General features: G+C 31.3%; 68 protein-coding genes and 1 tRNA gene (2 of these 69 cut by a window edge). 32 read left to right on the plus strand and 37 right to left on the minus strand.

All coding sequences use genetic code 11. From position 1 onward, the window contains the following. Positions 1-537, minus strand: partial view of a hypothetical protein gene (locus C7H52_RS11795; protein WP_106464108.1) — the 5' portion only. It extends 450 nt beyond the left edge of the window; 537 of the gene's 987 nt are visible here — the first part of the coding sequence; it begins with the start codon at positions 535-537; its stop codon lies beyond the left edge, outside the window. A gap of 64 nt (positions 538-601) precedes the next feature. After that, entirely contained in the window at positions 602-1,099 is a 498-nt protein-coding gene (locus C7H52_RS11800; protein ID WP_106464109.1) for a metallophosphoesterase family protein, read from the minus strand. A 77-nt stretch (positions 1,100-1,176) separates the two neighbouring features. Between C7H52_RS11800 and truA the strand changes: the two genes are divergently transcribed. Further along, complete coding sequence (truA, locus tag C7H52_RS11805; RefSeq protein WP_106464110.1) at positions 1,177-1,929, plus strand: tRNA pseudouridine(38-40) synthase TruA; 753 nt, start codon at positions 1,177-1,179, stop codon at positions 1,927-1,929. Further along, entirely contained in the window at positions 1,919-3,694 is a 1,776-nt protein-coding gene (locus tag C7H52_RS11810; protein ID WP_106464111.1) for an ABC transporter ATP-binding protein, read from the plus strand. Before truA ends, C7H52_RS11810 begins: the two co-directional genes overlap by 11 nt. Positions 3,695-3,727: 33 nt before the next feature. On the opposite strand, the gene cdaA is transcribed toward C7H52_RS11810, so the two are convergent. Both cdaA and folP read right to left on the minus strand, forming a co-directional pair. Then, positions 3,728-4,519 (minus strand): diadenylate cyclase CdaA, encoded by a 792-nt coding sequence (cdaA, locus tag C7H52_RS11815; protein WP_106464112.1) that lies wholly within the window; start codon positions 4,517-4,519, stop codon positions 3,728-3,730. A 34-nt stretch (positions 4,520-4,553) separates the two neighbouring features. Further along, positions 4,554-5,378: a dihydropteroate synthase gene (gene folP, locus C7H52_RS11820; RefSeq protein ID WP_106464113.1), complete on the minus strand. Its 825-nt coding sequence runs from the start codon at positions 5,376-5,378 to the stop codon at positions 4,554-4,556. A 121-nt stretch (positions 5,379-5,499) separates the two neighbouring features. Here folP and C7H52_RS11825 point away from each other — a divergent pair, with 121 nt between their 5' ends. The 7 genes from C7H52_RS11825 to C7H52_RS11855 are packed head-to-tail and all read left to right on the plus strand — an operon-like array spanning position 5,500 to position 10,869. Further along, complete coding sequence (locus C7H52_RS11825) at positions 5,500-6,045, plus strand: DUF1599 domain-containing protein (protein ID WP_106464114.1); 546 nt, start codon at positions 5,500-5,502, stop codon at positions 6,043-6,045. Between the two features lie 23 nt (positions 6,046-6,068). Further along, positions 6,069-7,385: a BT_3928 family protein gene (locus C7H52_RS11830; RefSeq protein WP_106464115.1), complete on the plus strand. Its 1,317-nt coding sequence runs from the start codon at positions 6,069-6,071 to the stop codon at positions 7,383-7,385. 6 nt (positions 7,386-7,391) lie between these two features. Further along, the gene (locus C7H52_RS11835) at positions 7,392-8,471 is read left to right on the plus strand and encodes an ABC transporter permease (protein WP_106464116.1); all 1,080 of its coding nucleotides are present in this window, start codon (positions 7,392-7,394) and stop codon (positions 8,469-8,471) included. Between the two features lie 10 nt (positions 8,472-8,481). Next, positions 8,482-8,973: a TlpA disulfide reductase family protein gene (locus C7H52_RS11840; RefSeq protein ID WP_106464117.1), complete on the plus strand. Its 492-nt coding sequence runs from the start codon at positions 8,482-8,484 to the stop codon at positions 8,971-8,973. Then, the gene (gene tpiA / locus C7H52_RS11845) at positions 8,970-9,719 is read left to right on the plus strand and encodes a triose-phosphate isomerase (RefSeq protein ID WP_106464118.1); all 750 of its coding nucleotides are present in this window, start codon (positions 8,970-8,972) and stop codon (positions 9,717-9,719) included. The genes C7H52_RS11840 and tpiA overlap by 4 nt, the downstream gene beginning before the upstream one ends. A gap of 29 nt (positions 9,720-9,748) precedes the next feature. Beyond that, a complete protein-coding gene (gene prmA, locus C7H52_RS11850; RefSeq protein ID WP_106464119.1) occupies positions 9,749-10,588 on the plus strand; it encodes a 50S ribosomal protein L11 methyltransferase in 840 nt (279 codons plus the stop codon). Between the two features lie 5 nt (positions 10,589-10,593). Continuing rightward, positions 10,594-10,869 (plus strand): ATP-dependent Clp protease adaptor ClpS, encoded by a 276-nt coding sequence (locus tag C7H52_RS11855; RefSeq protein ID WP_106464120.1) that lies wholly within the window; start codon positions 10,594-10,596, stop codon positions 10,867-10,869. Between the two features lie 70 nt (positions 10,870-10,939). On the opposite strand, the gene C7H52_RS11860 is transcribed toward C7H52_RS11855, so the two are convergent. From C7H52_RS11860 to C7H52_RS11870, 3 genes are read right to left on the minus strand one after another with little or no spacing between them, the layout of a single operon-like run. Next, the gene (locus C7H52_RS11860; protein WP_106464121.1) at positions 10,940-12,088 is read right to left on the minus strand and encodes a peptidylprolyl isomerase; all 1,149 of its coding nucleotides are present in this window, start codon (positions 12,086-12,088) and stop codon (positions 10,940-10,942) included. Between the two features lie 6 nt (positions 12,089-12,094). Next, positions 12,095-12,640 carry a gliding motility-associated peptidyl-prolyl isomerase GldI gene (gldI, locus tag C7H52_RS11865; protein ID WP_106464122.1) on the minus strand — a complete coding sequence of 182 codons (546 nt, stop codon included), beginning with the start codon at positions 12,638-12,640 and terminating at the stop codon, positions 12,095-12,097. Next, positions 12,630-13,652 (minus strand): DHH family phosphoesterase, encoded by a 1,023-nt coding sequence (locus tag C7H52_RS11870; RefSeq protein WP_106464123.1) that lies wholly within the window; start codon positions 13,650-13,652, stop codon positions 12,630-12,632. Before C7H52_RS11870 ends, gldI begins: the two co-directional genes overlap by 11 nt. A 161-nt stretch (positions 13,653-13,813) precedes the next feature. Here C7H52_RS11870 and C7H52_RS11875 point away from each other — a divergent pair, with 161 nt between their 5' ends. Continuing rightward, complete coding sequence (locus C7H52_RS11875) at positions 13,814-14,653, plus strand: formylglycine-generating enzyme family protein (RefSeq protein ID WP_106464124.1); 840 nt, start codon at positions 13,814-13,816, stop codon at positions 14,651-14,653. A gap of 65 nt (positions 14,654-14,718) precedes the next feature. Beyond that, positions 14,719-15,138, plus strand: a complete 420-nt coding sequence (locus tag C7H52_RS11880; RefSeq protein ID WP_106464125.1) for a nucleoside-diphosphate kinase — start codon at positions 14,719-14,721, stop codon at positions 15,136-15,138. Between the two features lie 151 nt (positions 15,139-15,289). Here the strand turns inward: C7H52_RS11880 and C7H52_RS11885 are convergent, their stop codons facing one another. From C7H52_RS11885 to recF, 4 genes are all read right to left on the minus strand, one after another. Beyond that, positions 15,290-15,481 (minus strand): cold-shock protein, encoded by a 192-nt coding sequence (locus C7H52_RS11885; RefSeq protein ID WP_106464126.1) that lies wholly within the window; start codon positions 15,479-15,481, stop codon positions 15,290-15,292. Positions 15,482-15,573: 92 nt separating this feature from the next. Then, a complete protein-coding gene (locus C7H52_RS11890; protein ID WP_106464127.1) occupies positions 15,574-15,870 on the minus strand; it encodes a DUF721 domain-containing protein in 297 nt (98 codons plus the stop codon). A gap of 2 nt (positions 15,871-15,872) precedes the next feature. After that, the gene (locus C7H52_RS11895) at positions 15,873-16,283 is read right to left on the minus strand and encodes a lipocalin family protein (RefSeq protein WP_106464128.1); all 411 of its coding nucleotides are present in this window, start codon (positions 16,281-16,283) and stop codon (positions 15,873-15,875) included. Beyond that, positions 16,280-17,359, minus strand: coding sequence for a DNA replication/repair protein RecF (gene recF / locus C7H52_RS11900; protein WP_106464129.1), 1,080 nt, complete (start codon positions 17,357-17,359; stop codon positions 16,280-16,282). Before recF ends, C7H52_RS11895 begins: the two co-directional genes overlap by 4 nt. Positions 17,360-17,494: 135 nt before the next feature. Here recF and C7H52_RS11905 point away from each other — a divergent pair, with 135 nt between their 5' ends. The 8 genes from C7H52_RS11905 to C7H52_RS11940 all read left to right on the plus strand — a co-directional run bounded on the left by C7H52_RS11905 (position 17,495) and on the right by C7H52_RS11940 (position 23,939). Further along, positions 17,495-18,286, plus strand: coding sequence for a tetratricopeptide repeat protein (locus C7H52_RS11905; protein WP_106464320.1), 792 nt, complete (start codon positions 17,495-17,497; stop codon positions 18,284-18,286). Between the two features lie 2 nt (positions 18,287-18,288). Further along, entirely contained in the window at positions 18,289-18,768 is a 480-nt protein-coding gene (gene ribH / locus C7H52_RS11910) for a 6,7-dimethyl-8-ribityllumazine synthase (RefSeq protein WP_106464130.1), read from the plus strand. 136 nt (positions 18,769-18,904) lie between these two features. Continuing rightward, positions 18,905-19,120: an anaerobic C4-dicarboxylate transporter family protein gene (locus tag C7H52_RS11915; protein WP_106464131.1), complete on the plus strand. Its 216-nt coding sequence runs from the start codon at positions 18,905-18,907 to the stop codon at positions 19,118-19,120. Positions 19,121-19,126: 6 nt separating this feature from the next. Next, positions 19,127-19,408 carry a riboflavin synthase subunit beta gene (locus tag C7H52_RS11920; protein WP_106464132.1) on the plus strand — a complete coding sequence of 94 codons (282 nt, stop codon included), beginning with the start codon at positions 19,127-19,129 and terminating at the stop codon, positions 19,406-19,408. Position 19,409: 1 nt separating this feature from the next. Continuing rightward, positions 19,410-21,269: a DNA mismatch repair endonuclease MutL gene (mutL, locus tag C7H52_RS11925; protein WP_106464133.1), complete on the plus strand. Its 1,860-nt coding sequence runs from the start codon at positions 19,410-19,412 to the stop codon at positions 21,267-21,269. A gap of 3 nt (positions 21,270-21,272) precedes the next feature. Continuing rightward, positions 21,273-22,022 carry a rhomboid family intramembrane serine protease gene (locus C7H52_RS11930; RefSeq protein ID WP_106464134.1) on the plus strand — a complete coding sequence of 250 codons (750 nt, stop codon included), beginning with the start codon at positions 21,273-21,275 and terminating at the stop codon, positions 22,020-22,022. Beyond that, positions 22,022-22,876 carry a rhomboid family protein gene (locus C7H52_RS11935; protein WP_106464135.1) on the plus strand — a complete coding sequence of 285 codons (855 nt, stop codon included), beginning with the start codon at positions 22,022-22,024 and terminating at the stop codon, positions 22,874-22,876. The genes C7H52_RS11930 and C7H52_RS11935 overlap by 1 nt, the downstream gene beginning before the upstream one ends. Before the next feature lie 43 nt (positions 22,877-22,919). Then, positions 22,920-23,939 carry an endonuclease/exonuclease/phosphatase family protein gene (locus tag C7H52_RS11940; RefSeq protein ID WP_106464136.1) on the plus strand — a complete coding sequence of 340 codons (1,020 nt, stop codon included), beginning with the start codon at positions 22,920-22,922 and terminating at the stop codon, positions 23,937-23,939. A gap of 5 nt (positions 23,940-23,944) precedes the next feature. Here the strand turns inward: C7H52_RS11940 and C7H52_RS11945 are convergent, their stop codons facing one another. From C7H52_RS11945 to udk, 14 genes are all read right to left on the minus strand, one after another. Then, complete coding sequence (locus C7H52_RS11945; RefSeq protein ID WP_106464137.1) at positions 23,945-24,265, minus strand: DUF6122 family protein; 321 nt, start codon at positions 24,263-24,265, stop codon at positions 23,945-23,947. Then, positions 24,252-24,878, minus strand: a complete 627-nt coding sequence (locus C7H52_RS11950) for a WbqC family protein (RefSeq protein WP_106464138.1) — start codon at positions 24,876-24,878, stop codon at positions 24,252-24,254. Before C7H52_RS11950 ends, C7H52_RS11945 begins: the two co-directional genes overlap by 14 nt. An 11-nt stretch (positions 24,879-24,889) precedes the next feature. Beyond that, complete coding sequence (locus C7H52_RS11955) at positions 24,890-25,561, minus strand: outer membrane beta-barrel protein (protein WP_106464139.1); 672 nt, start codon at positions 25,559-25,561, stop codon at positions 24,890-24,892. A 9-nt stretch (positions 25,562-25,570) separates the two neighbouring features. Beyond that, positions 25,571-27,256 carry a signal peptidase I gene (gene lepB / locus C7H52_RS11960; RefSeq protein ID WP_106464140.1) on the minus strand — a complete coding sequence of 562 codons (1,686 nt, stop codon included), beginning with the start codon at positions 27,254-27,256 and terminating at the stop codon, positions 25,571-25,573. A 79-nt stretch (positions 27,257-27,335) separates the two neighbouring features. Continuing rightward, on the minus strand, positions 27,336-28,034 hold the full coding sequence (gene dapB / locus C7H52_RS11965; RefSeq protein WP_106464141.1) for a 4-hydroxy-tetrahydrodipicolinate reductase: 699 nt from the start codon (positions 28,032-28,034) through the stop codon (positions 27,336-27,338). A gap of 12 nt (positions 28,035-28,046) precedes the next feature. Next, entirely contained in the window at positions 28,047-28,631 is a 585-nt protein-coding gene (locus C7H52_RS11970) for a DUF5683 domain-containing protein (protein ID WP_106464142.1), read from the minus strand. Next, on the minus strand, positions 28,621-29,532 hold the full coding sequence (locus tag C7H52_RS11975; protein WP_106464143.1) for a ParB/RepB/Spo0J family partition protein: 912 nt from the start codon (positions 29,530-29,532) through the stop codon (positions 28,621-28,623). The genes C7H52_RS11970 and C7H52_RS11975 overlap by 11 nt, the downstream gene beginning before the upstream one ends. Positions 29,533-29,534: 2 nt before the next feature. Next, positions 29,535-30,299 carry a ParA family protein gene (locus C7H52_RS11980; protein WP_106464144.1) on the minus strand — a complete coding sequence of 255 codons (765 nt, stop codon included), beginning with the start codon at positions 30,297-30,299 and terminating at the stop codon, positions 29,535-29,537. A gap of 78 nt (positions 30,300-30,377) precedes the next feature. Then, a complete protein-coding gene (locus tag C7H52_RS11985; protein ID WP_106464145.1) occupies positions 30,378-30,926 on the minus strand; it encodes a hypothetical protein in 549 nt (182 codons plus the stop codon). Beyond that, positions 30,919-33,045 carry a methylmalonyl-CoA mutase gene (gene scpA / locus C7H52_RS11990; protein WP_106464146.1) on the minus strand — a complete coding sequence of 709 codons (2,127 nt, stop codon included), beginning with the start codon at positions 33,043-33,045 and terminating at the stop codon, positions 30,919-30,921. Before scpA ends, C7H52_RS11985 begins: the two co-directional genes overlap by 8 nt. Before the next feature lie 5 nt (positions 33,046-33,050). After that, positions 33,051-33,743 (minus strand): hypothetical protein, encoded by a 693-nt coding sequence (locus tag C7H52_RS11995; protein WP_106464147.1) that lies wholly within the window; start codon positions 33,741-33,743, stop codon positions 33,051-33,053. Between the two features lie 18 nt (positions 33,744-33,761). Beyond that, positions 33,762-35,129: a methylmalonyl-CoA mutase subunit beta gene (locus C7H52_RS12000; RefSeq protein WP_106464148.1), complete on the minus strand. Its 1,368-nt coding sequence runs from the start codon at positions 35,127-35,129 to the stop codon at positions 33,762-33,764. Then, positions 35,122-35,424: an FtsB family cell division protein gene (locus C7H52_RS12005; protein WP_106464149.1), complete on the minus strand. Its 303-nt coding sequence runs from the start codon at positions 35,422-35,424 to the stop codon at positions 35,122-35,124. Before C7H52_RS12005 ends, C7H52_RS12000 begins: the two co-directional genes overlap by 8 nt. 2 nt (positions 35,425-35,426) lie before the next feature. Further along, positions 35,427-36,035 carry a uridine kinase gene (udk, locus tag C7H52_RS12010; RefSeq protein ID WP_106464150.1) on the minus strand — a complete coding sequence of 203 codons (609 nt, stop codon included), beginning with the start codon at positions 36,033-36,035 and terminating at the stop codon, positions 35,427-35,429. Positions 36,036-36,163: 128 nt separating this feature from the next. On the opposite strand from udk, the gene C7H52_RS12015 reads away from it, so the two are divergent. Beyond that, a tRNA-Pro gene (locus C7H52_RS12015) sits at positions 36,164-36,238 on the plus strand. A gap of 89 nt (positions 36,239-36,327) precedes the next feature. Continuing rightward, positions 36,328-37,782 (plus strand): SLC13 family permease, encoded by a 1,455-nt coding sequence (locus tag C7H52_RS12020; protein WP_106464151.1) that lies wholly within the window; start codon positions 36,328-36,330, stop codon positions 37,780-37,782. 141 nt (positions 37,783-37,923) lie between these two features. Here C7H52_RS12020 and C7H52_RS12025 read toward each other — a convergent pair whose 3' ends face one another. Next, complete coding sequence (locus C7H52_RS12025; protein WP_106464152.1) at positions 37,924-39,288, minus strand: NAD-dependent succinate-semialdehyde dehydrogenase; 1,365 nt, start codon at positions 39,286-39,288, stop codon at positions 37,924-37,926. Positions 39,289-39,478: 190 nt separating this feature from the next. On the opposite strand from C7H52_RS12025, the gene C7H52_RS12030 reads away from it, so the two are divergent. From C7H52_RS12030 to C7H52_RS12060, 8 genes are all read left to right on the plus strand, one after another. Further along, entirely contained in the window at positions 39,479-39,844 is a 366-nt protein-coding gene (locus C7H52_RS12030; protein ID WP_106464321.1) for a YtxH domain-containing protein, read from the plus strand. Positions 39,845-39,847: 3 nt separating this feature from the next. Continuing rightward, entirely contained in the window at positions 39,848-40,195 is a 348-nt protein-coding gene (locus tag C7H52_RS12035; protein ID WP_106464153.1) for a hypothetical protein, read from the plus strand. 1 nt (position 40,196) lies between these two features. Then, a complete protein-coding gene (locus C7H52_RS12040; RefSeq protein ID WP_106464154.1) occupies positions 40,197-40,397 on the plus strand; it encodes a hypothetical protein in 201 nt (66 codons plus the stop codon). A gap of 21 nt (positions 40,398-40,418) precedes the next feature. Continuing rightward, entirely contained in the window at positions 40,419-40,856 is a 438-nt protein-coding gene (locus C7H52_RS12045) for a hemerythrin domain-containing protein (RefSeq protein WP_106464155.1), read from the plus strand. An 8-nt stretch (positions 40,857-40,864) separates the two neighbouring features. Next, entirely contained in the window at positions 40,865-41,938 is a 1,074-nt protein-coding gene (locus tag C7H52_RS12050; protein WP_106464156.1) for a DNA topoisomerase IB, read from the plus strand. A 175-nt stretch (positions 41,939-42,113) separates the two neighbouring features. Beyond that, positions 42,114-42,275: a DUF1328 domain-containing protein gene (locus C7H52_RS12055; RefSeq protein WP_106464157.1), complete on the plus strand. Its 162-nt coding sequence runs from the start codon at positions 42,114-42,116 to the stop codon at positions 42,273-42,275. A gap of 85 nt (positions 42,276-42,360) precedes the next feature. Continuing rightward, positions 42,361-42,501, plus strand: a complete 141-nt coding sequence (locus C7H52_RS13485) for a hypothetical protein (RefSeq protein ID WP_181256241.1) — start codon at positions 42,361-42,363, stop codon at positions 42,499-42,501. Between the two features lie 73 nt (positions 42,502-42,574). Beyond that, complete coding sequence (locus C7H52_RS12060) at positions 42,575-43,024, plus strand: ferritin-like domain-containing protein (RefSeq protein WP_106464158.1); 450 nt, start codon at positions 42,575-42,577, stop codon at positions 43,022-43,024. A 65-nt stretch (positions 43,025-43,089) separates the two neighbouring features. On the opposite strand, the gene C7H52_RS12065 is transcribed toward C7H52_RS12060, so the two are convergent. Further along, on the minus strand, positions 43,090-43,470 hold the full coding sequence (locus tag C7H52_RS12065) for an arsenate reductase family protein (protein ID WP_146130053.1): 381 nt from the start codon (positions 43,468-43,470) through the stop codon (positions 43,090-43,092). A 205-nt stretch (positions 43,471-43,675) separates the two neighbouring features. Between C7H52_RS12065 and trxB the strand changes: the two genes are divergently transcribed. Next, positions 43,676-44,659, plus strand: coding sequence for a thioredoxin-disulfide reductase (gene trxB, locus C7H52_RS12070; protein ID WP_106464160.1), 984 nt, complete (start codon positions 43,676-43,678; stop codon positions 44,657-44,659). 72 nt (positions 44,660-44,731) lie between these two features. On the opposite strand, the gene C7H52_RS12075 is transcribed toward trxB, so the two are convergent. From C7H52_RS12075 to C7H52_RS12085, 3 genes are all read right to left on the minus strand, one after another. Then, a complete protein-coding gene (locus tag C7H52_RS12075; RefSeq protein WP_106464161.1) occupies positions 44,732-45,568 on the minus strand; it encodes a GIN domain-containing protein in 837 nt (278 codons plus the stop codon). A 149-nt stretch (positions 45,569-45,717) separates the two neighbouring features. Next, positions 45,718-47,571: a PspC domain-containing protein gene (locus tag C7H52_RS12080; RefSeq protein WP_106464162.1), complete on the minus strand. Its 1,854-nt coding sequence runs from the start codon at positions 47,569-47,571 to the stop codon at positions 45,718-45,720. Position 47,572: 1 nt separating this feature from the next. Further along, positions 47,573-47,908 carry a PadR family transcriptional regulator gene (locus tag C7H52_RS12085; protein ID WP_106464163.1) on the minus strand — a complete coding sequence of 112 codons (336 nt, stop codon included), beginning with the start codon at positions 47,906-47,908 and terminating at the stop codon, positions 47,573-47,575. 186 nt (positions 47,909-48,094) lie between these two features. Between C7H52_RS12085 and C7H52_RS12090 the strand changes: the two genes are divergently transcribed. After that, positions 48,095-48,556 (plus strand): DUF4442 domain-containing protein, encoded by a 462-nt coding sequence (locus C7H52_RS12090; RefSeq protein ID WP_106464164.1) that lies wholly within the window; start codon positions 48,095-48,097, stop codon positions 48,554-48,556. A gap of 137 nt (positions 48,557-48,693) precedes the next feature. Further along, positions 48,694-48,888 (plus strand): hypothetical protein, encoded by a 195-nt coding sequence (locus C7H52_RS12095; protein ID WP_106464165.1) that lies wholly within the window; start codon positions 48,694-48,696, stop codon positions 48,886-48,888. A gap of 29 nt (positions 48,889-48,917) precedes the next feature. On the opposite strand, the gene C7H52_RS12100 is transcribed toward C7H52_RS12095, so the two are convergent. The 7 genes from C7H52_RS12100 to C7H52_RS12130 all read right to left on the minus strand — a co-directional run. Further along, positions 48,918-49,856, minus strand: a complete 939-nt coding sequence (locus C7H52_RS12100) for a LysR substrate-binding domain-containing protein (protein WP_106464166.1) — start codon at positions 49,854-49,856, stop codon at positions 48,918-48,920. Between the two features lie 69 nt (positions 49,857-49,925). Next, positions 49,926-51,257, minus strand: a complete 1,332-nt coding sequence (locus tag C7H52_RS12105) for a DUF58 domain-containing protein (RefSeq protein WP_106464167.1) — start codon at positions 51,255-51,257, stop codon at positions 49,926-49,928. A gap of 63 nt (positions 51,258-51,320) precedes the next feature. Beyond that, positions 51,321-52,358, minus strand: a complete 1,038-nt coding sequence (locus tag C7H52_RS12110) for an AAA family ATPase (RefSeq protein ID WP_106464168.1) — start codon at positions 52,356-52,358, stop codon at positions 51,321-51,323. Then, a complete protein-coding gene (locus C7H52_RS12115; protein WP_106464169.1) occupies positions 52,339-53,553 on the minus strand; it encodes a DUF4350 domain-containing protein in 1,215 nt (404 codons plus the stop codon). Before C7H52_RS12115 ends, C7H52_RS12110 begins: the two co-directional genes overlap by 20 nt. Beyond that, positions 53,546-54,310, minus strand: a complete 765-nt coding sequence (locus C7H52_RS12120) for a DUF4129 domain-containing protein (RefSeq protein WP_106464170.1) — start codon at positions 54,308-54,310, stop codon at positions 53,546-53,548. The genes C7H52_RS12115 and C7H52_RS12120 overlap by 8 nt, the downstream gene beginning before the upstream one ends. Continuing rightward, on the minus strand, positions 54,300-55,244 hold the full coding sequence (locus C7H52_RS12125; protein WP_106464171.1) for a hypothetical protein: 945 nt from the start codon (positions 55,242-55,244) through the stop codon (positions 54,300-54,302). The genes C7H52_RS12120 and C7H52_RS12125 overlap by 11 nt, the downstream gene beginning before the upstream one ends. Continuing rightward, positions 55,231-56,116, minus strand: the 3' portion of a protein-coding gene (locus C7H52_RS12130; RefSeq protein ID WP_106464172.1) for a stage II sporulation protein M. The gene runs 92 nt beyond the window's last position; the window shows 886 of its 978 coding nt (coding positions 93-978); its start codon lies beyond the right edge, outside the window; its stop codon occupies positions 55,231-55,233. Before C7H52_RS12130 ends, C7H52_RS12125 begins: the two co-directional genes overlap by 14 nt.

Raw genomic sequence — 56,116 nt, forward strand, 5'->3', positions numbered from 1 at the left:
GGTGGAAAACTCTTTTTTAGGTGTATTTTTTCTGTTTCTGGTACGCCAATCCTTAGCTTCGGTTTTTATAGGAATATACACTTCGGTGATGCGTTTGGTTTGTTGGGAAGGATTAGGAAAATAAACCGCAATTTCAGATTCTATAGTTGGTAACCAACACTTATGATAATCATCATGAAAAACAGGTTCTTCTTCTTCAATTTTAATTTTCCCTTTTGGTAATGCGGTAATAGAAACTTCTTCAAGTTCATCTGCAAAAGTTTCTAAATAAATGGTTTTTGGTAAATCCTGAGTAGGTAATTTTAAATCTTTATAACCTAAAGCAGAGATGTATAGCGTATCTATATCGGCATATAATTTCTTGGTAAAAAGAAATATACCTTCATCGTCTGCAAACAACCCATTACCATTTCCAAAAGAAACGGTTGCAAATGCAACAGGATATTTGGTTTCTGTATCTAAGAGTTGTGTTTGTGCTGTTATAAGATTGCTATAACAAAAGAGACTACAAATTATAATAAGTGTAAATGATTTCATAAGCTAAAAATAGAAATTTTATATTATAGAATATACCAATTTTATGCCAAAAACAAAACGCTACTTAGTATCTGTTTTGAAACTCGACTACTTCAAGTTGTTCAATATTGCTGTCATTAATACAAAATTTTAGCATGGTTCTAACTTTATGAAAACCATGTTTGCCTACTGCACCAGGATTCATATGGATTAATCCAAGTTTTTTATCTGGCATAACCTTTAAAATATGTGAGTGACCGCAAATATATAATTTGGGTTTTTCTTGGGTTATTACTGGTCTAGATCGGTTATTGTACTTTGGAGGATATCCGCCAATATGAGTCATATAAACTTGAACATCTTCACATTTAAATACCAAATGTTCCGGATATTCTGCACGCATTTTGGCATCATCTATATTTCCATAAACGGCTTTTAAAGGTTTTAATGTTTTGATAGCGTCTATTACGCTAAAATCTCCAATATCTCCAGCATGCCAAACTTCGTCTACCGAATTAACATGTTTTAAAATAGCATCATCTATATAGCTATGCGTATCGGAAAGCAGAAGAATTTTTTTCATTAAGACTTTATTGTGAAAACTAAAAATTAAAAGGCCTTATATTTGTGGCCTTGTAAAACACAAAAGTAGTAATTAGTTTGAGATATTTTTTAGAGCTTTCATACTTTGGGAAACAGTATCACGGTTGGCAAACCCAACCTAATGCCATTTCTGTTCAGGAAACCGTAGAGCAGGCTTTAAAAACTATCTTGAGACAACCAATAGCTATAGTAGGTGCAGGTCGTACAGATGCAGGTGTTCATGCCAGTCAGATTTTTGCACATTTTGATATTGAAAACTCTCTAAATGAAGAAGAAACCGTTTATAAATTAAATGCGTTTTTGCCAAAAGATATTGTTATTGAAGCTTTGTTTAAGGTAAAAGATGATGCACATGCAAGATTTCACGCAACATCACGGTCTTATGTTTATAGGTTGTCGACTAAAAAAAATTCGTTTAATGTAAATTATGCCTATTGTTTTAAACCAGACTTAAATGTTTCTGAGATGAACAAAGCAGCAGAATTGCTATTAGGCACCAAAGATTTTGAATGTTTTTCTAAATCGAATTCCGACGTACATACTTATAATTGCACCATAACCGAAGCAAAATGGGTTGAGGTAGACAACGAATTACACTTTAAAATTACTGCAGACCGATTTTTAAGAAATATGGTTAGAGCAATTGTTGGTACCTTAATTAACGTGGGTATTGGTAAAAGTTCTGTAAATGATGTTTTAACAATAATTGAAAGTAAAAATAGAAGTGAAGCAGGTTATTCGGTACCTGCACATGGTTTATATTTAACACAAGTTACATATCCCGAAGATATATATTTAAATGAGCGATAAAAAAGATAGTATTTTAGACGTTAAACTTTTTAAACGTTTATTCGATTTTACAAAACCATACCGACCACTCTTTTATGGTTTATTGGTTTTGGTACTTATTCTGGCAGCCTTAAGTATCGCGGTTCCTCATTTATTAAAATATACAGTAGATCAAAAAATTGTTTTAAAAGATGAAAACGGCTTTTTGTTTTTTATTCTTTTAATGTTAGGATTAACTATTATTGAAGCGTTATTTCAGTTTTTATTTTCGTTTTACTCATCTTGGTTGGGGCATAACATGATTAAAGACATTCGTGATAAATTATTTCATTACGTATTAAGTTTTAAAATGACTTATTTCGATAATTCTTCGGTAGGTGTTTTAATTACGAGAACAGTAACCGATATGGAACGAATTGGAGCTGTTTTTGGAGAATCTTTATTTGATATTTCTAAAGATTTAACCATCATGCTGGGTATTTCTTTCTATATGCTTTATCTGGATTGGGAATTAAGTTTAATTGTATTTGTCACCTTACCGTTAGTATTATACGCTACGCGTATTTTTCAAAAATATATGAAACGTGCTTTTGAAGAAGTGCGAAATGAAGTCTCTAATTTAAACTCGTTTGTACAAGAACGGGTTACGGGTATGAAAATTCTTCAACTGTTTACAAGAGAACAAACCGAAGCTAAAAAATTCTATGAAATTAATAATCGGCATAAAAAAGCCTGGTTAAAAACGGTGTGGTATAACTCTATATTTTTTCCAATAGCCGAATTTTTATCATCTATAACCTTAGGATTAGTCGTTTGGTATGGCGGACTAAATGTTATTGCAAACGATACGGCAACTCCGGGAATATTATTTGCGTTTGTGGTGATGATTCCTAAATTATTTAGACCTCTAAGACAGATTGCCGATAAGTTTAATACGCTACAAATGGGAATGGTGGCAGCCAATCGTGTTTTTAAAATCTTAGATACCAAATCTCAAATAGATAATGTAGGTAAAGTTAATGTGGCATCTTTTAAAGGCGATATTTCGTTTGATAACGTAGTGTTTAGCTATGTAAAAGATGAACCTGTGTTACGCGGTATTAGTTTTAATGTGAAAGAAGGCGAAACCGTAGCCATAGTTGGAGCTACAGGCGCAGGAAAAAGTACCATTATAAATTTATTAAACCGTTTTTATGATATTGAAAGTGGCCAGATTAAAATTGATAATCAGCCTATTAATGAAGTGACTTTAACTAGTTTAAGACAACAAATTGCGGTGGTTTTACAAGATGTATTTTTGTTTGCAGATACTATTTTAAACAATATCACTTTAAAAAATCCAGAGATTACGCAACAGGATGTTGAAGCTGCAGCTAAAAGTATTGGAGTCCATGAATTTATAATGAGTTTGCCTAATGGTTATCAATATAACGTAAAAGAGCGTGGCGTGATGTTATCTTCTGGTCAACGTCAACTGATTTCATTTTTACGTGCTTATGTAACTAACCCAAGTATTTTGGTGTTAGATGAAGCCACCTCATCGGTAGATTCTTATTCGGAACAGTTAATACAAACTGCAACAGAAAAAATTACTAAAGACCGTACATCTATCATTATTGCGCACCGTTTAGCAACAGTTAAAAAAGCAGATAAGATTATTGTTATGGATGCAGGAGAAATCATGGAGCAAGGTACACATGATGAGCTTTTATCTAAAGAAAGTGGTTATTATAGAAACCTTTATGATGCCCAGTTTTTAAATGGAAATGTTTCAGAGCTTGAATAGTAGATTCATTGTGAATCACTAAAGAGCTTAGAATTATATGAGGTCGCTTTTAATTATGTCTATTAATTCTTCAGTCGTATCAAAATTTACAAATTCGCCATCTCTAAAACATGAAATTTGTCCGGTTTCTTCACTTACAGCAAGCGCAATAGCATCTGTTCTATCTGTAATTCCAACCGCCGCTCTATGACGTAAACCAAAACGTTGTGGAATGGTTTTTTCATTATTTACGGGTAAAATAACACGTGTGGCTTTAACTGTATTTCCTTCAATTATAATGGCGCCATCATGTAAAGGGCTATTTTTAAAGAAAATACTTTCTATAATAGGTTGGGTAACTTTTATATTCATTTTATCGCCTGTTTCAACTAAGAAATCTAAACTATTGTTCCGTTCAATAACAATTAAGGCACCGGTTTTAGAAGCGCTCATTTTTTCACAAGCGGATAATAAAATATTAACGTCTGTACTAATCTTAGTCTCCGTTTTTAAAAACTTAAGTTGTTTTAAAAAATTTCTTCGACTTCCAAAATTGGTAGACCCAAGCATTAATAAAAATTTTCTAATTTCCTGCTGGAAGACCACAATTAATGCAAACATACCAACACTTATAAAACCTCCAAGAATATTACTTAAGAGCTGCATTTGTAAAGCCTGAGTAATTTTCCAAATGACATAAACCATTACAATTCCAATAAAAATATTGATAGCAACAGTTCCTTTTACCAGTTTATAGACATAATACAATAATATGGCCACTAGAGCGACATCTATAAAGTCTATAATTGATAAATTAAGGATGTTTTCTAAAATGTCTAATTTCATATTAATAGTTTATAAAACGAATATAGTTTAATAATTAATCTTTTAAGAGATTATATAATTTTACACACTCTACAGCTTCCTTAACATCGTGTACCCTAAGTAATTTGGCTCCATTTTGCAATGCCACCATGTGTAATGCGGTTGTGCCATTTAAAGCTTCTTTTGCTGTGGTTTGTAAGCTTTTATAAATCATGGATTTTCTAGAAACTCCAGCAAGTATAGGCAGGTCTAGTATATTAAACAGCTTTAACTTTTCCAAAAGCTCAAAATTTTGTTCTGTGGTTTTAGCAAAACCAAAACCAGGATCTATAATAAGATCATTTATCCCTAACTGTCTTGCTTTTTGAATCTTTTCTGAAAAATAAAACAATATGTCATTTATTAAATCTCTATAATCCGTTTGTTGTTGCATGGTTTGTGGTGTCCCGCGCATATGCATCATAATATAAGGAACTTGTAATTTAGCAATGGTATCTAGCATAAGTTTGTCTAGTTCTCCTGCCGAAATATCATTAATTAAGGCAGCGCCATGTTTTACAGCTTGTTTAGCAACTTCACTCCTAAAAGTATCAACCGAAATGATAATTTCAGGAAACTGTTTAACTAAAAGCTTTATTATAGGTGTTAATCGGTTTAATTCTTCAACTTCTGTTACAAAATCGGCATTTGGTCTGGAACTGTATGCACCAACATCTATAAAAGTAGCACCATTGGTTAACATGTTTTCAACTTGTTGTAAAATAGCATCTTCATCTTTATATTGTCCACCATCGTAAAACGAATCCGGAGTTACATTTAAAATACCCATAATTTTTGGAGTACTTAAATCGATAAGAGTTTGCTTACAATTAAGGGTCATAACTTTTTACTGAAATTGTGCTCTGCGCTTTTCAAAATTAAGGCATATAAATTAAACTTTAATCCTTAAACTTTGAACTTTAAGTTATTTAAGCGAAATTTACACAAAAAAGAAGCTTTTTATGCAAAATACCTCAAAACAATACGATACCATCATTTCTAAATGTCGTAACTTGTTTACTAATAAGATGAGTGATTATGGTAGTGCCTGGCGTATATTAAGACTACCAAGTTTAACCGATCAAATATTTATAAAAGCGCAACGCATAAGAGGTTTACAACAAAATGAAGTGCAAAAAATAAATGAAAGTCAAGATTCTGAATTTATAGGCATTATAAATTATTGTATTATGGCACTTATTCAAATTGAAAAAGGTGTTGTTGAGCAACCAGATTTAGAATTGGAAGAAGCAACGCAGTTATACGATAAAAAGTTAGCAGAAACTAAACAACTTATGATGGATAAAAACCATGATTACGGCGAAGCTTGGCGCGATATGAGAGTAAGTAGTTTAACCGATTTAATTTTGCAAAAATTATTACGGGTAAAACAAATTGAAGATAATCAAGGAAAAACCATAGTCAGTGAAGGTATTGATGCTAATTATCAGGACATGATAAATTATGCGGTTTTTGCCATGATCCATTTAGAAAACCAAAGCAGTTAGTTTTAATATTAAAAAAAGATCCCATGAAATTTCTAGTAGCTCTATGTCGTATTTTTGTAGGCATTTTATTCATTTTTTCAGGAATGATAAAGCTTAATGACCCATTAGGTTTTTCTTATAAATTACAGGAATATTTTAGTGCCGAGGTTTTAGACTTACCATTCTTAATGCCGTATGCTTTAGGGATTTCTGTTATTGTTGTGGTGCTAGAAGTTGTATTAGGCGTATTTTTATTAATAGGTTATAAATCAAAATTTACGGTCTATAGCCTTTTAGCTATGATTGTGTTTTTTACTTTTCTAACCTTTTATGCGGCTTATTTTGATAAAGTAAAAGATTGTGGTTGTTTTGGAGACTTCCTTAAACTAACACCTTGGCAAAGTTTTACCAAAGACCTTATTTTATTGGTGTTAATTTTGGTCTTAGTAGTTGGTTTAAAATACATAAAACCATTGTTTAACCCATTAGCAACAACAGTTTTAGCCTTATTCGGCTTTTTATTCAGTTTAGGTTTTGGGTATTATGTGTTAGAACATTTACCAGTTTGGGATTTTAGAGCTTATAAAATAGGAGATAACATTAAAGCAAATATGACTGTTCCAGAAGATGCTCCAAAAGAAGTGTCTGAGTGGACTTGGACATTTAATGTAAATGGTGAAGAAAAGCAATTTGTTACAGATGGAAGTTACCCTAAAGTAAATGGTGAGTATGTCTCTTATGAGAAGAAAGTAATATCTGAAGGTACAGAACCAAAAATTTTCGATTTTTCAATTGAAAGTCAAGAGGAAGATTTAACCGACTATTTCTTGGAGAAAGAACATTTGGTTATGGTAGTGTCTTATAATTTAAATGCTGCAAATGCTGAAGGCTTAAAAGCAATTAAAACCTTCACAGATAAAGCAATTGCAAACGGATATACGGTTATTGGTGTTACGGCTTCGGGTGAAGATTTAAAACAAAGCATAACAGACAGTTTCAAATTAAACTTTAAGTTTTATTTGTGCGATGAGAAAGTTGGTAAAACTATTGTAAGAGCAAATCCAGGTGTTGTTATGCTTGAAAAAGGAACAGTTACACAAAAAGCACATTATAATGATCTTGAAGATTTAAATATTCCTAAAGTTACACCAGAAGAAAATAAATTACCTTCAGAAGAAATTATAGACTCAGACCAGCTAGAAACACGTTATTTTATAAATAATGAAGTTTCAACTAAAGAAGCGGTAGATGCTTTAGATACAGAAACTATAGAGTCTATGAATGTTGTTAAAGATACTCTAAGCACAACTGATAATACTAAAATTAATAGAGTAGAGATCACTCTAAAACCTAAAAAATAAAATCCGCTGTTTAGATATTTAGTACATAAAATAGGATATGCCATACTTACTTTGTTTGGAGTAATAACGGTAATATTTTTATTGTTTAATGTATTGCCTGGCGATCCAGCACAGATGATGTTAGGTCAAAATGAGGACAGCGAACAGCTTAATGCTGTAAAAAAGAAGTATGGTTTTGACCAACCACTGTCTGTTCAGTATGTCTATTATTTAAATGATTTATCTCCTGTCTCATTTCACTCTACAAAACAGGAAGACTACACGTATTTAAGTCCTAACAAGTACACTGCTTTTTCTCTGTTTTCCATTGGCAACATCATAACAGTGCTTAAATTTCCTTATTTAAGAGAGTCGTTTACAAAGCAAGGCAAAAAAGTGAGTAAGGTCTTAGGGGAAACCCTACCAAATACATTTGTATTAGCGATATCTGCCATAGGTATTGCTCTTTGTATTGGTTTAATTTTAGGGGTAGTATCTGCACTTAAAAAAGATAGTTTTACAGATAAGGCCATTCAGGTTTTAAGTACTTTAGGGATGAGTGTACCTTCCTTTTTTAGTGCCATACTGTTTGCATGGTTATTTGGTTATGTGTTACACAAGTATACTAATTTAGAAATGACAGGTAGTTTATATGAGTTGGACGATTATGGAGAGCAAACCCATTTAAAAATTAAAAACCTCATATTGCCAGCAATTGTTTTGGGCATCAGACCTTTAGCGGTTATTATCCAGCTTATGCGAAATTCTTTGTTGGAAGTTTTAAGCCAAGATTATATTAGAACCGCGAGAGCTAAAGGTTTAAGTGAGTTTCAAATCATAAAAAAACATGCTATTAAAAATGCTTTAAATCCTGTGGTAACAGCTATTTCTGGATGGTTCGCTTCTATGCTTGCTGGCGCTGTTTTTGTGGAATATATTTTTGGATGGAATGGTTTAGGAAAAGAAATTGTAAATGCTCTAAATACCTTAGATTTACCCGTAATTATGGGAGCTGTATTAGTAATTGCCACTTTATTTATAATTATAAATATATTGGTAGATGTTATTTATACGCTATTAGATCCTAAGGTAAAGTTGGAATCTTAAAAAATTTGAAATGAAACAAAACCTAATTATAGTATTTTTCTTATGTTTAATCTTTTGCTGTAAGTCTCAGGAAGATCCCTTACAATTTTCTACTGAAGCTTTGGAAGATGTTCTTATTGATAAGTTAAATGAAAAAGTAACTTTTCAAGATATATTAAATAAGCACAAAGGAAAAACAATTGTTATAGATGTGTGGGCTTCATGGTGTGGAGATTGTTTAAAAAGTTTACCAAAAGTAAAAGCATTACAAGCAGAACATCCCAATGTAGAATTTGTATTTTTATCTTTAGATAAAACTACGGAGAGCTGGAAAAAAGGGATAAAAAAACACAATATAAAAGGACAACACTATTTTTTATCTTCAGGTTGGAAAGGTAAATTAGGATCCTTTCTTAATCTGGATTGGATTCCAAGATATTTAGTAGTTGATAAAAACCAAAGAATAAAAGTCTTTTATTCTAAAAACATACAAACCCCAAAAATTAAAAACGCATTATTATGAGAAAACACATTGTCGCAGGAAATTGGAAAATGAATAACAATCTTGCTCAGACTCAAGACCTAATTACAGCTTTAAAACACCAAAACATCTCGTCGGATGCAGAGGTAATGATAGCACCATCTTTTACAAATTTATACTCTGCTTTTGAAACTTTAAAGGATCATCCGGTAGAAGTTATAGCTCAAAACATGCATTTTGCAGAACATGGCGCATATACAGGAGAAGTAAGTGCAAGTATGTTAGAGAGTGTTGGTGTAAAAACAGTTATTCTTGGTCATAGTGAGCGTCGAGCTTATTTTGGAGAAACCGACGATATATTAGCCAAAAAGGTAGATGCTGCATTTGCTGCTAACTTAAGAGTTATATTTTGTTTTGGTGAAGAATTGGCAGATCGTAAATCTGGAAATGAAGAAAGTGTTGTGGCCTCACAAATTAAAAATGCATTATTTCATCTAGACGCATCCGCTTTTAAAAATATCGTGTTGGCTTATGAGCCCGTTTGGGCTATAGGTACTGGAGAAACAGCAAGTCCGGAACAAGCTCAGGATATGCATAAATTTATTCGTAAAACATTAAACGATAAGTATGGTGAAGATGTAGCAGATCAAATGTCTATTTTATATGGTGGTAGTGTGAAGCCAAATAATGCTAAAGAAATTTTTTCTAAGCCAGATGTAGACGGTGGATTAATTGGTGGAGCCGCATTAAATGCTGACGATTTTTTTGCTATTGTTAACGCATTTTAAATTAGAGAGCAAAAGCTAAATTATATAAAATGTCAAATATCACATATATTGGTTATTATTTTACAGTAAAACCATTAGAGCCAGGCGTCGAAATTTTAATTGCAGAATTAGGTTATACAGGTTTTGAAAGTTTTGTAGAAACCGAATCTGGCGTTACTGCATATATCCAGAAAGAGGAATGGAATGAACAGATCTTAGACTCTGTTGAAATTTTAAAATCAAAGGAGTTTGAAATAACTTTTACTTTTGAAAATATTGAGCAGACCAATTGGAATGAAGAATGGGAGAAAAATTTTAATCCGATTGTGGTAGATAATAGATGTGCAGTAAGAGCCCCTTTTCATGAAAAGTTCGACACAGAATATGATATTGTTATTGAACCAAAAATGAGCTTTGGTACTGGTCATCATGAAACTACTCACATGATGATTCAACATATCTTAAATTACGATTTCAAGGATAAATCGGTTTTAGATATGGGTTGTGGTACAGGTGTTTTGGCTATTTTAGCCGAAATGCGCGGAGCTATACGTTTGGAAGCTATAGATATTGATAACTGGTGTTATTTAAACAGTTTAGAAAATGTAGAACGCAATAATTGTAAAAACATTACCGTTTTAGAAGGTGAAGCTCAACTTTTAGAAGGTAAAAATTTTGATGTGATAATTGCCAACATTAATAGAAATATTCTTTTACAAGATATAAAAACTTATGCTGATTGTTTAAATGAAAACGGAAGCTTATTTTTAAGTGGTTTTTATAAAGATGACATTCCTTTTATTGCAAAAGAATGCGAATTGTTTCACTTGAAAGAATCTAACCGATACGAAAGAAATAATTGGGTCGCGTTAGAGTTTACATATAATTAAATATTATGAGTACCAAAGAAATTACAAAGACAGAAACGATAACTAAAGAGCAAGTCGTTAAAGAGCATGAAATTGTTCTTTTTAATGATGATGTAAACACCTTTGATCACGTCATTGAAACTTTAATGCTTGTCTGTCACCATACCTCAGAACAAGCTGAACAATGTGCTCTTTTGGTGCATTATAAAGGACAGTGCACGGTAAAAACTGGAGCTCTTAAGGATTTAAAACCTCAATGTATTGCTTTGTTAACTGCAGGTTTAAGTGCTGAAATTATTTAGAAAAATCACTATTAAGTACATAAAAAAGGCTACCAAAATGGTAGCCTTTTTTTTAAATAAGATTGATAGTTTATTTCTTAACAGTATCTACAATTTTAAGATCAAATATTAAGTTAGCGTTTGGTGGAATAAGTCCGCCACCTGCGCCACGCTCACCATAAGCTAAGAAAGACGGGATAAATATACGCGCTTCGTCTCCCACATTCATATTAAGCATTGCTTCTCTAAATCCTGGTACTAAACGTGCACTTTGGTTGTAAATCATAGGAAAAGGTACATACATCCCTTTTTGATCTCTTACTTCATCGTACTTACCATTGTTTTTAGCAACTTCAGCCATACTGGTATCAAATAAAGTTCCATCTTCTAAATATCCAGCGTAGTCAATTAAAACTTGATCTTGAGGAGTTGGTTTTACACCTTCACCTTTTTTAGTAAAAATCATTACTAAGCCAGATTCTAACTTTTTAACTTCTCCGTTTGCAGCGTTATTTTTTTGAATAAACTCTGTTTTTGCTTTTTCTAATAAAGCTTGTAACGCTTTTTTCTCTTCTTCTAATTGAATAAAGTGATTTTCAAAAACTTTAGGTGCATCAAACTTTTTCGCTGCTTTCCCTTTTCTAATAATATTAACCTCTTTAATAACCACAGAATCAATTGGTTTAGAACCAGCTCCAACTTTTACGTTAGAAATGGAATCTTGAACATCTAAACCAACAACCAATTCACCAAAAACAGTATGTTTGTTATTTAAATGAGGCGTAGGTACTTCAGTAATAAAAAACTGACTACCATTAGTTTTAGGACCACTATTAGCCATAGAAAGGATTCCTGGTTTATCATGTTTCAAACTATCTACAAACTCATCTCCAAACCGGTATCCAGGAGATCCTGCTCCAGTACCTGTTGGATCTCCACCTTGAATCATAAATTTATCCATTACTCTGTGAAAGGTAGTTCCATTATAAAATTTCTTATTTGTATATGCAGTATCAACCTTAGTGTTTGTTCCTTCTGCTAAAGATACAAAGTTTGCAACCGTAGTTGGGGTTTGCTCAAAATGTAACTCTGCTACCATCGTACCCTTATTGGTAACAATCTCCGCATACATTCCGTCTTCTAATTTAGGATATTTTCCTTGGCATGAGGCATTAGTTAAACCAGCTAAAATAGTTAGCATTAAAAGTTTAAAAAAGTGTTTAAGTGAATTTTTTTTCATTTGAATTTATTGTTGATTTTTAGTTATTTTATTTACAGAAACTTTACAAATTAAAGGAATATTAGTGCCAATTTTATTTTCATCGCCATAATACCCAAATGCTTTTTGAGAAGGAAATATAAATGTAGCAGTTTCTCCTTCGCTAAGAAGCTTTAAACCTTCTCTTAAACCAGTAAAGATCTCTTCTTTATCCATAGCGTAATTTTGAGTTTTTATCTCGTCTTTACTATAAATAGTTTCGCCATTAATACTTTTTATGTTATAGTTAAAGTTAATAATGTCTCCAAACTGAGGTAAATATGAGGTTGAATCTACCTTTGTATTAAAGTAATAATAAAACCCATAATTTGAAGAAATATAATCGTTTAAAGAATCATTTTGAATGATTTGGTCGATTAGCTCGTTTTCTTTTTTATTTAAACTTATATTTCTTTCAGCTGAATTTTCAATGAATGAGCCGGTTTTTACCGAAATAGGTTTTCTAGCTTCTGGAGATTTACAACCCATGAAGCTTACTACGATTAATAATATATATAGAAAATTAAACTTCATTTTGTAGTGCTGTTTTATACTCAGGCAATATACTAATAAATCTTTCAATAGTTTTTTCTAGAGAGTCATTACTTTTTCCTCCAGCAGCATTATTATGTCCGCCGCCTTCAAAATGTTTACGAGATAATTCATTTACCGAAAAATCACCTTTTGATCTTAACGAAATTTTGATAATTTTATTTTTTTCATCTTCGATAAAAATAGCAGCTAAGACACATTTATTTATTGATAGAGCGTAATTTACAAAACCTTCAGTATCTCCTTTTTTATAATCAAATTCATTCAATTCATTTTGAGATAAACTAATATAAGCTGCATTATATTCTGGTAATATCTTAAGATTAGTTAAAGCAGTACCTAATAATTGTAACCTATTAAAACTATTTGCATCAAAAACACTATTATGAATTTTAGTATTATCTGCTCCTTTATTTATAAGTTCTGCAATAACGTGATGTGTCGTAGCAGTAGTCGATCTATATCTAAACGAACCTGTATCGGTCATGATACCTACATAAATGCATGTAGCTATTTCTTTATTAATAAGTTTTAACTCATTCAAACTTGATATAAAATGATAAATCATCTCACAGGTAGAGCTCATTTCAGGATTACTAAATGTAAATTTTGCAAAGTCATCTGGTTGTTGGTGATGGTCAATCATGACTTTTTTAGCAGAACTGTTTTCTAAAAAAGGCTCTAGATCTCCAGTTCTATGAAAGGCATTATAGTCCAAAGCAAAAATCAAATCGGCTTCTTTTATATAATTTGCACAAGTTTCTTTATCGTCTTCAAATTTTAATATTGAAGCTTGTCCAGGAAGCCATTTTAAAAACTCTGGATAATCGTTAGGAACAATAACTTTAGAGTTAAGTCCCATATTTTGTAAAAATAAATGCAAAGCTAAAGATGAACCAATTGCATCTCCATCTGGATTTTTGTGCGTTGTAATTATAATTTGTTTTGATGCTTTAAGAACATGCTTAAAGTCTTCTATTTTATTAAATATCATAGTACGAAGATATCAATATCTTTCCAAATTTATGTTTTTCATCCTTGTTTTTAACACGTTCATCGAAAACTTTAAATTTATTAACAATTGGCGCTACTATATCGATGTAGTTATACTAATTTCGCGCCCTGAAAATAATTTTAACAAAAATTTAATTCATTATGAAAAAAAATTACATTTTACTTTTTTTATCAATTTCATTCTTATTTTTAAGTGTAAAAGATTCTAATTTTCAAATCTCTGAAATGGTTTTAGTAGAAGGTGGATCCTTTTTACAAGGTTCTCCTTATAGTGATGGCTTTGCAGAAAAAGATGAGCAGCCTCAAAATAAAATCACTGTAAGTTCTTTTTACATGTCTAAGTACGAAGTTACTGTAGAGGAGTGGAAAGCATATGTAAAAGACAAAGGAATTAAAATGCCAGCTACTCCAAAATGGGGTTGGGATGATAGTTTTCCAATTAGTAATATAACTTGGGACGATGCTATAGAGTATTGTAACTGGTTAAGTGAGAAGCATGGTTTAGAGCCAGCTTATAAACGTCGTGGCTCGTACCCATATTGTAATTTTGATGCAACTGGATATAGAATGCCAACCGAAAGTGAGTGGGAATTTGCTGCGCGTGGCGGAAATAAATCTAAAGGATTTTTGTATGTTGGTTCTAATACACCAGACAGAATGTCTTGGCATCAAGAAAATAGTGACGCAAGACCGCATACTGTAGGTACAAAATATGCCAATGAGTTAGGTATTTACGATTTGAATGGAAATGTTTGGGAATGGTGCTGGGATATATATGATGAACAATATTATAATGATATTAAGAAAGAACTTACAAGTGCGGAAAATCCTAAAGGAGCAACAGATGGTGAGTATAGAGTTGTAAAAGGTGGTTCTTGGGATAGTAAAATTAGTTTTTTACGTCCAGCCAATAAAGTTAGAACTAAACCTTCTCAGGTATATGATTTTTTTGGATTAAGATTGGTTAGAACAGCAAAATAAAATTTAGCTTTTATAATTAGTATTAAATCTTAAATAATAATTACTTTTGCACCAAAATTTATATAATGACAACGAATAGAACATTCACCATGTTAAAGCCAGATGCTGTTGAAAAAGGACACATTGGAGCTATTTTAGAAAAAATTAATGCCTCAGGATTTAGAATTGTTGCATTAAAATTAACACAAATGACTAAGCAAGATGCTGAGTCTTTTTATGCAATTCATAACGAGCGTCCATTTTTTGGAGAACTTGTTGAGTATATGACAAGAGGACCAATTGTTGCAGCAATTTTAGAAAAAGAAAATGCAGTTGAAGATTTTAGAACTTTAATTGGAGCAACTAATCCAGCAGATGCAGCCGAAGGTACTATTCGTAAATTATATGCAGCCTCTATAGGAGAAAATGCAGTACACGGAAGTGACAGTGATGAAAACGCAGCAATAGAAAGCGCATTCCATTTTTCAGGAAGAGAGCAGTTCTAATATATTTTTAAAATATAAAAAAAGCCTAAGTTTTACTTAGGCTTTTTTTTGTTTGTATATAAACGGTTAATTTATTTAAGTTTAGACAAAATAAAAGCGGCTAATCATTTGATTAGCCGCTTTTTGTAATGATTTAAAGAATATATATAAATTATACTACTTTTACATTTACTGCGTTTAAACCTTTTCTTCCTTCTTGTAAGTCGAATTCTACAACATCACCTTCACGAACTTCGTCGATTAATCCAGAGATGTGTACGAAATGGTCTTTGTCTGATCCTTCTTCAGTTATAAAACCGAATCCTTTTGAATCATTGAAAAATTTTACTGTGCCTTGAGCCATTTTAAAAAATATTAAATTTGTAATTACTGCAAATATAGTTTATAATATGTAACGAAGTATAAAATTTACATTTATTTACAAAAAATAAAATATTACCTTAAAACAAGTTTACTAATTATGGGCTTACCTATAGCTCCATTAAGCATAGTAATAATTTTTTCTTTACCATAACTTAACTCTTCTCGCAATACACTAGAACTTAGTTGTACGTATAAAGTGCCCCTCTTAAACTCTATTGCGGTGGTATAGTTGTTCACACCACTTCCCATTTCTGTTTTCCAAGCATCATAAATTTTAACTTTATCTAAGCCTTCATCTAATTTATGGTCACTTACAAACTCACTAAGTGCTTCAGAAAATTTTAAAATATCATTATTTCTCTTGCTCATGTTTATAGTTTTATAAGTTCATACCTTTTGTAAAGATAAACGGCGTCATCATCATTTTTTACTTTTAGTTCGTCTTTACTTAATTCTAACACCTGTTCTGTTCGTTCAGAAAATGGTGTTTTATATTTTAAGTAAATTATGTTATCTTCAATAATTACTCTTAATTCTTCTTCAATGTCTGTGGCTATAAACGTTTTTTTAAAAGTTGGTTTTACTTTCTTTTTAAAGCCAGTAAGGCTGTCAGTTACCTTTATGTAATCTACATACTCACTTATTGTGTAGGTTTTGGTTATCCCATTAGATGTAGCTTCCTTTATTTCCCAATAGCCGTTTAGATAAGGTAATTGTTTTTCTGGATTCTGAGCACAACTTACACAAATAAAAACTAGAATGAGGTAGTTTAGCGTTTTCATAAATTAAATATTTTATAGGATTGATGGACTTGCTTCACAGCTCTTTCTGTTCGGTCGGCGTGTGTGTCACTTATAAATATCTGTCCAAAAGTAGCTTCATTTACCAAATCTAAAAGTTGTGTAACGCGTTGCTCGTCTAATTTGTCAAAGATATCATCTAATAGCAAAATAGGAACATCACCGCTTTGTTGCTTTATAAATTCAAATTGAGCTAACTTTAAAGCAATAAGATAAGATTTTTGTTGTCCTTGGCTACCAAACTTTTTTATTGGATGTTGGTCTATTTCAAAAATCAAATCATCTTTATGAACTCCTACACTAGTATATTGAAGTGCTTTATCTTTATTAATATGCTGCTCTAACAGGTTTAAAAGACACTCTTGTTCTAAATCACTGCTGTAAGTTAAGCTTACTTGCTCTTTCCTATTTGTAATAGCTTGATGTTTTTGCTGAAAGATAGGAGAAAAGACCTCTATGAATTGCTTTCGTTTTTTATATATAATGGCACTAAAATTATCAAGCTGTTCATTGTAAACACTAATAGTATCTTTATTATAGGTGTTATTTAGTGCAAAATATTTTAATAAAGCGTTACGTTGACTAATAATCTTATTATACTTAATTAAAGCTTCTAAATATACCTTATCACTTTGCGAAATAACATTGTCCATAAATTTACGACGCGTTTCACTTCCATCTGTAATTAAATCTCTATCGGCGGGAGAAATAATAACTAAAGGTAAAAAACCAATATGGTTACTTAGTTTATCGTAAATCTTATTGTTGCGTTTAATAATTTTTTTTTGTCCTTTTTTAAGACTAACTACTATTTTTTCAATTTGCTCATGTTTCTCGTAGTCACCATTAACCACATAAAAATCTTCATCATGTTTTATATTTTGTTTGGCAATTGGATTAAAGTAACTTTTACCAAATGAAAGGTGGTAGATAGCATCTAAAACATTTGTTTTGCCCACACCATTATTCCCGACAAAGCAGTTAATCTTTGTATCGAAATTAAATGTTTTAGAATCAAAATTTTTATAATTTAAAACGGAAAGTGTTTTTAATATCATTAAAAAATATAATTACAGTATTTAGTATTGTAGTGCTTTCTAGAAATAGAACTGCAAATTATTGAAAAATATGCAATAAATAGGCTTTTTTATATGCAGAAAAATTATATTTTTGTGCGCATTAATAAAACAACTATGGCAACATATAATAAAAGAGGTTACAAGCAGAAAAAACAAGTAGAGGCAGAAATATCTTCAGAAGACGAAATTATCAATGCGGAAGATTCTACCACTGCAGAGGTATTTAATTCCTTAGACGAAGGTGCTAACAAAGCAGAGGAGTTTGTAGAAAAAAACCAGAAATATATATTTATTATTATTGGTGTGGTAGCATTAGTGGTATTGGGATACATAGGTTACAATCAATTTGTTGCTAAGCCACAACAGGCTGAAGCGATGAACGATATGTATTTATCTCAAACTTATTTTAATGAAGCAGTTGCTGCAACAGGTAGTGCTAAAGACTCTTTATTTAATTTGTCTTTAAAAGGGAATAACGGGAAGTTAGGAATGTTAGATGTAGCTAACGAATATGGTAGTACAGATGCTGGAAATTTAGCTCATTACTATGCAGGAATGGCTTATTTAAACACTAAAAAGTATAAAGAAGCAGTAGAGCATTTAACTCAGTTTGAAAGTGAAGATGAAGTTTTAGCTCCATTATCTAAAGGCGCTATTGGAGATGCATTTGCTCAGTTAAACCAAAAAGAAGATGCTTTGGATTATTATAAGCAAGCCTATAAGTTAAGAACTAATGACTATACGACTCCAACTTACATGTATAAAGCAGGTATAATGGCATTAGATTTAGGTAAAACAGATGAAGCTATTTCTTTATTTGAGCAGTTAAAAAATGATTATCCTAATGCAACAGAGTCAAGTAACGTTGATGTGTTTTTAGGAAAAGCTCAGGCAATGAAAAACTAATTATGGCAACAACTAATTTATCAGAATACGATAAGACAACAATCCCAGACGCGAAGAACTTTCGGTTTGGGATTGTTGTTTCAGAATGGAATACACACATTACAGAAGGTCTTTATAACGGCGCTAAAAACACGCTTTTAGAACATGGCGTAAAACCCGAAAATATTATAAAATGGGATGTTCCGGGTAGTTTTGAGTTAATTTATGGTGCTAAAAAAATGCAACAACAGCATGTTAACGCAGTAATAGTTATTGGAAGTGTTATAAAAGGAGAAACGAAGCATTTCGATTTTGTTTGCGATGGTGTTACTCAAGGCATAAAAGATTTAAATGTTTTAAATGAAACACCTGTGATTTTTTGTGTATTAACAGATGATACTGAACAGCAAGCTATAGATAGAAGTGGAGGAAAGCATGGTAATAAAGGTACAGAAGCGGCTGTAGTTGCTATTAAAATGGCAGATTTAAGACAAAAGATTTAAAACCTCCTTAAAAATAAATTCTAAAAGCCAAATACCTTTGTATTTGGCTTTTTTGTTAACAATTTTTAAGAGTTTACTACCTGTAATCCTAGCTAAATTAAGTATTTTTGGTGTTTAAGCTTTCTATGTTTTAATTATGTTCCAACCTAAAAAGAACAGACAATTTAATTACCAGTCCCGCTTCTCTAAGTCAGAGCAAAGCGAACAAGAATCTTTTAAAAAGAAATTAGCAGAAGAGCTAAAAAGACAACCAAAACGCAGTAAAACTAAAGTTTCTACGCTAATTTTTTTAATTGGCTTACTAATTGTGGTAATAATAGCCATGTATATTTTAGAATCTAAAATAAATTAAAATGTTATGGGACTTTTAAAACGCAGAAAAAATAAAAAATTTAGTTACGAGCCTCGTTTTTATAAAGGAGATGGAAATCCTTATGAAATAAAACATAAGTTTGATGACTTTAGAACAACCGTTGGTGATGCGCCTAATTTTAGACAAAAATTAAATCGTGCAATAGAAGATTATAAAAATAATACAGATAAAGCCAGTGCCAAACGTTTTCTTATTATATTTTTAGTCTTACTTCTCGTAGCTTTATTTATTATAGATTTTGACCTTTCCATATTCTTCAAAAACTAATATGGCAGATATTATACAATTATTACCAGACCACGTTGCTAACCAGATTGCAGCAGGAGAAGTCGTGCAACGACCAGCATCTGTGGTTAAAGAACTTTTAGAAAATGCTATAGACGCTAAGGCGACTTTTATAAAACTTCTTGTAAAAGAAGCTGGAAAAACGCTTATTCAGGTTATAGATGATGGTGTTGGGATGAGCGATACCGATGCACGACTAAGTTTCGAGCGTCATGCCACGTCCAAAATTAAATCGGCAGAAGATTTATTTCTTTTAAATACTAAAGGATTTAGAGGTGAGGCTTTAGCAAGTATTGCTGCAATTGCCCATGTAGAACTTAAAACCAAACAAGATTCTCAAGAAGTAGGAACTTGTATTGTAATAGAAGGTAGCCAGGTCACTTCTCAAGAGGTTGTTGTTACGCCAAAGGGAACAAGTATAGCAGTTAAAAATTTATTTTTTAATATTCCTGCACGTCGTAATTTCTTAAAATCGAATGCAGTTGAGTTGCGCCATATTATTGATGAGTTTCATCGGGTTGTTTTAGCACATCCTAATATTGGATTTGCACTCTATCATAATGGTAGTGAATTGTTTAATTTACCAGTAAGTAATTACAGACAACGTATTGTAAATGTTTTTGGTAATAAAACCAATGAAAAATTAGTTCCGGTAGATGAAACTACCGAAATTGTTAAAATTTCCGGATTTGTAGGTAAGCCTGAATACTCTAAAAAAACGAGAGGAGAACAATACTTTTTCGTGAATGATAGGTTTATAAAAAGTGCCTACTTAAACCATGCTATTGCTGCAGCATATCAAGGGTTATTAAAAGAAGGCTACCATGCTACTTATTTTTTATACTTAGAGGTTAATCCGCAAAGTATAGATATTAACATTCATCCTACTAAAACCGAAATTAAGTTTGACGACGAGCAAACACTATACGCTATCTTACGTTCTGCAGTAAAGCATAGTTTGGGGCAATTCAATATTGCACCAGTTTTGGACTTTGAAAGAGATTCAAATTTAGATACCGCTTACAATACAACTAAAGTTCATCATCCTAAAGTGGAAGTAGATAGAGGTTTTAATCCTTTTTCAGCTGAAAAACAAACGATTGCAAACAATGCTCCAACTCATAAAAACTCTTTCAAAAAAGAGCCTTCAGCGCAGTGGGAAAGTTTGTATGTGGGTTTAGAATCCAAAAGTAATGATACTGCCAATCAATTTAGTGCAGTAGAATTTGAGAGTGAACCTGAAAAAATTTCAATTTATAACGAAACGGTTAAAGATGAAATTACGTACAGTACCTATCAGCTTAACAATAAATATATTATAAGCACTATAAAATCAGGTATGTTATTAATCGATCAAAATAAAGCACACCAACGTGTTTTGTATGAAGATTTTTTAAAGCATATCACGGTAAAGGAAGCCATGAGTCAACAACTCTTGTTTCCGTTGGTGCTTCATTTCTCTAAACAAGACATAGAGGTTATAAAACAACTAAAACAAGATTTAGAGTACACTGGATTTATTTTTCAAGCCATCACAAAAGAATCAGTGGAGATTACAGGAGTACCTGTAAGTGTCCCAGAAAGTGAAGTGTCTATTCTATTGGAACAATTAGTAAGTGATGTTGAAAATGAAGTTCCGGATGCTAATTTTAGTGTAACCGACTTAATAGCGAAGTCTTTAGCAAAAAGCTTATCTATTAAAAATGGACAAAAATTAAATCATACCGAGCAGGAACACTTAGTCAATAGTTTATTTGCTTGCAAAGAACCTGCAATTTCACCAAGTAATAGAAACACGTTTATTACTATGACGGTAGATGAACTGGATAAAAAATTTGTATAAATTATGATGCGTATTACAGATACTGTTAAGCACCTAATTATAATTAATGTTCTATTTTTTGTAGGAACTATTAGTATTGGTGGTGGAAATTTATTTTATGAATGGTTTGCATTATACTTTCCAGAAAGTGAAAAATTTCAATTCTGGCAAATTGTTACCCATATGTTTATGCATGGCGGTTTTATGCATATTGCTTTTAATATGTTTGCGTTATGGATGTTCGGTAGCGCGGTTGAAGCAAACTTAGGTAGAAATAAATTTTTATTTATTTATTTTTCTGCTGGTTTAGGCGCTGTTTTATTTCAGGTAGGATTTAATTATTTTGATTTTACAAGCACTGTAAATGGTATAATGGAATCTGGGTTTAACAGGTCTGATATTATCCAGATGATTACAGAAAACAAGGTGCCAAGTACCATATCTGGAGAACAGTTAAGCGAGTTACAAAAAGCTTTTACTATCTTTAATGGTTCTATGGTTGGTGCATCGGGATGTATTATGGGAATACTTGCAGCATTTGGGGTTATGAACCCTAATGCAGAATTAATGCTTATATTCTTTCCTGTTCCTGTTAAGGCAAAATATTTTATTCCTGGTATTATACTTTTAGACATCATTTCAGCGTTTTCAGGACAGTCATTTTTTAGTCCAAGTAATACAGCCTACTTGGCTCACGTTGGTGGAGCACTTGTTGGTTTTATAATTATGTGGTACTGGAAAAAAAATAGTTTTAATAAATACCGTGCAGATTAATGGCATTTTTAGAAGATCTAAAATATAAATATCAGCGTTTAAATGGTTTAGATAAACTCATAGTTATAAACACGGCTATTTTTGTAGTCGTTTTACTTTTTAAACCGGTTTTATTGCCGGTATTGAAATGGCTGCGTTTGGAAAGTACATTTTCAGAGACAATAATTCAACCTTGGAGTATATTAACATATGCCTTTTTACATTACGATTTTTTACACCTTTTATTTAATATGCTTTGGCTTTATTTTATTGGGCGCATGTTTTTAAATTTATTCAATATAAAGACGGCACTTAATATTTATTTTCTTGGAGCTTTATCTGGAGGTGTGTTATTTTTATTAGGATACAATCTTTTTCCGCAAGTATTTGCTACTTCGGCTTATTTAATTGGAGCTTCTGCAGCAGTTCGTGCCTTACTTATTTTTTTATGTACTTACATGCCAAACCAAGAGGTACGTTTTTTTACATTTAATATTAAACTTTATTATATAGGTATAGCAATAGTTGTTATAGACTTAATAGGTATTATGGGAAACAATGCTGGTGGAAACCTGGCACATTTAGGCGGTGCTCTTTTAGGTTTTGTATATGCTAAGCAATTAGCACAAGGTACAGATATTGGAGCTGGGTTTGGCAGATTTATGGACACTGTTTCAGGTTGGTTTAGTTCTAAAAAAACACATCAATTTAAAACCGTGTATAAAAACAAATCGAAAGATACGCTTGCTCAAAAAGAGTTTAAAGATTTAAATAAACAAAAACAAATAGATACCATTTTAGATAAGATTAGTAAAAGTGGTTATGATAGCTTAACCAAAGCTGAAAAAGATTTTTTATTTAGAGCAGGGAAATGAGTGTTTGGTTTTAAGTAATTTATGTTGAAATAATATAGAGCATTTGAAAAATTTAAATTTTATAGACAAAATACTTTTTATCGCTAATTCTATTGTGGCGTTTGTATTGCTATTGGCTTATTTTTTGCCTCTAATGCCTCCAAAAAATTTCGCAATCCTTTCTGTCTTAAGTTTAGGCTTACCACTATTAATGCTCTTAAATGTGTTGTTTTTTGTGTATTGGCTAGTTAAAATTAAGCGGCAAATGATTTTATCTTTAGTGGTTGTAGCGTTTGGTGTGTTTTTGTTTGGCTCACTATATAAATTTTCAAATTCAGATAAGAAACCTTCTTCAAAGAGTTTAAGCGTGATGAATTATAATGTACGTTTATTCGACTTATATGATTGGATTCCAGAAGAAGGCACTCAGAAAAAAATTGAGGCGTTTATTAAAAAAGAGCAACCGGATGTATTGTGTATTCAGGAATATCATCCCACAAAAGAAGTTGATTTATCTAGTTATAAATATAAATATGAAAGTATTAAGGGGAATAAAATAAAATATGGCCAAGCTATATTTTCTAAATTTCCCATTGTAAATTCGGGATCTGTAGAATTTCCGGAGACAGCCAATAATGCCATATTTGCCGATGTAGTTGTTAAAAAAGATACGATTCGTGTATATAACATACACTTACAATCTTTAAAAATCGATAAGAAAGTTGAAGACTTAACCACTTCCGAGTCGGAAGAAGTGTTTATGGGTGTGGGTAAAACTTTTAAAATGCAGCAGTTTCAATCGGAACTTTTTTTACTGCATAAAGCGCAATGTAAATACAAAACCATCATTTCTGGAGATTTTAACAATACAGCGTTTTCATATGTTTATCGAAGTATTAAAGGAGAGATGAAAGATACTTTTAAACAGTCAGGAAACGGATTCGGTAGAACTTTTAATTTCAAATTTTTCCCTTTAAGAATTGATTTTATCTTAGTGGATGAAGCTTTTACAGTTAATAATTATAGAACTTATGATGTCCAATTATCGGATCATTATCCTATAAAAACCAGCTTATCATTCTAATTTTTTTAGAAACCAGAGTTTAATAACATACAATCTGTTGTATCTGCAATGATATGACAAACTAAACCTATTCCAATTAGTCTGGTTTTTTCCCAAAATATGGCTAATATGTAAATAGAAATTGCTAAGTAACTATGTAAAAAATGATAATTAATACTACAACGGTCTGGACTAAAAACTGGTGTGGCTACCAAATGATCTAAATCTATTAAGAATCCTAAGAGAAAAATAAAATAGACTTTTAAAAATTTAGGTTTATAAAAAAATAAAGCAATTCCTAGTGGTAGGAAAAAATGAATACCATAATGGATGCTAAGTCGGAGCATGAGGTAACTGTTGAGATTCTAAATATATTAAGGCATTTGGACCTTCATTAAATAATAGATCTAAAATACTTAAATTATTTATGTAGCCGTGTTTTTCAGCAAAAACCTGATGGTAAGGTGCTAAATCAAAGCCTTTAGAGTTTCGCTCTGCTAGAAATCTGTAATCTGTTTTAGTATCGATTTCTTTTTCAAAACGAGTAGTTTTAGAAGTTTTAAGGTCTAATTGAAGACATTCACAAATAACCTGAATACTTGCAAGATTAAAATCCATTAAATTCTCAAAAGTCTTCGAATATAACGGCTTTAATTCATCTTCGTAAAATTCGAAAAATGGCGAAGTTTTGTAAGCCGATTCAAATGATTTCCAATGATTTGTCTGCCATTTTTCAGTATTAAAAATTTTAATATCCTTGTAAAGTGTTCTGTTTTTTTGAGAATAAATGACAGGTATATTTAGCTGAAGCTTACCATTAGCGCCATATATGTGAAAACGATTTCTGTAGGTTTGTTTCTGAAAGTTATCACACATTTCAAATGTAACTGAATCAGATTGAGCTATTACGGCAAAACTGGAACAGTTAGGAAATGGAGTAGGAGTGAGTAAACTATTCAAAAATAAATTATCTAAGAATTAGTAGAATGTTTTTTCAATTTAAATTGATATTGAATTTGTAAGAAAAATGAATTTGTATATAGTTCTTCGCCTTCAATTTTACTTATATTTATTAGACCTAAGTGGTTTCTAAATTCTAAATTTAAGCGATTTCCATTTTCAAATTTAAATCCTTTACCTATCCCAAAAGCAACTCCAAAATCTACAGGTTGCAAAAATTGCTCGCTTCCTCGGTCCGATACATTTTCACCATCTATACGAGCAGAAATGTCATTTAATGAATCGATAAAAACACCTCCATTAATAAAATAATCATGATTTGAACCAAAATTATATTTTGCCATTATAGGAAAAGAAAAATAATTAATTGTTGTCTTTTGACGTTCAAATCCATTAGAAATAATGACATTGTTTTCGTCCCGTAAAGGGTTTTCTTTTAAATCTCGATAGACACTTTTATTGTGGAAATTAATAGATGCAGAAATACTTAAGTTTTTAACTATTCCAATTTCTAAATTTATTCCTAATAAATAATTTAATCCAATTTCATTTTTTTCTGCTTCTTCGTTCCCTCTAAAATTTGAAACAGTTAAACCTGAATTAACTCCGAAATAATTCCCTGTCTGAGCATAAATGCTTTGAAACACGAAAGTTAAAACTATAATTAAGCTAATTTTTTTCATGATTAGTATTTAATGTTTTTTCTTTCTCTTTTTAAATTTTGAATATGCTATATAGCTGGCAATAAGAAGTAATACGACAACCAAGTAAGAGGTTGGTTTTCCATTACCGCCAACAGTGGTAAACAAACGTTCCCATCTAATTTTATTTAATCCGGTAGCATTACTATCCCAGCTCATCCAAACCATTACAGGTTTTCCTACAATATGGTCTTGAGGTACAAATCCCCAAGCTCTTGCGTCTTGAGAGTTATGTCTGTTGTCACCCATCATCCAGTAATAATCCATCTTAAAGGTATAACTGGTTGCTGATTTCCCATTTATAATAATTTGATTACCGTTTACTTTTAAATCATTTTCTTCATAAACAGAAATAATACGTTGATAAAGTGGTAAAACATCCAGGTTAAGTTGAACTGTTTTTCCTGCTTGTGGTATATAAATAGGACCAAAAAAATCACGGTTGAAACTATAGTCAGGTGACTTAGGGAAAATCTCCGAATCTGCACCAGAAGCTAAATCTTTAGTTACAGAAATAACGTTCGGGTTATTTTTAAGTTTTTTGGCTAAATCCTCAGTAAGATTTACATTTAATGCTTTATCAGAAAAGTCTAGATTTAATTTATCATAAACCTCTTGAGATACATTTCCAGTAAAAGCAATAGTTTCACCATCATCACTAACCGTTTTTAAATTAAGGTTATTGGTTTTGAAGTAATTTTGAAGTCTTTCATCTTCATACATGGATTTTTTCATTTGAAAAACACGACTGTACTCAGTAATTTTATATTGATCTATAAAAGCTTGTGAAACACCATTCTTTAAAACAACTGTATAGAAAAATTGAAGCTTAGCACGATCCGGAAGATTATTTTGTTTTCCATTAATATAAACGAAACCATTTTTTATTTCTAAAGAATCTCCCGGTAAACCAACACAACGTTTTACATAATTAGATTTTTTATCTAACGGTTTATTTTTTACTTCCCCATACGGATTGGTAATATCTACTAACGTATCTACAGGCCAGTTAAAAACTACAATATCATTACGTTTAATATCTTGAAATCCTGGAAATCTAAATTTAGGTAATTGTGGTTTTTCTAGGTAAGACGGAATAGTTGTCCCGGGTATAGCATCGTGTACCATTGGTAATGCAACTGCTGTTTGAGGTGTTCTTGCACCGTAATGAAATTTACTTACAAAAAGAAAATCGCCCACTAAAAGTGTTTTTTCTAAAGAAGATGTAGGTATTACAAAGGGTTGAATAAAATAGGTGTGTACAATTGTAGCTGCTACAATAGCAAATAAAATAGAGCTTATCCAGTCACCAGCATCTGTTCTTGGTTTTAAATCTCTGTCTTCAATATAAGTTAAATCTAATGCATAGCTCAAATAAAAACTGTAAAACCCTAAACTTACAATGGCTAAAATAGTATCTGTAGTAGAGTGTTTCCCAAAACTTCTTGCAATTTCTACCCAAATAACAGGGAACATTATAAGATTAACTATAGGTAAAAATAAAAGTATGGTCCACCACCAAGGTCTATTAATAATTTTCATTAAAATAACCGCATTGTAGACAGGGACAAACGCTTCCCAAGATTTTCTTCCTGCTTTTACATAAAGTTTAAAGGTGGCTAAGCCATGTAATACTTGTATAACGAAAAATAATAGGATCCAGCTTTCTAAACTCATGAGATAATATTTTAATAGATTGACTTAACTGCTACAGTAAGTCTGTAAATATGGTATTTTGTTACAAATATATTGGTTGTTAACTTAAATTTAGCACGTCTTTCATGGTATAAACGCCTTGTTTACCAATTAGCCATTCCGCAGCTACAATAGCGCCTAAAGCAAATCCGTTTCTGTTATGTGCTTCATGCTCTATAGTTATCGTGTCAATGTCACTTTTATAAGTAACTATATGTGTCCCAGGAACATTTTCAATACGTTTAGCTTCAATAGGTAAAGCTCTAGCTTCGTCTTCCAAAGACCACTTGGTATAATGTTTTTGATTTGTTATAATATCTTCGGCTAAAGTAATAGCGGTACCGCTTGGCGCATCTAATTTTTGTGTGTGATGAATTTCTTCTATATTCACTTTATAATCTTCAAACTGTGACATCATTTGAGCCAATTTAGAATTTAATTCAAAAAACAAATTAACGCCCAGACTAAAGTTAGAAGCGTAAATAAAAGCACCCTTTTTTTCGTGACACAAATTTACAGCGGTATCAAATTGTTTTAACCAGCCAGTCGTACCTGAAACCACAGGAATATTGTTGTTAAAACATGTAGAAATATTATGAAATGCGGCTTCTGGAATACTAAAGTCTATTGCAACATCGGCTTGCGTAATATCTACATTATCAATTTGAGATGTTTTTATAACAATAGTATGACCTCTTTGTATAGCTAGAGCTTCAATGGTTTTACCCATTTTTCCATAACCTAGTAAAGCTATTTTCATTTAAAAAATTAATTAAAATTGATAGTTTAATGTTAGTCCAAACCTGCCTTTATTATCAAATTCTTCAATCTTATAATGTGGCTTAAAACTTAAATCGTCATTAACATTAAATTGCATTAAGTGTGCATCTACGTTGGCATCAATAATATTTAATGCATATAAACCAAAAGTAATTAATAAGGATAATTCTTTATTTCGGCGCAAGGTTTTTTGAGCCTCCAGAAGTCCGTCATCGGTTAATTGACCTTGAAACTCATCATCTTGAAAACCTGCTAAACGCCTTTTATAGGCATCTCTAACGTCATTATATTGATTATTGTTGGTCACATAAAAATAAATTCCTGTACCGATTGCGGCATATACAATAGGAATTTTCCAATATTTTTTATTGTAAGCCTGACCTAAACCAGGAAGCACAGCAGAGTAAAAGGCAGCTTTACTAGGAGAAAGCGCATCGTATTCTTTCTTAATAAATGCGGTAGAGTCACTAACCACCAAAACATCTTCAGTTTCTGTGACTATTTTTGCATCTTCATTCTGTGCTAGGCTATAAAAACCACTCAAAATAAAACATAAAAAAATGATTTTATTGGTCACGCTCAACGAGTTTTTTTATACGGTTAAAATCTTCTTCTGAATGAAATGGAATCGTGATTTTACCTTTACCATTAGATGAAACTTTAACGTCAATTTTATGACCAAAGTATTCTGAAAACTCTTTTATTCCTTTTTTTATGTATTTAGGTAAGTCTGAAGTTTCTTTTGTTTTCTTAGGAAGTTCTATACTATCTGTGGCATTATAACTTTTAACTAAAGCTTCTGTGTCTCTAACAGATAGTTTGTTGCTTAATATTTTCTCGTAAATATCTAATTGTACACTTTGGTCTTCAATATTAATTATGGCACGTCCGTGACCCATAGAGATAAAACCATCTCTCATACCGGTTTGAATAATAGGATCTAGCTTTAATAAACGTAAATAGTTAGCAATTGTGGAACGTTTTTTTCCCACTCGCTCGCTCATTTGCTCTTGTGTTAACTGAATCTCGTCTATTAAACGCTGGTAAGACAATGCAATTTCTATAGGGTCTAAATCCTGACGTTGGATATTTTCCACTAAAGCCATTTCTAGACTTTCTTGGTCATTTGCAATACGAATGTAGGCAGGAATAGTTTTTAAACCAATACTTTTACTAGCACGAAAACGACGTTCTCCAGAAACCAGTTGGTAACTGTTAAAACCTAGTTTTCTTACGGTTATAGGTTGAATAACGCCTAACTCTTTTATAGATGAAGCTAATTCACGTAACGATTCTTCATTAAAACTGGTTCTTGGTTGAAATGGGTTCATTTCAATATCACCTAATTCTAATTCTACAATATTACCAATAACTTTATCGGCATTTTTATCGTTTACTGAAGATATATCGTTGCTTGGATCTTTTAATAATGCAGACAAACCTCTACCTAGAGCCTGTTTTTTTACTGCTTTTGCCATAATTAAGCGTTTTTAGTAATAATTTCTTTCGCTAAGCTTAAATAATTTTCAGCTCCTTTACTTGCAGCATCATAGTTTATAATGCTTTCTCCATAACTTGGCGCTTCGCTTAAACGTACATTTCGTTGTATAATAGTTTGAAATACCATATCACTAAAGTGCTTTTGTACTTCTTCTACCACTTGGTTAGATAAACGTAATCGGCTATCGTACATGGTTAATAATAAACCTTCATAATCTAATTGCGGATTATGAATTTTTTGAACACTTTTTATAGTATTTAATAATTTACCTAAACCTTCCAAAGCAAAATATTCGCACTGTATAGGAATTAAAACTGAATTTGATGCAGTTAAAGCATTTAGTGTTAATAGGCCTAATGAAGGCGCACAGTCTATTAAAATAAAATCGTAGTCATTAATTATGGGCTCCAATGCTTTTTTAAGCATATATTCTCTTTCGTCCATATCTACCAGTTCAATCTCGATAGCGACTAAGTCTATATGGGCAGGAATAACATCTAAATTAGGAGAACTGGTTTTAACAATAGCGTCTTTTGCACTTGCCGAATGTTCCAGTAACTGGTAAGTACCAATCTCAACTTGCTCTACATCAATTCCTAAACCAGAAGTCGCATTGGCTTGCGGATCGGCATCTATAAGTAACACTTTTTTCTCTAAAGCGCCTAAACAAGCGGCAAGATTAACCGATGTTGTTGTTTTACCAACACCACCTTTTTGATTAGCAACAGCTATAATTTTACCCATTAAATTGATTTCATTTAAAAGGTAAAAATACAATTATTTATGGGTTTATAAAATGGAAGTTGTTAACATCAATTAAAATTATTTTAGTCGCGGTACAACTTCAGAAATTAATTCGTTAAACACTGTGGCACCAACGTACCCATAACCTTTTAAATAATAAAAGTGAAAAGTAACATCGGGTAGAATTAACTTTAACTCTAACAAGCCTTTATAGTTACAAACGTTTGTTTTTAATTCTTTGTCCACTGAAACAATCTCATAACTAGCTAACCCATCAGCAGTTTTCCAAGTCATTCCTGGTTTTGGGTTTTTTGGCATGCGAATTGTTTCTTCTTCGCAACATGTTTCGTATTGATAGACTATACCTTTAGATTCACGTAATAATAGTGTATTAGTCGAACCATTTTCCCAAATTTGTTCGTACTCTAAGTAGGTTTTATCTTTAATTTTTTTAAACCCTTTAAAGTTTTCAATATAATGTGTGTTTTGCCATAGAATTACTTTTTTTCCCTGCCAAAGCATGAAAAATGGTTCATCTTTATCTCCTTCACAAAAAATCTGCCCTTCTTTTTGTGCAAAACCTTTAAGACAAAATAATATGGATATGAATAAGATGTATTTACTCATCTATTAATATATCTAAAATGGTAATTGCAGCATCACTAATTTTAGTTCCAGGTCCAAAAACCGCTACAGCTCCAGCTTCAAATAAATACTCATAGTCTTGTTTTGGTATAACTCCGCCAACAATAACCATTATATCTTCACGACCATAGTTTTTTAATTCTTCAATGACCTGAGGCACTAAAGTTTTATGACCAGCAGCTAAAGAAGATACACCTAACACATGTACATCGTTTTCCACCGCTTGTTTGGCAGCTTCTTGTGGTGTTTGAAAAAGTGGACCAATATCTACATCAAAACCTACATCGGCATAACCAGTTGCAACCACTTTGGCCCCACGGTCATGACCATCTTGCCCCATTTTTGCAATCATAATTCGTGGTCTTCTACCGTCTTGTTTTGCAAATTTATCAGCTAAGTCTTGTGCCTTTTTAAAACTGTCGTCGTCTTTTATTTCTTTACTATACACACCTGAAAATGATTTTATTTGTGCTTTATGTCTACTAAAAACCTCTTCGAGAGCATCGCTAATTTCACCTAAAGTTGCGCGTTCTCGCGCTGCATTAACCGCAAGGTGTAGTAAATTTTCTTTTTTGTCTTTAGCAGCTTGAGTTAACTCTTGTAAAGCTTCAGTTACTTTTTGAGTATTTCTATTAGCTTTTAAACGTTTTAAGCTTTCTATTTGCTGTTTTCTAACCGTTTGGTTATCTACTTCTAGAGTTTGAATTAAATCTTCTTGATCTAATTTATATTTATTAACGCCAACTATAATATCCTGACCAGAGTCTATTCGAGCTTGTTTTCTTGCTGCAGCTTCTTCTATGCGTAATTTTGGAATTCCTGCTTCAATAGCTTTAGTCATTCCACCAAGTTCTTCAACTTCTTGAATTAATTCCCAGGCTTTTTCAGAAATTTCTTTGGTCAAATGTTCCACATAATAACTACCAGCCCAAGGATCTACTGTTTTAGTAATTTGTGTTTCTTCTTGTAAATATATTTGCGTATTTCTTGCAATACGTGCAGAGAAATCGGTAGGTAACGCAATCGCTTCATCTAAAGCATTGGTATGTAAACTTTGAGTGCCTCCAAATGCAGCCGCAGCTGCTTCAATAGTAGTTCGTGCTACATTATTAAAGGGGTCTTGCTCTGTTAAACTCCAACCACTGGTTTGACAATGTGTTCTTAAAGCTAAAGACTTTTCATTTTTAGGATTAAAAGGCTTTACTAATTTTGCCCATAACATTCGAGCCGCTCTCATTTTCGCAATCTCCATAAAATGATTCATTCCTATGGCCCAGAAAAAAGACAATCTTGGAGCAAAAGTATCTATATCCATTCCTGCTGCTAAACCTTTACGGATGTATTCTAATCCATCAGCAAGGGTATAAGCCAGTTCTATGTCGCAAGTAGCACCAGCTTCTTGCATATGGTAACCGGAAATACTTATACTATTAAATTTTGGCATGTTTTTACTCGTATATTCAAAAATATCCGAGATAATTTGCATACTTGGCGTAGGAGGATAGATGTAGGTATTACGCACCATAAACTCCTTTAAAATATCATTTTGTATGGTACCAGATAATTGTTCTGGTTTTACGCCTTGTTCTTCCGCAGCCACAATATAAAATGCCATTATAGGAAGTACGGCGCCATTCATAGTCATTGAAACCGACATTTTATCTAAAGGAATCTGGTCAAAAAGCAGTTTCATATCTTCAACACTGTCTATAGCAACTCCAGCTTTACCAACATCTCCAACGACGCGTTCGTGGTCACTATCATAACCTCTATGCGTAGCTAAATCGAAAGCAACCGATAAACCTTTTTGTCCGGCAGCCAGATTTCGCTTATAAAAAGCATTACTTTCTTCGGCAGTACTAAATCCAGCATACTGCCTAATAGTCCAAGGTCGTATAGCATACATCGTACTATAAGGTCCTCTTAGGTTAGGAGCTATTCCGGCAGCAAAGTTTAAATGCTCTATATCTTTGATATCTTTTTTAGAATAATGCTTTTTAACTTCTATGTTTTCAGCAGTTTTAAAAATATCGTGCGATTCCGAAGATTGTTTGTGTTTAAGAGAATTTAATTTGATATGTTGAAGATTTTTCCTACTCATTTTATTTAATGGTTATGTCCTTCGTGTCCTGGCTGTTCTGCCTTAATTTGTGGCTTTATGGTTTGATTGGTGTTTGGTGTTTTATTAAAGTTTATAGTGCCATTTTGGGGCGTCGCATCTAGCTTTTCAACTAAATCTTTTTCCTCCATTTTAACTAATAACGGGTAATAGTATTTAAGCGCTAAAATTGTACTTATATATTTATCATTATAAAAATTTCGAGCTTCATTTTGAAATGTAGGTAATAATACATTGTCCCTTAAGCTATTTGCTTTTTTTAATGAGTTTAAGGATGTCCTTAAATTGTTATTTTTAATAGAATTAAACAAACAATTAGATAGGTCACTGTTTACATCAAATGTTTCATTTTTAAAAACACTACTTTGATTTAATGCCTTAGCTATTTCTAAACTATGAGGCGTAGCAAACTCATTTACTACAAATCTCTTTTGTATAATTTGGTTAATAAATGTGGTGTAGATTCTTGCTGTATTTCTGCCATCTTTATTAAAAGCGGCATTCAGGTTTTTCTCAAACTCATAAATGGCTTCGTTTACCAAAAGACTATCTGGAGAATCACATTTTACCATTGGAGCTTCACTACTATATTTATACTCTAATTGGTTTTTTTTGTTTTGATTACAGCTAGATAAAGTTAAAATAACAATAAGAATTAAGCTAAAAAATGGTGTTTTCATAATTAAATTTTAATTGTTTTACTCTTGTTTTAATCGTTCTTGTTCATAATTTTCTGAAATGCGTCGGGCAATTATGGGTTCTATTAAAGTCTTTCTAGGATTTTGCTTCACAAAAGGGTATAACTCCAATTGATCTTTCATAAGGTCTTCAGAGTTTGCAAATTTATTACTGCCTAATAGAACCAATTTCTTTTCATTAAACTGAAGCTGTTCTTTTTGAGCATTTTCTTTTATTTTTCTTTGAATAGTTCCAGAAATTAATTGAGTAATATAACCTCCTGAAGCCTCAATTTCTTTAAAAATAGCTAAACTTTTTTCGGCAAATTGATGTGTTAAATTTTCTATGTAATAGGAGCCGTCTGAAGCATTAGAAACCTCATTAAAATAACTTTCATGTTTTAAAATTAATAACTGATTTCTCGCAATTCGTTCTCCAAATGCATTTGATTTATGATAAATAGCATCGTAAGGTAAATTAAAAATCGTATTAGCATTACCTAAAATAGCACTCATACATTCTGTTGTAGTTCGTAACATGTTAGTGTTATAATCGTAAAGCGTTTTGTTTCTTGAAGTTGGTGTGGCGTTAATAAGTAGCTCCGCTTTTATAGAAAAATCTTCAAGTAAACTCTCACTCAACCACCTTAGCGCTCTTAGTTTCGCTATTTCAAAGAAGTAATTTGAACCTATTGCACAATTAATATGAATAGAATAGGATTGATTTTTTAGACTATCATCTTCATTAATAAGATTAAGATATTCTGTTAAGTGCCCTATAATATATGCCAATTCCTGTATATGATTTGCGCCTGCATTTTTATAAAGTGTTCCATTTACAGCAAAGGTTTTCGTAATTTTACAAATGGCTTTAAATTGTCTAAAGTCTTCCTCCTTAGATGAAAACCAATTTCCGTCTTTTACCAATTGGTATATGCAATCTTGAAGTAGGCTGATGTTTTTATGCTGAAAAAAAGTAGTGTATTTTTTTACGTAATCTTCAGATAAAAATAATGTTTCAATATGTATGTTTATTTGGTCTAGAGCGATGTCTTTTAATAACACCTCTAAATTAATGTTGTCGTTAGGTATAATGAATTTTATGGTTTCAGCCCCATTTTTTATTCCATTTAAAGTATTAAAATTGGACTTTTTTTCATCATTAACATAAATGACTTGTCCAATACTAAATGTGTCAGCATTTAATTCAGGTAATTGTAATTGTGCTAAGTCGTCTTGGTTATAGAAAGGTTTTACATGAATACCTTCATTAGATTCCCATAACAAAGTATCGTTATAATCTTTGCCTTTTAAATCAAACTGTATTTTCTGTTTCCACTCTTTAGTCGATACTTCGCTAAAATCTGAAAATAAATTAGAATTACTCATTAGTTTTAAGTTTTAAAGAATCTGTATATTCAATAATATAAATATCCTCATTGTCACGTTTCATATAATATTCTTCTCTTGCAAATTTTTCAATACCAAACTCTGTATTTAGTTTTTTAAAGGCTTTTTTGTCTTTTAGTATTTCTTCTTGATAAAATTCTTTTTCATCTTCTAACTCGTTAATTTCAGTATTTAAATCGTTATGAATTAAGAACGAATTGGCGTCCAAAAAAAGCATCCAGACTAAAAATAGAATGAATATAATTACATATATGTTTTTAAAATACTTTAACAAAGTTATTGAAGTCTTTCATTAATAATTGTTTTTACAATATCTACAGCCACTGTATTGTAGCGGTTATTAGGTACGATAATATCTGCAAACTCTTTGGTTGGTTCTATAAATTGAAGATGCATTGGCTTTAAAGTATCTTGATATCTGTTTAAAACTTCATCCAAGTCTCTACCACGCTCTGTGATATCTCTTTTTAAACGTCTAATTAAACGCTCATCACTATCCGTCTGTACGTAAATTTTAATGTCGAACAATTCTCTTAAGGCAGGATTGGTAAATACCAAAATACCTTCAACTATAACTACTTTTCTCGGCACTGTCTCAACCGTTTCACCAGTTCTGTTATGCTCAACAAAAGAATATATAGGCTGCTGTACTGTTTTTCCAGATTTTAATTCTTTTAATTGTTCTAGCAATAGGTCAAAATCTATAGAATTTGGATGATCAAAATTTATTTTGGTACGTTCGTCATAAGACAAATTAGAAGTGTCTTTATAGTAATGGTCTTGAGATAATACAGTTACTTCATTTTCAGGTAGTTCGTTAATAATTTGATTAACAACGGTGGTTTTACCACATCCAGTACCTCCAGAAATTCCAATAATTAGCATTTGTCCTCTTTTTTTGTGATTACAAATTTAAGATTAATAAATATATAATTTTTGTTTTAAACTTAAAATAAAAGTATATATTTGCACCTCTTAAAACAGTAATTGTTTTGAGAACAGATAACCATTTTCGGGGTGTAGCGTAGCCCGGTTATCGCGCCGCGTTTGGGACGCGGAGGTCGCAGGTTCGAATCCTGCCACCCCGACAAAAAGCTTCAGCATATCGCTGGAGCTTTTTTTTATGTGATGTCAAAAATTAATTACTTTTATACTTCACATTAAACAAACCACACGTATGTCTCAATTAAAAAGTAAAATAGGGCTGTTTTTAGGACCATTAGTATTCGTTCTTATTTTACTTTTTTTTCATCCAGAAGGCTTAAGTGCTCCAGCTAATGCTGTATTGGCTTCGGTAAGCTGGATAGCAATTTGGTGGATAACAGAAGCTTTGCCAATAGCTGTTACAGCATTGCTACCTATAGTTTTATTTCCTTTAACTAATGGTATGAATCTTAGTGAAACGACAGAGTCTTATGGTCATAAATATGTGTTTCTATATATAGGTGGATTTATTATTGCAATTGCAATTGAAAAATGGAAATTGCATAAACGAATAGCCTTACATATCATAAATGTAGTGGGCACAAACATGTCAAATATTATTCTGGGTTTTATGCTTGCAACTGCGTTTTTATCGATGTGGATTTCCAATACGGCTACTGCTGTAATGATTTTGCCTGTTGGAATGGCGATAGTAATTCAGTTAAAAGATAATCCTACAACCCTACAAAATGAAACCTCTATTTTAGGTAAAGCACTAATGCTTGCAATTGCTTATAGTGCCTCAATTGGTGGTATCGCAACTTTAATAGGTACGCCTCCAAACCTTGTTTTTGCTGGTATAGTTAAGCAAACCTATAATGTAGAAATTTCTTTTTTACAGTGGTTTAAATTTGGAATAGTTATCAGTACTGTTTTATTAGTAATATGTTGGTACTATTTAACTCGAATAGCTTTTGATTTTAAAGGAAAAACTTTTCCAGGTGGAAAGGCAGAGATAAAAAGGCAGATAAAGGAATTAGGCCCAATTACTTTTGAAGAAAAATTGGTTTTAATTGTGTTTGGAACTACTGCGTTTTGTTGGATTACTAGATCTTTTCTTTTACAAGGATGGTTACCTGAAATAGATGATACTATTATAGCAATAGGATTTGCATTAGTATTATTTCTATTACCTTCTAAACAAAGCGGTACAGCACTTTTAGATTGGGAAGATGCCGTAAAATTACCATGGGGTATTATTTTATTATTTGGAGGTGGAATGGCCTTAGCACTTGGGTTTGAAACCAGCGGTTTAGCTGTTTGGATTGGAAACCATTTGTCTGCCTTAGGTAATTTACATTTGTTTTTATTGTTACTTGTTTTAATTACAGCAGTTAATTTTTTAACGGAAATAACATCTAATTTAGCAACTACAGCAATGCTATTACCTGTTTTGGTTTCTATAGCAACTGCAGTAGGATTGCATCCTTATTTTTTATTGGTAGGTGCAACATTAGCGGCGTCTTGTGCATTTATGCTTCCAGTAGCAACGCCGCCTAATGCAGTAGTATTTGGTTCGGGTTATATAAAAATAGAGGATATGGTAAAAAAAGGATTTGTTTTAAATCTTATCTCTATCATAATAATAACCGTTGCTGTATATTTTATATTGCCTTTACTCTGGGACTTAGAACCATTTAAAATATAGTCCTGAAGCAATTACGGCAATTACCAAAATAACAAGCATAATGGCAACAAAAGTAGTTGTCTTTTTTGTTTTCGAATCTTTCTGGAAAATATAATTTCTAGTTTCGTTTTCTTCTTCTTTTACAAATTTCATAAGGGTTGATTATTTATTAATTAATACTGTTTTTACGTTTAAAAATTCTAACATGCCTTCTTTACTAAGCTCACGTCCATAACCGGAAGCTTTGGTGCCGCCAAAAGGTAGTCGTGGATCTGACTTTACCATAGAATTTATAAAGAAGGCACCGTCTGGAATATCAATAATTTTTTTTCTAGCAGCTTCAATATTTTCAGTAAATACCATTGTGCCTAATCCAAATCTAGAATTAGTGGCAAGAGCATAAGCTTCATCTTCATCTTTTACTTTAATAATAGCAGCAACAGGTCCAAAAGTTTCTTCTTTAAATACCGACATTTCTGGACTTACATTAGTAAGTATAGTTGGTGCAAAATACGCATCTAAGACATCGTTACCAAATAAAACATGGGCACCAGCTTTAACTGAAGAGTCAATTTGTTGTTTTAAAGTCTCAGCTAAATCAGGTCTAGCTAGTATACTAATTTTTGTATCGTTTTCCTCTGGATTTCCAATTTTTAGTGCTCTTACTTTTTTGGTAAATTGATCAATAAATGAATCATAGATACCTTCGGTTACTATAAATCTTTTGGCAGCTATACAACTTTGCCCAGTATTTTGAAATCTTGCAGAAACCATTTCATCTAAGTATTTATCCAAATCGGCATCACTTAAAACAATACAAGCATTATTACCACCAAGTTCTAAAACTGTTTTTTTTAAGAGATTCCCGCACTGCTCAGCAATACTTTTTCCTGCTTTTTCGCTACCAGTTAATGTAACTGCTTTAAGTTTATCATTTTTTATAAGTTCTTCTATAGTCTCATGTGGAGCAACTAAGGTTTGAAAAACATCTTTAGGGTAACCAGCTTCAATAAAAATATCTTGTATGGCTAAAGCACAACCTGTCACGTTAGATGCATGTTTTAGTAAAGCTGTGTTTCCAGCAGTTAAGTTTGGTAGAGCAAATCTAAAAACTTGCCAAAATGGATAATTCCAAGGCATAACTGCAAGTATGGTTCCTAATGGGTCGTAACTAATAAAACTTTCATAGGCTTCTGTTTCGATAATGTCGTCACTTAAAAAAGATTCGGCATTTGCAGCATAAAAATCACATAAAGACATACATTTTTCAATTTCGGCGATGCTTTCAGAAATAGGTTTTCCCATTTCCTGAGTCATTAATAGAGCAAAATCATGTTTTTTAGCCTCAAGAATTTCAGCTACTTTATATAATAATTCTGTTTTTTCTTCTATTTCTACAAGTTTCCACTTTTGAAAAGCTTTATCAGATTTATCTAAAGCTTTCATGACATCTTCTTTAGATTGAACTTGATAAGTTTTAATGTTTTTAAGTGTATATGGATTTACTGTAGTTACTGAATGACTCATAAAATTGATTTTATATTGTGACTATCGTAAAATTCTATAATTATTTGTTAGGTTTTTAAGTTTTTAAAGGGTTTAACAAATTATTATCATTCATTTAAGTCCAATTTAAGAGTATTAGAGAAGCTAAATGTTAATTTTACATTAGGGAAAATTAATAGTGATTTTCTTTAAATTAAAAAAAACAACAGTTATGAGCAATAATGGAAACACAACTTTAGGATTATTATTAGGTGCAGCTGCGGGAGCGGCTTTGGGAATTTTATTCGCACCAGATAAAGGAAGCGAAACTAGAAGAAGAATTTCTGAAGAAGCTAATTCAACAAAAGATAAGATTGCTAGTTCTGCTACAGAATTAAAAAATACTATCGCTGAAAACGCATCTGCTTTTAAAGATAGTGCTTTAAATACATTTGGAAATAAAAAGCATACAGTAGAGCAACATATTGACGCATTAATTACTGAAGGTAGTTATAAAGCAGATGATGTGATTACAGGCTTAGAAAAGAAATTGGCAGATTTAAAAGCTAAAAATAAGCGTTTACAAAAAACATCATAATCTATGAGTGTTTTTGAAAATTTGCATAACACAACAGATAAAGCTACAGATCTTGGTGAGAAGTATATAAAGACTTCTCGCCAATATTTTAGGCTTAAAATATTTCAGCAGGTTAGTTTTTCAATTAGTCTATTCGCAAAACTATTTGCTATAGGTAGTCTTTTATTTATAGCCTTTTTATTTTTAGCAATTTATTCTGCTTTAGCCATTGGGAGTTTATTTAATAATCCCGCATATGGTTTCTTAATCGTTGCAGGTATTTTTATCCTATTAGGATTACTAATGTATCTTCTTAGAAAATCTTTGGAAACTTTAGTAATTAGAACTTTATCAGAAAAATTCTTTAATTAATATGAAAATTTATAATTCGTTTGAAGAGATTGAGCTTGAGCTTAGGCAATTGGAATTAGAGAAAAATATTACTCTTGAAGAGCTTAAAATGATAAAGCACGACCTAAAAGAAGATTTACAGCCTATACAATGGTTGCAAACCGGCGCGAAATACGCTGGAAAATTTGGTATGCTATATTTTATAAAAAAAATCTTTAAATAAAATCTAAAACAATCAACCACCATGAAAAACATTTTTGAAGCCATTAGAGCAGACCATGATGTACAAAGAAATCTTTTAGAGAAACTTGTGGATACTTCTGGTAAAACCGAATCTAGAGAGCATATTTACAAGTCATTAAAAAAACAGTTGGATGCTCATGCTATAGCAGAAGAAAGACATTTTTACAAACCATTAATTTCTAATGATATGATGCAGGAACATGCAAGGCATGGCATTGCAGAACATCACGAGATAGATGAGTTAATCGAGCAATTAGACGAAACAAGTATGGAGTCGTCTGCTTGGTTAAAAATAGCTAAAAATTTAAAGGAAAAAGTAGAACATCATTTAAAAGATGAAGAGCACTCGTTTTTTCAGATGGCAGGTAAAGTGTTTAATGAATCACAAAAAACAGAGTTGGCAAATGAATATTCCAATTCAATGAAAAATAATTTATAATGGTATAAATGAAAACATTTGAAAATACCATTTATAATCAAATTCTTTTAGAACCCGAAAAGGTAATAGAAGAATTTGATTTAGTTTATATCTATCCTGAACAACTTCAAATAAGACGAGAGAAAAAAGGAGAAAAATTTATTTATTTAAAACTAAAGTCAATTATTAAAACTAAAAAAGTTTTAAAAAGAATTCAAACTTTAGTTATTCCTCCTGCATGGCAAAAAGTTAAAATATCTCATATAGAAAACGGACATCTTCAAGCTGTAGGAAGAGATGCCAAAAACAGGCGACAATATAAATATCATCCTAAATGGAATGAAATTAGAAATCAAACTAAATTTTTTAAGCAATTATATTTCGCCTATCATTTACCTAAAATTAGAGCACAAGTAGATAAAGATTTAGATCAGGATAACTGGACACAAACTAAAGTATTAGCATTAATAATAAGACTTTTAGAAGAAACCCACATTCGTGTTGGAAACGACCAGTATGCTAAAAGAAATAAAACCTACGGTTTAACAACCTTACGTAGTAGACATGTTAAGACCTATAAAGACAAAATTAAATTTGAATTTGTTGGAAAAAAAGGAAAAGAGCATTCGGTTACACTTCGAAATAAAAAACTTACCAAATTAATAATGCAATGTGAGGAAATACCAGGTTGGGATTTGTTTAAGTATTATGATACAGATGGAGACAAACATCAAATTAATAGTTCAATGCTAAATGATTATTTAAAATCTATAACTGGTAGTGTTTTTACTGCAAAAGATTTTAGAACATGGTCTGCATCCAAAATTGCATTTGAAACCCTTTTACATTGCGATGCTACAATTGATGAAGAACAAAAGAAAAAAAATATTTTAAATTCTTATGATCAAGCAGCGAAAGCTTTAGGTAATACAAGAGCTGTTTGTAAAAAATATTATGTACATCCCGCAATTATTGAAGCATATCAAGACGACTCGATAAAGCCGTTTTTTAAAATGTCACAGAGTGTAGTTGATGATGATTATTTAAACCATAATGAAAAAGCATTAATAAAACTTTTAGAAGCTTACAAACCAATTGCTTAATTTGTTAAAAGTTAATAAACTAATTCTATTTCTTCTTAATTATATCTTAATATCAATATAAAGTCGTTAAAAACTCCTAAAACCATCTTAAGCTTAACTTAAACATAATGATTTCTGCATTTTGTAATAGTATCTTTAAACTATAATTAAAATACTAACCTAAAAAATCAATATTATGTTAAGATGGACAATCACATTCGTAGTAATTGCAATAATCGCAGCTGTGTTAGGCTTTGGTGGAATTGCAGGAGCATCAGCTGGAATAGCTAAAATTTTATTTTTCATTTTTATAGTGCTATTTATTTTATCACTAATAAAAGGTGGATTTAAAAGATAATTTATCAAAACTAACCAACAATTAAAATTTAACTAACCATTAAATTAATCAACCAAACCAATATTAATCAATTAAAACTAATACCATGAAAAAAGTAGCCTTAACATTTGTAATGTTGTTTGCTGTTGCAACAGTATTTACAAGCTGTAGAGAAGAATCTACAGGAGAAAAAGTTGAAGATGCAGTAGAAGATGTTGCAGATGATGTAGAAGATGCTGTAGATTAATTCTACACATTTTAAAATTGCTATGAAATAGAGAATTTACCAAATTATTAATAACCGAAAAAAACTAAAAGCTATGAAAACTTACACAGAAGAAGTCGGACAAAAATTAAACGCCTTATTAGAAAAAACTTATGATGCTGAGAAAGGATTTAAAAAAGCAGCAGAAAATGTTGAAAATCCTGCGCTTAAGAACTATTTTCAAACCAAAGCACAACAAAGATATGACTTTGGTCATGAGTTAAAATCTGAGATTAAATCTTACGGACAAGACGTAGATAAAGGTGGAAGTTTAACAGGTACTGCTCATAGAGCATGGATGGATGTTAAAGCTGCATTTTCTACAGAAAACGAAGAATCTATGTTAGAAGAAGCTATTAGAGGAGAAAAAGCTTCTGTTAATGAATATCAAGAGGTTTTAAACGAAACCGCTTTACCATCTACTACCCAAAACATTTTAGCCTCTCAAAAGTCTAAAATTGAAAGTGGATTATCTACTATTAAAACATTAGAAGATTTAAGTTAAACTATTTAAATGTTCTAATAAGAAAAGACCGCAATTGCGGTCTTTTTTTTGTTTAAATAATAAAATTATTTTTTTCGCTCATCTATACCAGCACTTGGATCTTCAATAAACTTTAAAGCTTCCTGAGCATCTTGTATTAAGTAATATTTGTTTTCATGAATGACTACTGGATGATTTAAAACTTGAGGTGTTTTATTTAAAATCTTAATCCAATCGTCTTGAGAAAAATTAGCAGTTTCTTTTTCATTAAATTCCAGATCAGATAAGTTTACATCAATCAAATTTCTAATTGGAATATTTAATTGGTCACTAATTGTTTTCCATTGCGTTCCTGTTACGTTTGTTTTAGTAACATCTATAGCTAGTAGCTCTTTATCAGAATCGTTTAAATAGGCATATACTTTTTTGCCAAGTTGACTTTCTGAACTATAATATAAATTGATCATGTTTTTATGTGTGTTTATTATTGACATCTTATAGGATTTGGTTAGTAAGTTAAATTTAAGACTTGTAATTTATAATAATCTTTAAATTTCGTTAAAAGTAAAAATCTCGTTTCATAGTTTTTTATAATTAATAGATAATAACTTTTGATAATTCTTAAGTAATCTTACTCATAAAATTGATATTTTTGCTATAAAATAAAGAATTATGTCTCAAAATATAGAACACGTAAAATGTTTAATTATAGGTTCTGGACCTGCAGGTTATACTGCCGCTATTTATGCTGCCAGAGCTAATATGAATCCCGTATTATATCAAGGGACTCAGCCAGGAGGACAATTAACAACAACTAATGAGGTTGAAAATTTTCCAGGATATCCCGATGGAATTACTGGACCTGAAATGATGATTCAATTACAAAAACAAGCCGAACGTTTTGATACCGATGTTAGAAACGGTTGGGTTACCAAAGTAGATTTTTCAGGATCTGTACATAAAGTATGGATTAATGATGAAAAAGAACTTCACGCAGATACGGTAATTATTTCTACAGGAGCAAGTGCAAAATATTTAGGCTTAGAGTCTGAACAAAAATATTTAAAACTTGGTGGAGGAGTTTCTGCTTGTGCGGTTTGTGATGGTTTTTTCTATCGTAATCAAGAAGTCGTTATTGTTGGAGCAGGAGATAGTGCTTGTGAAGAAGCGCATTACTTATCGAAATTATGTAAGAAGGTTACTATGTTAGTTCGTAGAGATGAATTTAGAGCATCTAAAATCATGGCAGAACGTGTGAAAAAAACCGAGAATATAGAAATATTATTTAATACAGAAACCGAAGAGGTTTTAGGGGATGGACAAGTAGTTACTGGTGTTAAAGTTAAAAATAACCAAACTCAGGAATTTAAAGAAATTCCAGCAACTGGATTTTTTGTAGCTATAGGACACAAACCTAACACCGATATTTTTATGGATTACATTAATTTAGATGAAACAGGTTACATTAAGTATGAAAAACCTGGAACATCTAAAACAAATGTAGATGGTGTTTTTGTTAGTGGGGATGCAGCAGATCATGTCTATAGACAAGCCATAACAGCAGCAGGAACTGGCTGTATGGCAGCCTTAGATGCAGAACGTTATTTAGCAGCTAAAGATGCAGATTTTGAAGTAGCTACATCTACTTACAATTAAAAGAATAATTAAGTATAAAAAAACCGAAACATGTGTTTCGGTTTTTTTATTTATTACTATGGCTTATTAGACCTATAATTTCTTTTTATATAAAATAGCTTCATCTGCAAATTTCTCTAATTCTATTTTTGGGTTGCCATAAATAGATACCTCACTGGTTCCTTCTGCAGAAAGTTTTAAAGTCTCATTAACTTCAATATTAATTTTAGCTCTGTTATTAGCGGTTACTATAGCGTTTTTAGTTGTAAAACGTCTACCATCAAATTCACAAGAATTATCTACATGAAGTTCTAAATTATTTGTATCTCCTTCAATATCAGCTTCTGCACGTTGCAGCATATCTATTTCAATAGTATCTCCCGTGGTTAAAGCTTCTAATTTACTATTGTCATTTAATTCTAAAGCAATTTGTTTTGCGGTAACATTTAATTTTGCACTAGAATCGTCGTTATGTGTTATTTTAAACTTATCGGCAGTAACGGTTAAAAAAACTTTAGATTCATTTTGAGTTACTACGGTTAAATCATTAAATTTTAGTGTAATGTCCGAGTGAACTTCAGCTTCATTTTTTAGCATAATAGCTTCCAGAGCATCTGTATAAAACACGGTAATTTTTAAAGTTTTATAAGAGGCAATACGCATAGTGGTTTTTATAGTCATTTCGCCATCATAATTAGTTACCGCAATAACATCTATTAAATTGTCGTCTGCTGTAATTTCTATAGCAGGTTCATCACTTCTTAAAAGACGTACTTCAATATCGTCTCCTAAAACCAAGCGATTAAAAGAATCTATAACTTTATAACTTTTTACAACCTCGCGGCTACCTTTAATTTTTTCTTTTGTTTGTGCGTTTAAAGCCATGCTAACAAATAAAAGCATGGTTAATGTGAATACTATTTTTTTCATTGGTTATTATATTATGTTGCAAATATAAACAAAAACCGTCCCAAACGTTTTAAAGTAAGAGACGGTTTTAAAAGATCAAAAAATTAAGCTTTGTTAGATTAAAATATTAACTATTGTTTCTACAATAAAAGTTACTAATGCTACCATGATTAATTATTTTTAGAATTAACCTTAACAGCCTTATCATTAATATCAATCTTTAAATTTTCTGAGTTTGATTTTATTCCTGAACTATCAATTATTAACTCCAAATTATTATTTGATGTTTTTAGGCCATCAGAATTAATTTTAATTTTTCCATTTTCACCGTTTATATTCACGTCAATTTCAAAATCATCATCATTAAAATCTTCATCCTCAACCGGACAATCGTTACAAATAAATTCATTTTTAGCGACTGTTAAATAATGTTCTTCAAAACCATTATCTAACATATCATTATAATACCTAGAATTATTGCGATGGTATTGATATGTATTTTCTTCAGCAAAAATAACACTTCCAACTGGCATATATAAAGTAACGGTAACTCGCTGGTCTTTAGGCTTACTATTGTTAGTTAATAAAAAGTAATTGTCTAATAGTAATTCGTTGTTATTTATTTTGAAATTATAAGCTATATTTTCAGCTCTATCTTTAGCTTCTTCATAAGTAAAACCGTTGCCAGATTTTTCAATTTTTAATTTAGCAATACTATCTCTAGTGGATTTTACTATAAGTCTTATGTTTTGAGAGTATATTTCTCTTTGCCCGTTTTGATTGGTTACACTTTCAAAATCACTATCTCTATAAAACGTGTCACTATAATTATCATTATAAGTCATTGCTAAACGTAAAGTATCTGTGCTCTTTATTTGTTCTAATAGTACGGTTTGAGATAATTTAGCTTTTTCCTTGTAACTCATACCTTGTCTTACGCCTAAATAAATTAGCCCAATTAAAGAGGCAAACCAGATACCTAATAAAGCATATTTTGCTGTTCTACCAATAGATTTTGAGTTTGGTACTACCATTTTTAAACCTAAGTAGAAAATAAAGAAGGCAAATATTCCTATAAAAAGAAATATTATTAAACTTAAGAGCCATATAGGTGTAGCAGAATTTATAGATAAATCTACAAAGTCTATACCTGGCATATGTACCGATTTAACAATACCTACAGTTAAAAGGCTAATAAGCGTTCCAATAACCATACTTATACCTGTAAACATTAAAATAACCCCTATAAATTTTGCAAATACTTTTACCACAAAAACAACAATGTTTCCTATAGTGTCAAAAAAGTTCGTACTTGTGTTTTTTAGGTGTGTATTTCCTTTGGCGTTTTTAAAAGAACTTGAAATACTATCACTTACATGATCAAAACCTTCTTTTAGTTTGTCTCCATGTTTTTGAAAATCTACATTTTTTATATTATCTGAAACGTTTTCAAATCCGTCACGAATTTTTTTTTCAATATTACTTATCGTTACAGGCTCACCTGTCATATGTAATTTATCGGTTGTAGTTTTTGCCTCAGGAACAAATATCCAAAGTAAAATGTAAACTAAGAATCCTGTACCAAAACCAAATACTAAAAGAATCCAAATTAATCTTACCCAAATGGCATCTATACCAAAATAATGACCTAAACCAGAGCTTACTCCACTTATGTATGAGTTTTCGGTATCTCTAAATAGTTTTTTAACGGTAGAACTTTTCTTGTAATGAGTTTTTGGTTCATCTTCAAAAATATCATCATCTACTAAGTAGTCTTCAGGTTGTCCCATAATGGCAATAACCTCTTCAACTTCCTTTAAGCCAATTACTTGATTACTTGTTTTAATACGTTCTGTAAAAAGTTCAGCTATTCTTGCTTCAATGTCACTTACAATTTCACTTCTACCTTGAGAATCTGTAAACGAACGTTTGATAGATTCTAAATAGTTTTGTAATTTGTTATAAGCCTCTTCATCTATATGAAAAAATAGACCTGCTAGATTTATGTTGACTGTTTTATTCATTTTAGTTAGATTTTGTATTAGTGACCATGTTTACAGCGTGTCGTAACTCGTCCCAAGTTGTGGTTAGTTCTTTTAAAAATAATTGTCCGGTTTCTGTTAATCCGTAATATTTTCTTGGAGGACCAGAAGTCGATTCTTCCCAGCGGTAATTTAATAATCCCGCATTTTTAAGTCTGGTAAGTAAAGGATAAATAGTACCTTCTACTACAAGCAGTTTTGCGTCTTTTAAAGTATCCAGAATTTCTGCAACGTAAGCATCGTCGTCTTTAAGGACAGAAAGTATGCAGTACTCTAAAACACCTTTTCGCATTTGTGCTTTTGTGTTTTCAATTTTCATGTATAGGTGTTTTTATTAAAATCATTAATAAGATGTATTATGTTAATTAAACTATATAATAGTTGCTTATGCAAATATATGTTTAAAAAAAGGTATTATGCAATACAAAGTACTTAAAATTAACAAAATATTAACAATTATAGCTAATTATATTTTAACTATTTTAGCCGAAATAAAACAAAAACTATGAAGCTTACACCTAGTAAATTAAACACTTTTACCCTTTATAAATTACCCGCTGCGTTTATTTGTGGTGTAAGAACTAAAATCTTAAATGATGAGCAATGTATCACTACTGTGAAGCATAAATGGATAAATCAAAATCCATTTAACTCTATGTTTTGGGCAGTTCAAGGTATGGCAGCAGAGTTTTCAACGGGTGCTTTAATGATGTCAAAAATTCAGAGCTCGGGAAAGAAAATTTCTATGTTAGTAACTTCTAACAACGCAACATTTACAAAAAAAGCGACAGGTTTAATTACGTTTACTTGTAATGACGGGCTTTTAGTTGACGATGCTATTAAAAAAAGTATTGAAACAGGAGAAGGACAAACGATTTGGATGAAGGCTGAAGGAAAAAACAAGGATGGCGTTGTAGTGTCTACATTTAATTTTGAATGGTCATTAAAAGTGAAGAGTTCTATATAAATTGGGTTTGTTAATAATTAGTTAATAAAATGATAAAAGTTTAAATATTTTATCTAAAAAATGATTATATTTAAGTGAATTTAAATCCTGTTGCATATAGTTAAAACTTTACTCTTTAATTTTAAATCTAAATTATTATGGCAAGAGCAATGTTCGAGTACACAAAAATGGTACTTAGCAAGGTTAGTTTTGATTCAAATTTATTTTATATAGAAGTAGAAAAGGCATTTAAACGCTTACTGCCTTATGAAATTGAAGAATTAAAAATATATATTAAATCTTTAGCTTTTTATAACCCAGAGCTAAATCAAAGTTTACATTTATTACAATAAAAAAAAGCCTCTAATTTTAGAGGCTTTTATTATTTTGACAGTGGACTTATAATCTGAACATTCTGAAATGCAATTGCACCACGAATAATTGAGGCTATATTGTCTTTTAAGGCATTAACAATTTGCATTTTCAGCTCACTTTTATGAAAAATTAAACTCACCTCACGTGCTGGAGAAGGTTCTGTAAAATAATGTAAGTTGTTTTTTTGCGATTTATTAAGCTCTAAAGTATGTAAATAGGGCAGAAGTGTCATCCCCAAATTTTCATCAGATAAGCGGATTAAAGTTTCGATACTTCCGCTTTCCAATTGGAACGTTTCATCATGTTGTGTCTTAAAAGCTTTACATAAATTAATAACTCCATCTCTAAAACAGTGTCCATCTTCCAAAAGTAACATGTCCTCTAAATCTAAATCTGATACATCTATAGTTTTTTTAGATTTCAAACGATGGTTTTCAGGGATGTAGGCTACAAATGGTTCATAATATAACACGCGCTCTTTAATTGTTTCGCTTTCTAAAGGTGTTGCAGCTATTGCGGCATCTAAATGACCTTCGTTTAATCGAGACATAATTTCTTCAGTGGTTAATTCTTCAATTTTAAGTTTAACCTTTGGAAATTTCTTAATAAAACTTTTTAAGAACATTGGTAATAGCGTTGGCATAACCGTTGGAATAATTCCAAGTTTAAATTCGCCGCCAATAAAACCTTTTTGTTGGTCTACAATATCTTGTATTCTGTGAGACTCATTAACAATATTTTTAGCTTGTGCAACTATACGTTTACCAACTTCAGTAAGCTCTATAGGTTTTTTACTTCTATCGAAAATTAAAATATCCAACTGGTCTTCCAGCTTTTGTATTTGCATACTTAAAGTTGGCTGGGTTACGAAGCGATGTTCCGCAGCTTTTGTAAAATTTTGGTGCTCTGCAACTGCTAAAACGTATTCTAATTGTGTAATAGTCATTATGATAGGTTTAGACTATAAAAATATGAAAACTATAAGAAATCACTATGCTTAATAACATATAAATTTTTATAAAAGCCCTCTAGCTTTTATTTCAAGATATTTATTAATAGTATCGATAGTAAGTTTTTCTGGAGTAGTTAAAATACTATAGATTCCATATTTCTTCAATTCGTTTACAATAAGCCTTTTCTCGAACGCAAATTTTTCAGCAATTACTTTATCGTAAGCCTGTTGAACCGTTTCGGCTTTTTGGTCTATAAATTGATTTAATTCGGTGTTTTTAAAAAAGATGACAACTAATAAGTGATTTTTAGACAGACCTTTTAAATAGGGTAGTTGACGGTTAAGACTATCAAGCGTTTCAAAATTGGTATAGAGCAATAGTAAACTCCGGTGAGTTATGTTACGCTTAACATTAGCGTACAATTGTCCAAAATCACTTTCTTTAAAATTAGTTTTAACATTGTAAAGCGTTTCTAAAATTAAGTTCATTTGGGACGTTCTACGTTCTGCAACCACTCTGTTTTCTACTTTATTAGAAAAAGTAAACAAACCTGCTTTATCCTGTTTTTTTAAAGCCACATTACTAATTACTAATGCCGAGTTTATGGCGTAATCCAATAAAGTTAAGCCGTTAAAAGGCATTTTCATAACTCGCCCTTTGTCTATAATGGCATAAACAGGTTGCGATTTCTCATCTTGAAACTGATTAACCATTAACTGGTTTCGTTTGGCTGTAGCTTTCCAGTTAATAGTCCTTAAATCGTCACCCAAGACATAATCCTTAATTTGCTCAAATTCCATAGTATGTCCTAAACGCCTAATTTTTTTTACACCATATTGGTGTAAATTATTAGTCATAGCCATTAAATCGTATTTACGTAACTGGATGAAACTTGGATAGGTAGGAACCATGATGTCGTTATTAAACCTATAACGTTTAGCTATTAAACCAAACGGCGTTTTGGTGTAGACATTTAAATGGCCAAACTGATATTCGCCACGTTCGGTTGGTCTTAATTGATACGTAAGTTGAAGCTCCGATAAAGGCTTCATTTTTTTGTCTATTTTGAAATTCCTTACCTGAAATTGCTCAGGAATTTCATCTATAACCGAAACAAATAGAGGAATGCTATAGTAATTTTGAAGCTTAACTGAGACTTCGTTTTGGTCGCCATTAGAAAATTTTTCTGGAGTATTCCTAGAACCCGTAAGTCCTTTTTTAGACGAGTAAAGGACTAATAGATCCAAAACTACTAGACCTAAAAGAACCACAAGTAATAAGCTTGTAATATCTAACAATACAGGAACGATAAAACTTAGCACATACAAAATAATAAGACCAATACAGACGTAAAAAAATCTATTTTGTATGTAAAGGCTTTTAAGTTGTTTCATTTATTTAAGTTAAATCGTTTAAAATTGACTTGTCTTAAGAAATTCCCAATTCGTAAATCAGAATTATCTTGGAATTTCTACAGCATCTATTATTTGAGCAATAATTTGTTTTGTGGTAATTCCTTCCATTTCTCGTTCTGGAGTCACAATAACTCTGTGTTGTAATACAGGAACTGCAGCACGTTTAATATCTTCTGGAGTAACAAAATCGCGACCTTGCATAGCTGCAAATGCTTTACTAGCTTTTAAAATAGCAATGGAAGCTCTTGGCGAAGCACCTAAATATAAAAATGGGTTTGTTCTGGTGTTTACAATTAAATCGGCAATGTATTTAATAAGGTTTGGCTCGATAATTATTTGGTTAACAAGTTCTTGAAATGCTTCAATTTTCGACTTATCTAAGTGTTGAGTTATTTTATCGGTTTTCTTGCTTCCTTTTAAACCCTGTTCTCTGGTAATAATTTCAATTTCTTCTTCCAAATTTGGGTAATCAATATCAATTTTAAATAAAAATCGATCTAATTGTGCTTCTGGTAAACGATAGGTACCTTCTTGTTCTACAGGATTTTGAGTGGCTAACACAATAAACGGTAAATCCATTTTATATTGGTTTCCGTCTATGGTAACTTGTCGTTCCTCCATAACTTCAAATAAAGCCGCTTGTGTTTTTGCAGGTGCACGGTTAATTTCATCAATTAAAATCATGTTTGAAAAAATGGGCCCTTTTTTAAATTCAAATTCTGATGTTTTCATATCAAACACAGAGGTTCCCAAAATATCGCTTGGCATTAAATCTGGTGTAAACTGAATACGACTAAAATCTATAGCCAATGATTTTGCTAATAATTTTGCAGAAATGGTTTTTGCAACACCAGGAACACCTTCAATTAAAGAATGGCCATTTGCTAATATAGAAGCAATTAGCATATCTATCATGCCTTTTTGTCCAACAATGACTTTGCTAATTTCTGTTCTAATTTGTGCGACACCTTCCTGTAATTCGCTTAAATCAATACGATTTGTAAAGTTTACATTGTCGTTAGGTTCTGGATTTAAAGTTTTTTCAAAATCCTCGTTTAAGTTATCTGTTGTATGATCCATGCTTATGGTTATGAAATTCTTCTATTAATGTATTTAAATCTAATAAATCCTGCTCTGTGACTTCCGGTTTTGCTCTTAATTGTGTTATAGCATTAACCAAAGTTGTAATATCTTTTTTACTTCTGTTGGTTTTTAAAGCTAAGTTTTTAATAAGCTTTTCATCTAAAACCTGTGTGTCTAAGTAATACACTCGACGAATATATTCTAAAAAATAGGTTGTTTTTTTATCTATTAGATTGTTATGATCTTTAGTTTCGTAATATAAATTTCCAATGGTTTTAATAAATTCTAAAGTAGAGTTGCCTAATGGCGTTATTGTCTTAACTACACGTTGTTTTCGTTTAGTGTTAAAAATAATAAATAATACAAGTAAAATTAAGCCTAGATACCAAGCATATCTTAATGCGGGCTGACTTAAAATAAAACGTAGTTTTGAGCCACTAATTGGTGTGCTTAGACGAATTTTAGATTTGTAAAATATTGGAGCATTCGGTAAATAGCCTAATGTATTTTCAGTATAAACTTGGTGTTTTTTAGACTTTAATAAGCTAAAATTAGTATAAACACTAGGTTGTAAATGCAAATAGAAAGTCCCTTTCTTGTAAGTGGTTTTTATAAAATTGGTATAAGTAGAATCTTTAAAAGTTTGAGTTCCTAGTATAGTGGTGGTTTTATAATTAGCGTTTTTAAAATAAACATTGGTTAACCCTTTTTCTATAAAAATAGAATCGTTTTTAAACTTAGGGTTTACCAAATTAAGTGTTGCTTTACCCTTAAAACTAAAATTATTATCGGTTTCAATCTGTAAACTATCCAGAAACACTTTAGGGATGTAACTTGAAGCCAAGAATAAGATGTTTCCTTTAGCGGTGAAGTCTAATAATTTTTCTGCTGAAACGTCATCCAGTTGGGCAAATTCATCAATATGCATATAAATTCCAGATGGTTCAACATTTGAAGTGTCTTTAAAAGCTTCAAAATATTCGTATGGACTAGTTGTTATGGTTGTAATTTGAGATTCTGGAAATAATTCTGGTAATTCATTATAAAAAATAAAGGTGCCATAAGGAATCTTATCGGTTTCGTTATAAGTCTTTGCCCAGTTTACCGGTTTTTCCGCAGTAATTTGAACGTAGAATATAAATCCAAATAAAACAAGAAGTAGAATAATGTATGCTTTAAGACTTTTACCCATTTTTTATGCTATTTAAAAAGTGAATAAATGCTTTTTTAGCTTTTGAAAACTGAATCTCATCAACAGTAAACTCGCCATACCAGATGTAATTATACAAATATGAGGTATAGGCAAATTTTTCGGCTTGAGTATGATTAGTAAGCTCTAACTGATAATCGCTATTGGTTTTTTCAGCATCGTATTCTATTAAACCTTTGCGAGTTAATTCTTTTAAAAGCCATAAATAGTAATACCTAATGGCTAATCTGTACTGTAGTTCACTTTCAGCTGAAGAAATTAAGGTTTCAAAATTGGTTTCGTGAATATTTGTTTCTACTGCATCTACAGGAATAATAGTTTTATTTGAAGATTTGCCAAATACCCATTTACCTTCTTTGTTAATGATTGCTCTATAAATAAAATAAACTACTAAAAGGATAATAATTACTGAAGCAATATTAAGCATGACATCTGTTAATTGTGCAGCTTCACCTTTAGAATCTATATTAAAAAGACTTTGCCATAGGTCGCTTAACCATTGTTTAAAACGCGTCCACCAGCCAGAAGTTTCTTTGGTGCGCTCATAATTAAAAGCATCTTCAGTATAACGTTCTTTAAGATTATTAAATCGTCTGGGTTCTACGTTTGAAGAATCTTGTGTTAAAGTGGTGTCTATACTAATTTCATTAGAAGGCACAGACGTTTCTTGCGATAATCCTTCAGCAGAAAAAAAGCATAAATTTATGACTATTAGAAAATATATCAGGTTAGTTTTCAATTTGACCAATTAAATCTATTTCACTTTTCATATTTATATTTTCACTTTCTTCTTTTAATCCAAAATACACAATACTTTGATTAATTTGTAACATACAATTAAGTACAATACCCACTAAAAATGAAATCACAAATAATATAATACTTATAAAAATAAACACCATGCTTGTGCTGTCTCCTTCTAAAGCATTTTCTGGTACGGTAATATTTGTAGACACGTTTATTATAGACTGAAAAATACTTAAACCTATTTGTACAATGTAACTCATTAGATAAAATATACCCATACAACCTACAGCATGCCAGAATTTTGAGGTAATAAGTTTCCAAACGTAACCAAAACAATCAAAAAAACTTTTCTTGTTTTGATTAATAAATTCTAACAAGGTCATATTATATAATCCAGCAATTAACGCTACTAGTAATGGTAATAGTAAAATACCAACCATAGTAATAGCCAAAATAACCCCAGCTATAGCAATAGGAATAATTAATACCAGAAGCATTAAAAAACCAAGTACTAAAAACATAACTATTTTACCTGCGTTTTCCTTAAATGAATTTACAATTTCTTTTATGGCGAAATTAGTGCGCTCATTTTTTTCGTATAATCTGAAATATATTGGAGTGTAAGCATAAGATATGACTGCAAAAAACAACCCTACAATAACCATACTTATAATTAAGGTTACAAATAATATAGGATTTGCATTTAGGATACTATCTAAGTCTGTAGACATCCCGCCAACCCCGAAATTATTAAAAAGGTCTCTTAAAAAGAACTCGCTAAAAACATAGCTTAATGCGGCTAGAATAAGAATAAAGAATCCGTTAATTATAAAAAAATACTTAAAAAAATGTTTTCCATTTTGGCGAATAAACTCAAACGTATCTGTAAAAAAGGATGAAAAATCTCTTTGTTTATATAGTTGCATAATTTAACTGTTGCTTTTTGTGAACCCGATGTGGATAAATAATATAGTAGTAGGTAATTATACTTAATGTGGTAAAAATGATTCCTAGAGATAACCAATTGGGCATAACGTTGGAATATCTGGTAACAAAACCTTCTAAAAATCCAGCACAAATAGTAAATGGAAACGTACTAATTAAAATTTTAACTCCTGTTTTTACACCATGTTTAAATGAGGTTAGTCTGGAATAAGTTTTAGGAAATAAAATACTAGCACCTATTATAAATCCTGCAGCACCTTCAATTACAATAGCAAAAATTTCCATTGCACCGTGTATCCATATACCTCGAACACTTTGCATAAGCACACCTTCTTTTTCAAAAAAATATTGAAATGCACCAATCATAATACCATTTTCCATTAAAATATAGCCTGTACCTAAGCCTCCAAAAACACCATAAACAACGTTTAATATACCAACGTATAAATTGTTTAGAGTAATCCCTATAAAACTACCCCAATTACTACCACTTTTATAAATAGCGACAGGATCTCCTTTTTTTATATTTTCTAAAGTTAAATTGACGTAATAGTCTCCAAGAATTAATCTCACAAAAGAATCATCATAAGCAGCCGAAAGTGCTCCAATTGCAGCAAATGCTCCAAATATAATAAAGGCGTACGCGACATAACGCCTGTAATGGTACATAATTAAAGGCACTTCAGTTTTAAAAAAATAAACAAAACGGTTGGTATCTTGACGCTTAGTTTTATAAATTTTTTGAAAAGCTTTCGCTGCCAGGTTGTTTAAGTAAAGAATTGTTTTACTTTTGGGATAATAAGTTTGTGCATAAGAAAGGTCGTTTACTAATTGTGTATAAAGTGAAGCTAAT

The organism is Aurantibacter aestuarii (genome assembly GCF_003008425.1).
GTDB lineage: Bacteria > Bacteroidota > Bacteroidia > Flavobacteriales > Flavobacteriaceae > Aurantibacter > Aurantibacter aestuarii.

Bases quoted from the DNA above. Each gene is read 5' to 3' on its own strand.
- C7H52_RS11800 (WP_106464109.1), bottom strand. From the start codon at position 1,099: ATGAAAAAAATTCTTCTGCTTTCCGATACGCATAGCTATATAGATGAT.
- C7H52_RS11810 (WP_106464111.1), top strand. From the start codon at position 1,919: ATGAGCGATAAAAAAGATAGTATTTTAGACGTTAAACTTTTTAAACGT.
- cdaA (WP_106464112.1), bottom strand. From the start codon at position 4,519: ATGAAATTAGACATTTTAGAAAACATCCTTAATTTATCAATTATAGAC.
- folP (WP_106464113.1), bottom strand. From the start codon at position 5,378: ATGACCCTTAATTGTAAGCAAACTCTTATCGATTTAAGTACTCCAAAA.
- C7H52_RS11825 (WP_106464114.1), top strand. From the start codon at position 5,500: ATGCAAAATACCTCAAAACAATACGATACCATCATTTCTAAATGTCGT.
- C7H52_RS11830 (WP_106464115.1), top strand. From the start codon at position 6,069: ATGAAATTTCTAGTAGCTCTATGTCGTATTTTTGTAGGCATTTTATTC.
- C7H52_RS11840 (WP_106464117.1), top strand. From the start codon at position 8,482: ATGAAACAAAACCTAATTATAGTATTTTTCTTATGTTTAATCTTTTGC.
- tpiA (WP_106464118.1), top strand. From the start codon at position 8,970: ATGAGAAAACACATTGTCGCAGGAAATTGGAAAATGAATAACAATCTT.
- prmA (WP_106464119.1), top strand. From the start codon at position 9,749: ATGTCAAATATCACATATATTGGTTATTATTTTACAGTAAAACCATTA.
- C7H52_RS11855 (WP_106464120.1), top strand. From the start codon at position 10,594: ATGAGTACCAAAGAAATTACAAAGACAGAAACGATAACTAAAGAGCAA.
- C7H52_RS11860 (WP_106464121.1), bottom strand. From the start codon at position 12,088: ATGAAAAAAAATTCACTTAAACACTTTTTTAAACTTTTAATGCTAACT.
- gldI (WP_106464122.1), bottom strand. From the start codon at position 12,640: ATGAAGTTTAATTTTCTATATATATTATTAATCGTAGTAAGCTTCATG.
- C7H52_RS11870 (WP_106464123.1), bottom strand. From the start codon at position 13,652: ATGATATTTAATAAAATAGAAGACTTTAAGCATGTTCTTAAAGCATCA.
- C7H52_RS11875 (WP_106464124.1), top strand. From the start codon at position 13,814: ATGAAAAAAAATTACATTTTACTTTTTTTATCAATTTCATTCTTATTT.
- C7H52_RS11880 (WP_106464125.1), top strand. From the start codon at position 14,719: ATGACAACGAATAGAACATTCACCATGTTAAAGCCAGATGCTGTTGAA.
- C7H52_RS11885 (WP_106464126.1), bottom strand. From the start codon at position 15,481: ATGGCTCAAGGCACAGTAAAATTTTTCAATGATTCAAAAGGATTCGGT.
- C7H52_RS11890 (WP_106464127.1), bottom strand. From the start codon at position 15,870: ATGAGCAAGAGAAATAATGATATTTTAAAATTTTCTGAAGCACTTAGT.
- C7H52_RS11895 (WP_106464128.1), bottom strand. From the start codon at position 16,283: ATGAAAACGCTAAACTACCTCATTCTAGTTTTTATTTGTGTAAGTTGT.
- recF (WP_106464129.1), bottom strand. From the start codon at position 17,359: ATGATATTAAAAACACTTTCCGTTTTAAATTATAAAAATTTTGATTCT.
- C7H52_RS11905 (WP_106464320.1), top strand. From the start codon at position 17,495: ATGGCAACATATAATAAAAGAGGTTACAAGCAGAAAAAACAAGTAGAG.
- ribH (WP_106464130.1), top strand. From the start codon at position 18,289: ATGGCAACAACTAATTTATCAGAATACGATAAGACAACAATCCCAGAC.
- C7H52_RS11915 (WP_106464131.1), top strand. From the start codon at position 18,905: ATGTTCCAACCTAAAAAGAACAGACAATTTAATTACCAGTCCCGCTTC.
- C7H52_RS11920 (WP_106464132.1), top strand. From the start codon at position 19,127: ATGGGACTTTTAAAACGCAGAAAAAATAAAAAATTTAGTTACGAGCCT.
- mutL (WP_106464133.1), top strand. From the start codon at position 19,410: ATGGCAGATATTATACAATTATTACCAGACCACGTTGCTAACCAGATT.
- C7H52_RS11930 (WP_106464134.1), top strand. From the start codon at position 21,273: ATGATGCGTATTACAGATACTGTTAAGCACCTAATTATAATTAATGTT.
- C7H52_RS11935 (WP_106464135.1), top strand. From the start codon at position 22,022: ATGGCATTTTTAGAAGATCTAAAATATAAATATCAGCGTTTAAATGGT.
- C7H52_RS11945 (WP_106464137.1), bottom strand. From the start codon at position 24,265: ATGCTCCGACTTAGCATCCATTATGGTATTCATTTTTTCCTACCACTA.
- C7H52_RS11955 (WP_106464139.1), bottom strand. From the start codon at position 25,561: ATGAAAAAAATTAGCTTAATTATAGTTTTAACTTTCGTGTTTCAAAGC.
- lepB (WP_106464140.1), bottom strand. From the start codon at position 27,256: ATGAGTTTAGAAAGCTGGATCCTATTATTTTTCGTTATACAAGTATTA.
- dapB (WP_106464141.1), bottom strand. From the start codon at position 28,034: ATGAAAATAGCTTTACTAGGTTATGGAAAAATGGGTAAAACCATTGAA.
- C7H52_RS11975 (WP_106464143.1), bottom strand. From the start codon at position 29,532: ATGGCAAAAGCAGTAAAAAAACAGGCTCTAGGTAGAGGTTTGTCTGCA.
- C7H52_RS11980 (WP_106464144.1), bottom strand. From the start codon at position 30,299: ATGGGTAAAATTATAGCTGTTGCTAATCAAAAAGGTGGTGTTGGTAAA.
- C7H52_RS11985 (WP_106464145.1), bottom strand. From the start codon at position 30,926: ATGAGTAAATACATCTTATTCATATCCATATTATTTTGTCTTAAAGGT.
- scpA (WP_106464146.1), bottom strand. From the start codon at position 33,045: ATGAGTAGGAAAAATCTTCAACATATCAAATTAAATTCTCTTAAACAC.
- C7H52_RS11995 (WP_106464147.1), bottom strand. From the start codon at position 33,743: ATGAAAACACCATTTTTTAGCTTAATTCTTATTGTTATTTTAACTTTA.
- C7H52_RS12000 (WP_106464148.1), bottom strand. From the start codon at position 35,129: ATGAGTAATTCTAATTTATTTTCAGATTTTAGCGAAGTATCGACTAAA.
- udk (WP_106464150.1), bottom strand. From the start codon at position 36,035: ATGCTAATTATTGGAATTTCTGGAGGTACTGGATGTGGTAAAACCACC.
- C7H52_RS12020 (WP_106464151.1), top strand. From the start codon at position 36,328: ATGTCTCAATTAAAAAGTAAAATAGGGCTGTTTTTAGGACCATTAGTA.
- C7H52_RS12025 (WP_106464152.1), bottom strand. From the start codon at position 39,288: ATGAGTCATTCAGTAACTACAGTAAATCCATATACACTTAAAAACATT.
- C7H52_RS12030 (WP_106464321.1), top strand. From the start codon at position 39,479: ATGAGCAATAATGGAAACACAACTTTAGGATTATTATTAGGTGCAGCT.
- C7H52_RS12035 (WP_106464153.1), top strand. From the start codon at position 39,848: ATGAGTGTTTTTGAAAATTTGCATAACACAACAGATAAAGCTACAGAT.
- C7H52_RS12040 (WP_106464154.1), top strand. From the start codon at position 40,197: ATGAAAATTTATAATTCGTTTGAAGAGATTGAGCTTGAGCTTAGGCAA.
- C7H52_RS12045 (WP_106464155.1), top strand. From the start codon at position 40,419: ATGAAAAACATTTTTGAAGCCATTAGAGCAGACCATGATGTACAAAGA.
- C7H52_RS12050 (WP_106464156.1), top strand. From the start codon at position 40,865: ATGAAAACATTTGAAAATACCATTTATAATCAAATTCTTTTAGAACCC.
- C7H52_RS12055 (WP_106464157.1), top strand. From the start codon at position 42,114: ATGTTAAGATGGACAATCACATTCGTAGTAATTGCAATAATCGCAGCT.
- C7H52_RS13485 (WP_181256241.1), top strand. From the start codon at position 42,361: ATGAAAAAAGTAGCCTTAACATTTGTAATGTTGTTTGCTGTTGCAACA.
- C7H52_RS12060 (WP_106464158.1), top strand. From the start codon at position 42,575: ATGAAAACTTACACAGAAGAAGTCGGACAAAAATTAAACGCCTTATTA.
- C7H52_RS12065 (WP_146130053.1), bottom strand. From the start codon at position 43,470: ATGATCAATTTATATTATAGTTCAGAAAGTCAACTTGGCAAAAAAGTA.
- trxB (WP_106464160.1), top strand. From the start codon at position 43,676: ATGTCTCAAAATATAGAACACGTAAAATGTTTAATTATAGGTTCTGGA.
- C7H52_RS12075 (WP_106464161.1), bottom strand. From the start codon at position 45,568: ATGAAAAAAATAGTATTCACATTAACCATGCTTTTATTTGTTAGCATG.
- C7H52_RS12080 (WP_106464162.1), bottom strand. From the start codon at position 47,571: ATGAATAAAACAGTCAACATAAATCTAGCAGGTCTATTTTTTCATATA.
- C7H52_RS12085 (WP_106464163.1), bottom strand. From the start codon at position 47,908: ATGAAAATTGAAAACACAAAAGCACAAATGCGAAAAGGTGTTTTAGAG.
- C7H52_RS12090 (WP_106464164.1), top strand. From the start codon at position 48,095: ATGAAGCTTACACCTAGTAAATTAAACACTTTTACCCTTTATAAATTA.
- C7H52_RS12095 (WP_106464165.1), top strand. From the start codon at position 48,694: ATGGCAAGAGCAATGTTCGAGTACACAAAAATGGTACTTAGCAAGGTT.
- C7H52_RS12100 (WP_106464166.1), bottom strand. From the start codon at position 49,856: ATGACTATTACACAATTAGAATACGTTTTAGCAGTTGCAGAGCACCAA.
- C7H52_RS12105 (WP_106464167.1), bottom strand. From the start codon at position 51,257: ATGAAACAACTTAAAAGCCTTTACATACAAAATAGATTTTTTTACGTC.
- C7H52_RS12110 (WP_106464168.1), bottom strand. From the start codon at position 52,358: ATGGATCATACAACAGATAACTTAAACGAGGATTTTGAAAAAACTTTA.
- C7H52_RS12115 (WP_106464169.1), bottom strand. From the start codon at position 53,553: ATGGGTAAAAGTCTTAAAGCATACATTATTCTACTTCTTGTTTTATTT.
- C7H52_RS12125 (WP_106464171.1), bottom strand. From the start codon at position 55,244: ATGCAACTATATAAACAAAGAGATTTTTCATCCTTTTTTACAGATACG.